The following is a 45,857-nucleotide window of genomic DNA, read 5'->3' as shown; positions in this document are numbered from 1 at the left end:
TTTTTGGACGGGCGGGACGCCCATCCCACTTTCAAGAGTGGAAGTTATTTAATTCTCATTCCTCACAGGAATCGCCAACGCCGTCAGCAATCAGCAACTTTACCGCCGCCGTAACAAAACCAAGTTTTTTTGCAAGGCACTCCCCCATTATTGCCTAATTTAATGATTGCTGTCTTTTTTAGCTCAATCAGAGGTATTAAGATAGAGAGTGCATCGCCTTCTCTCCCCTATTATGCCCCGATCCGAAATACTTCTTGCATGGCTTGAATATAATGGGGGCGACAGTCTCGATAGCCGGAATAATCTAAGTGTTGACACTAATGTAAACGCGATCGGCGTTGAGAGTTTCGACCCCGGAGATGCCAAAACTTAGAAAAATTGTATTGCGATCGATAACGTAGGTGATGGGCAGGCTTTCGGAGATTGGATCGAGGGTGCGATCGCGCTTAAGCGTCTGGCTATCCTGCAACCGCTTTGAAGGGAGCGATCGCCTCAACGGATCTCTGATGGTGTACAATCCCGTATCACCAGCACGCCTCAAGAGGACTTTGATTGTCTAATTTTTGCACGTCCAAACAAAAACGAAGTCGCCCCGCGAATATTACACAGCAACTGGCAAAGTAATCACAAATTCCGTACCCTGTCCTATTTGAGAATTCACCTCTATTTTGCCTTGATGCTTGGCAAGGATTTGATAGGAAATAGCCAATCCTAATCCAGTACCTTTGCCGATCGACTTTGTAGTAAAAAATGGGTCAAAAATCTGTTGGGCACAGGCTGCTGCAATTCCCGGCCCGTTATCCCGAATCTTGACGGTGACAGTATTGTCGGCTGTAATTTCCGTGCTCACCCAAATCGTTGGCGAATAGCCTTTGTCTTCCTTTTTCACCTCCTCCAGCGCATCTATTGCATTACTAATAATATTCATAAATACTTGATTTAGTTGCGCGGGATAGCACTCAACCGCAGGCAAATTGCCGTAGTGTTTAATAACTTGAATACCTTGTTTGAGCCGATGATTGAGAATTACGAGGGTGCTATCAATTCCTTCGTGAATGTCGGCTGATTTCATTTTTCCGTCGTCCGATCGCGAAAAATTCCGCATGGATACGACAATTTCGCGAATGCGATCGGCTCCCATTTTCATCGAAGAGAGGGTTTTTGGCAAATCTTCTCTGAGAAATTCGAGTTCAATGTCTTCGATGCGCTCTAGAATGGCATCTGGTGGGTTGGGATAGTATTCTTGATAGAGAGTTACCAAACCTGCCAAATCTTCGATGTATTGGTTGGCATAGTCAATGTTGCCCCCGATGAAGTTGACAGGATTGTTGATTTCGTGGGCTATCCCTGCCACCATTTGACCGAGAGATGACATTTTTTCGGTTTGAATTAATTGGGATTGAGTTTCTTTGAGTTCTTTTGTATACTCACTAACTCGCTGAATCAATTGATTGAAAGAGACAGCTAAAACTCCTATTTCGTCGTCGGTTGTGACTGGTACTTGCAGGTTAAAATTCGATTCGCGAGCGACTTGCTGAGCGACATTAGTGACGGTTTCGAGGGGTTGGGCGATCGCGCGGCTGGTTTTGTCCGCTAGCGCCGCGGCGATGAGTGCTGAAATTAGCATACTTCCGAGAATAATTCGGTTTCGCAAATTTTCAGATTCTTCTAATGCTTGGGTTCCTTCCTGTTTGTGAATTTCTACTTGAGAAATTAGCTCAGTTAAACGTTGAGCGAGGTTATCTAGTACGATCGCCTCTTGGCCGCTGCTAGTCCTCAACATTTGTAGCTGTGCGGACTCGATGCTGTTGGGGGGCAAATTCCAAACTTCCGCTTCTTTTAACTGCAATTTAATTAGCTGACCGTAGTAATCAATGACGAGGGCAGATTTCTTCAATATAGCGTGCAATGCTGCCTCTTCTGTTGCTAGTCTGTTGGGATGTTCTCGTGCGAAAGATTCAAGTTCTGAAATCAGGATTTTGGCCTGATTGATTTGCCCAAAAAAGCGATCGTGTTCGTATTGCAGCCACACGGCGTTTCCCAAAACGGCCGGCAATCTCGCCGCGTGCGATCGGGCTTCAAATACGGTATTTTGCAAATTTTGCAGCAGTTGCTGCTGCTGCCCAGCAACATTGACCTGAACTAAAGCTTGCTGGTGAAAGTAGTCTCCCAATCTCAGTCCCGCACCAGTTCCCAAAATCGCTATGCCGATAGCTAAAGCATAGCCATAGCTGATTTTTTGACCGATACGCAAATAGTTGAATCGTCCTTTTAGCCAACTTATATTAATATTTGAATGGTGTAACAAGGTTTTTTTAGCAGAGTGTTCTTGCTCTACTTTGCTATCTTGGGGCTGAGTGTGGGTAAAGAATAACATTGAAAGCTCCTCCCAAAACAATCAGGAGTAATTGAGCGAATAAATGCAGAAGGCACTTATGCTGAAAGCAGAAAGCTGTTTTGAGTGTTTAATTTTTAAATTTTAAATTTTTAACTCAAAAATCACAACTCAAGACTCAAGGCTTCCCCTAGTATCTCTCTTTTTCGACTAGAGTGTTTGTGATCTATATCAACAATCTATGTGATTATACGCAAATTTACAAAAGTTATGATAAGAGCGATTAGTATTTGTAGTCAGTTGGAACACAAGCCCCAACTACCGGCTCTCCCCGTTTTTCTTGTTCTGCCAGTTCTAGGTTGAATTCCAGCACTTTTGCTAAAATATCGTCGCTGTCAGTAAATCCATAAGCTGCATTACATTCGCGATCGAGCGCTTCATGAAGTTTATAAAGTTGACTTGTGGGTTCTTCAAAAAACTTATTGTAAAGTTGAGTAATTCCCCACTGCTTTGCGGACATTTGTTGAGTGCGGTATTGATGCAATTCGACCGCCGTTGCCCGAATTTGCTCTACTGATTTACGAGTCGGTGTCTGGGGAAATGCGAAAGTTTCAAAGCAGGTATTGTGGGTGTATGCGATATCTCCTTTGAGAGTTGATTTTTGAGCGTGCATCCAAATTCGGTGAATGTTAGATGAGAGAATGCCGAGAATATAAAAGTCTTCTGAGGCAACAACTACTGATTTGTCTCCCGGCAGCCAACTAACGGGAGCGGGAATGAAGACAGCCCACTTTGAGACTCTCGGTACAGTGAAGTAGTGAGATAAGGGGGCGATCGCCTTTCTCATTCCTTGATTAGTACGCTTAAATCTCCACCACTTTTCTCGCAGAATAGCTTCGCGGTTTTGCTCGCGTTCAGGTTTAACATGAATCCTAATATGCTCTAGTGGTAGTTCGTAATTGCTAGCTTCTTCAATACTCATATCATTAAAATCAATAATCCAGCGTTCAGGCGTACAATTAGGATTTTTTGCGAGATTTGCCCCCATTGAAAAAAGTTTAAGAACCTCTTGATTTTTCGCATCAGCTTTAATCCAATCATTAACCTGCTGTTGAGTAACAATAAACCCCATTCCCACTGGAATTACACCTTGAAAGCATTTGTTTGAGTTCGCTGACAACCGGGCAGCTTGAGAAACATCAATCGTAGCTTGTAGCGAAGAGTTAATACTTGAAACCGCGAGATTATCTAAATAATAAAGTTTCTGCTTTTCCTTGCTCCAGTTAATCAAACTAACATGAACCTTAGCTTCTCCAGACCAAGGCTGAGTAGAAACGGCTGCATAAATGTAACCGCCATTTTGCGCGACATAATCTAAAGCAGCAGCACGACTTTTACCTTGACTAATTGAATTAGTAGCAACTAAACCAGCCCTGCCATTTAGTTCTAAATTGTTGTGAGCAATGCGAAACCAATAAGCACAAAAATCAACCGAATCTTTCACATCTGGAAAGCGTTTAAACACGCGGTCAATATATTCATCTCCCAGGGCAATCCTCATGTGCTTTCCCCCTAAAAACGGAGGATTCCCGATAATCGCGTCAGCCTTCACCCAATCAGTAAATAAAGCATCAGCACAGACAATATTTTTATCCAAAGTGTCTAAAGGCAGAGAAGGTTCTTTCAATCCCAAATTATCGATCGCCACCTTGCGGTCAATCATGAGCGTCACCCGCGCCAACTCCACCGCAAACGAGTTAATATCCATGCCGTAAAATTGCTGCGGCGTGACTAAATTCATATAACCTCTTGTACCGTCGAACTCGTTTAGCTTATCTAAAAGTAACTTTTCAACTTGCTTGAGTTCCTGATAAGCTACATACAGAAAATTACCCGAACCACAAGCCGGATCTAGGACGCGATAGCGACCTAATTCTTGGTGCAGATTTTGCAGTTTGGCTACGGTATTTGCAGCGTTAATTCGCTCTTCCCAGTAATAGCTAATTGTGGGCAAAACAATGCGACGAATGTCTCCCTCAGTAGTAAAGTGAATCCCGTAAGCGCGGCGCTGTTTTTTATCTGTTTTCAAAGCGGATTCAAAGATATTGCCAAAAATAGAAGGCCGTACCTGACTCCAATTTTGTTCTGCACAAACTTCTAATATTTTCAACTCTCCCTGTTGCAGTTCAATGGGGTGTATTTCCGAAAATAATCCGCCGTTGAAATACTCGACTCCTTCATAACGTCCTGCGGGGGTGACTCCCTGCTGATTCATTGCTTGAAATAAGCCGCCCAAGACATCGTAAGAACTTGCTCCTTCCAGACAATCTTTGACGCAGCGAGTAAAGAGTGCAGGCGGCAAAAGTCCCCTATCTTCGGCAAACATTGCTAAGACGCATTGCAACACAAATCGCTGGGCCTGAAACTGATTAAATTTAGCAAATTTGCGCTCTTTTCCGCGATCGATTAGCATTTCCAGTAGCATCCCCATTCTGCTAGCAGCTTTTTCGGTAATCTCGACTTGGTTGTTTTTGAATATGGGGCGGCGGCTGGTAGATTCCATGAAGGCAAAAGCGGGCGATCGCGCGGGCAATTGCTTTAGGGATATAATGTCTACAGGCTGATCCGGCTGAAGGTCGAAATCGTAAATGTGAAACTCGTCAAAATTGCACATCATCACGTAGCGCGGGCGATCGTCTTTTTTGAGGCGAATATAATAGCGTTCTGTTTGGGTGCGGTGTTCTCTTTTAGTCAAGTCTTCGCCCCGTTTTTTCATTTCAATCAAAACGTGCTTTTTCCACACCAAATCAGCAAATCCGAGTTGACCTTTTTTGCTACTTTTTTCTATGCGTTCCTCGTAGGTTGCGCCTGCTTCTAATGCCCCCTCGTGGCCGAAAGCCCGAAAGAAGCGGTCTAAAAATACCTGTGCTTGTCCTTTTTCATCGCCTGTAATGTGTTGCTGGCAGTAGGTGACGAATTTCTGGAGGCTTTCAGGGGTGGCTGGCATGGGAGGATAATTTAAAACGCATATTAATACCATTTTTCTAAAGATGTGCTATGGATGAAGTCTTAGCCCCCCCTTAATAAGGGGGGGTTGGGGGGGTAATATCTAGCGCTACTTTATGAAATTGGTATAATTAGTATAATCTGGTTAGACGTTACGCAGCGATCGCTTAAAATTTCGATACTCCCTAGCCTTTTTTAAAGAGAGTAGAATTGATTCATACTTCCTTGGCCCGCCAGGGACTTAAGTCCCTGTCTAATAGCAAAAGTCGGTTGAAACCGACTGAAATACAGGACTTACGCACAGCAAGCAAATACTAACTTTACAGTCCTCTTAAGAGGACTTTCGCTTTGAGGCAGGGAATTCATTCCCTGCCGGACTATCGGACTGTCGGAATATCAAACTCCATCAGTGACCGATCATCCAAGGTCGTCCCCCTCGGTGTTCGCGATTCCGCTGCGGTTTAGGTTCCTCAGAACGCTTAACTACCTCCGGTTCCCGATTTTCTTGACCTTTCAAGCGCAGCTTTCCAGTTAGAATCATCGGCGGCGAAAAGATGCGTTTAGCAACAGTTTCGCAATTCGGGCAAAGCACCGGTGTATCTGCTTCTGCAAGAGGGCGCCACTTATCAAAAATGCCGCAAGTTTCACACCTAAAATCGTAAAGAGGCATATCAATTTTTGATTGTAGATTTGGGATGCAATGACTAGGCGGCGGGCCACACATTGTGTCAATTTAAGTTCAACTTAAGGTCAAAGTTAGTATCAGTCTGCTGTCTGAGTCACATTCCTCTAGATCCCCCCTAGCCCCCCTTAAAAAGGGGGGGACAAGAGCGCTCAAAGTCCCCCTTTTTAAGGGGGATTTAGGGGGATCTAGACTCGGATAAAAGCGAGAGATACAGAGGGCTTTAGTCTTAAGTTCACACCCCCATGACTGGCCCGGCCCGCCCTACTAATTAAGATGGCAGAATATCCATCTGGAAAATTTCTGTCGGTAAAGCAATCGTGCAGCAAGCATTAGGAATATCCACAATGCCGCTGATGCGACCCTCAACCGGAGCACAACTTAAGAGCAAATACGCTTGTTCTCCGGTAAAACCAAACTTTTTCAAATATTCGATCGCATTCAAACAAGCTCGGCGATAAGCAACGTGGGCATCCATATAATACTGCTGACCCGTAAATTCATCAACAGAAATCCCTTCAAAAACCAGGTACTCAGAATAGCGGGGTTCCACCGGCCCGGGTTTGAAAATCGGGTTGACCATCGCGTATTTATCCATGCCACCTTTGATAATATCAACGTGGAGGTCGATGTACCCCGACATTTCAATTGCCCCGCAGAATGAAATCTCCCCGTCTCCTTGAGAAAAGTGAATATCTCCCATCGAAAGTTTCGCGCCTTCGACATAAACCGGGAAATAAATTCTCGAACCCCGCGACAGGTTTTTAATATCGCAATTGCCGCCGTGTTCGCGGGGAGGAACTGTGCGCGCCGCTTCTGCCGCAACTCGCTCGAACTCTGCCCCTTGCAGCGACCCCAAAACTGCATTCTTGGCGTTCGGCAGCGCTGCTAAAGGCGGCACTCTGTCGGGATTTGTTGCTACTAATTCCGCTTCCCGTTTGTTCCATTTATTCAACAATTCCTGAGAAGGAGCGCAGCCGATTAAACCCGGATGAGTAATCCCAGCAAACCTGACTTTTGGTATGTGTCTGGAAGCGGTATAAATTCCCTGAAAATCCCAAACTGCTTTAGCAGCAGTCGGAAAATGTTCTGTCAAGAAACCGCCACCGTTTTCTTTTGCAAAAATTCCCGTAAAACCCCATTCATCCCCTTGCAAAGCCCCGATATCGAGGATATCAACTACTAAAATATCCCCCGGCTGCGCGCCGTTAACGTAAATTGGCCCGCTCAAAACGTGAACTACTGTTAAGTCTACATCGCGAATGTCGTCGGGATTGTCGTCATTTTTAATTTGTCCGTCTGTCCAGTCTTTGCACTCAATGCGAAATACATCGCCGGGATTGACGGAAACTACTGCTGGAATATCTGGATGCCAGCGATTGTGGCCGACTAATTCCTGTTCGGACATCGGTTTGGTCAAATCAACTTTGAAGAGAACTTGAGGCATATTCTGCACTCCTCTAGTTACTGATTTTTACATGGTACGCGCATCTTCGCCGATCTGATGGTTGATAAATGTAAATTATTATACTAATAAGTGGAGAAACCAAAAATATTTCAGAGAACGATTATCATTATTTAACTAATTGCAGGGAAGCGCCGCAGTCGTGGTATGTTTTTGATCGGGAATGTTTTTAAATTAAAAAATTAGTGACTGAAAATTTGACCAAACAACATATAGATCAAGTTAAAAATGGCTGGCACGGCAGCCTGAATTTAGTCTACGCTAACCGCAGCGGTGCAACTCAAATCATTCACAATCAAATGCAAGCGCCCCTCAAGGTGCAGCGCCCGTTTTATCCTGAAGGGAAAGACGTTTGTCACAGCGTCATCTTGCACACGGCTGGGGGAGTTGTCGGGGGCGATCGACTTTCCAGCCATTTTCACCTCCAACCCAACGCCAAAGCCTTGATTACAACGGCCGCCGCTGGTAAAATCTATCGCAGCAGCGGACTAGAATCACAACAAAATATTGACATTCAATTAGATATCGGTGCTAATTTAGAATGGCTGCCACAGGAAACAATAGTTTTTGACGGCGCAATATATCGGCAAAATTTGCGGGTAGAATTAGCACCAACAGCGAGGATTTTACTGTGGGAAATTACCAGATTTGGACGCAGTGCTAGGGGCGAAAAGTTCTTGTCTGGAGAATGGCGATCGCACACCGAAATCTGGCAAGAAAACACCCCTTTATGGATTGACAGACAATTGCTCAAAGGTGGAGAAAAAATGCTCGAAAGTCCTCACGGACTCGCAGGAAAACCCGTAGTCGCCACCCTCGCTTGGGTAGGCGAACCCGTCACCACAGAGTTCGTGGAAAAAGTGCGAGATTTGCCATCTGAGGCAACAATTTATCCTGGTAATTCCACCGTCGGCGTGACTCGTATTCCTAACGGTTTGCTGTGCCGATATCGCGGTACATCCACAACTGCAGCGAGAGACTGGTTTGTCAGCATTTGGCACTTGCTGCGCTTGTCTTTTTCAGAACGCCCTTGCTGTTTGCCCAGAGTTTGGATAAAATAGGATGATCTTTGAGTTTCAATCTATAGTTGCCCTCCTAACTAGATTATTCATCTCTCTCTTCTCTGACTCTGCGCCCTCTGCGCCCTCTGCGGTTTAATCATTCAGAAACAACCGTAAACGATATCATAACCCAATAATGCGATCGCACTTACAAGAATAAAAATGCAACTCACCCCCCAAGAAAAAGACAAACTGCTGATTTTCACCGCCGCCCTAGTAGCAGAGCGCCGGAAACAAAGAGGTTTAAAATTAAACTATCCAGAAGCACTAGCCTACATTTCCGCCGCCATTTTAGAAGGAGCAAGAGATGGCCTCACCGTCGCCGATTTAATGAGTTACGGAACAACTCTCCTGACGCGGGAAGATGTGATGGAAGGGATAGCAGAAATGGTGCATGAAGTCCAGGTTGAGGCGACTTTCCCCGACGGAACTAAGTTGGTAACAGTGCACGATCCGATCCGTTAAAAAAATCAACCAGAGAGACTCATAGGAGGAAAAGATGATTCCAGGAGAAATGATTGTTTCAGCAGGTGAAATAGAATTAAATGCCGATCGCCCAACGGTGCGGTTGCTGGTAGGGAATACGGGCGATCGACCCATTCAAATCGGTTCCCACTATCACTTTTATGAAGCCAACGAAGCCTTAGAATTTAATCGAGAACAAACAAAAGGAATGCGGTTGGATATCCCCGCAGGGACAGCAGTCAGGTTTGAACCGGGAGATGAAAGGGAAGTGCAATTAGTGCCGTTTGTTGGTACTCGTCAAGTCTACGGCTTTAATGGAAAAGTGAATGGTATGTTAGATGGATGAGGTTTTTAGAGGGACGAGACTTTTTGGCATAAATTAAAAAGAATAATTAGTAGGAGTATAATTCGATATGCCCGATCAAATTAGATTGTGGGAAATATCAAAGGATAAATTGAAGGAAATTACCCAATCTAAGTTAGACTTAGAATCTCGTTTAGAAACCTGGCTAGAGAATGATATTTCAATCCTAGCAGATGATCTCTTGGTAATTGGTCGGCAAGTGATTACTGATTATGGTGGACAACTTGACCTTTTATGTATAGATAGGAACGGAGATTTAGTCATTGTTGAGTTAAAGAAGGACAAAACAGCAAGAGAAGTAACAGCACAAGCCTTGGATTACGCCTCATGGGTTAAGGATTTGTCAAACGAGAGAGTTAGAGAAATTGCCAATGCTTATTTACTGACGAAAAATGGCAGTAACTTAGAAAAGGCTTTCTGTGAGAAATTTAGCTCAGAATTCCCGGATATTTTGAATGCTCAGCACAACATTATAATTGTAGCTGCACAGATTGATAGTAGTTCGGAAAGGATTATTAAATACTTATTAGAAACTTATGGGGTGAGAATCAATGTCGCAACATTCCAGTATTTATGTGACTCTAGTGGTAGAGAGTTACTAGCAAGAAAATTATTGATTGAGGCTGAAATAAAACCTGTAAATATAATATCAAAAAGAAAGCCCAACTTGACCCTGGAAGAATTAATTGAAATAGCAGAGAGCAATGAAGTTGGAAAAGTGTATAGACTACTTTACAACGAAATTATACCACAAATATTTTGGATAAATACAACAACAAGAGGTCTGGCATTGAGAGGAACAAGTCAAAATAGCCAAGTTATCTTCAATCTTTTGTTAACTGAAAGCACGCCTAGGGAGGGTCTAAAGTTTAAGGTATACATAGATAGATTGTCAAACTATTTAAACATTGATGTAGAAGAGTTTGCTAATTTGTTACCTAACTATCAAGAAATAGCACAAGATGATTTTTTTGGTTCAATTGGTGAAGGATTCTTTAAAACAGAAGAACAGGTGAACCAGTTTGTGGGAAAATTAAATCAAGTAAGGAGCTAATTAATATGAGTTACAGAATGGATCGCCGCGCTTACGCGGAAACTTTCGGACCGACAACGGGCGATCGCGTCCGGTTAGCCGATACAGAATTATTCATAGAAGTTGAAAAAGACTTCACAACCTACGGGGATGAAGTTAAATTTGGCGGTGGCAAAGTCATTCGCGACGGCATGGGACAGTCGCCTATTTCTAATGCAGACGGCGCTGTTGACACGGTGATTACTAATGCTTTAATATTAGATTGGTGGGGAATTGTAAAAGCAGATGTTGGGATTAAAGACGGCAAAATTTACAAAATTGGTAAAGCCGGAAATCCTTATATTCAAGACAGAGTAGATATTATTATCGGGCCTGGTACTGAAGTGATTGCCGGTGAAGGAATGATTCTCACCGCTGGGGGGATTGACACTCACATTCACTTTATTTGTCCGCAGCAAATTGAAGTGGCGATCGCCTCTGGAATCACGACAATGATCGGCGGCGGCACTGGCCCCGCAACGGGTACAAACGCCACAACTTGTACTCCGGGGCCTTGGCATATGTACCGAATGCTGCAAGCAGCCGACGCTTTCCCGGTAAATCTAGGATTTTTAGGTAAAGGAAATAGCAGTCAACCCCAAGGATTAGTCGAACAAATCTTTGCCGGTGCAATGGGTTTAAAACTCCACGAAGATTGGGGAACTACACCAGCAACGATCGACACTTGTTTGAGTGTAGCTGACGAGTACGATGTGCAAGTTGCAATTCACACTGATACTCTCAATGAAGCGGGATTTGTGGAAGCTACAATTGCGGCTTTTAAGAATCGAGCTATTCATACTTACCACACCGAAGGTGCTGGTGGCGGACACGCACCGGATATTATTAAAGTGTGCGGCCAAGCTAATGTTTTGCCTTCGTCAACTAACCCGACTCGCCCTTACACTGTCAACACTTTGGAAGAACATTTAGATATGTTGATGGTGTGCCACCATTTGGATCGAGGCATTCCTGAAGATGTGGCTTTTGCTGAATCGAGAATTAGAAGGGAAACTATTGCTGCTGAGGATATTTTGCACGATTTAGGTGCTTTTAGTATGATTGCTTCTGACTCGCAGGCGATGGGAAGAGTTGGAGAGGTGATTATTCGGACTTGGCAAACGGCACATAAAATGAAGGTTCAAAGGGGGAATTTACCCCCCCTAACCCCCCCTTATCAAGGGGGGGAAACAAGAGGGATAACCCCCCCTTATCAAGGGGGGGAAACAAGAGGGATAACCCCCCCTTACCAAGGGGGGGAAACAGAGGGGATTAATGACAATTTTCGGGTGAAGCGGTACATTGCGAAATATACAATTAATCCGGCGATTACTCACGGAATTAGTCAGTATGTCGGTTCGGTGGAAGAGGGGAAATTGGCGGATTTGTGTTTGTGGCGGCCGGCTTTTTTTGGGGTGAAACCGGAACTGGTAGTTAAAGGAGGGGCGATCGCCTACGGGCAGATGGGAGATGCTAACGCCAGCATTCCGACGCCGCAACCGGTGCATATGCGGCCGATGTTTGGCAGTTTTGGCGGTGCGATTGGGGCGACTTGTCTGACGTTTGTTTCCCAAGCTGCGCGCGATCGAGATATTGCCGCACAGCTAGGTTTGCAAAAGCCCACTGTAGCAGTTTCCGGAACCCGACAAATTAGTAAAAGAGACATGAAACTCAACGATTATTTGCCACAAATGGAAGTCGATCCAGAAACTTATGAAGTCAGGGCGGATGGGGAATTGTTAACTTGCGAACCGGCAACTGTTTTGCCAATGGCCCAGCGGTACTTTTTGTTTTGATATAAGTTCGTAGCATAGTAGATATGTAGGTTGGGTTGAGGAACGAAACCCAACTCCAACGCTTCGTTAAAGCCAACCTACATATCTGGAGTTGGGTTTCACTTCGTTCAACCCAACCTACGTATATTATCAGCGATCGAGCGGGTCTGATATACTCCTGAAATAATTGGTGGTGAAATTCAATTTCCTCCGGCTTTGCCGCCACCTGCAACAAGCGATCGCACTATCAAACCCTGACACAAAAACCAAAAATAAAGTGCAATATTAATCCCGCTCAACAGTTTCGGTATTCCCTCCAGCAAGCTCGAAATGATCTCGTTTTTCAAAGGCAGCGCTTCTGCAAAAAAGGCAACAAATAACAAACCAACGCCACTCAGCAGTAAAGGATAGGGAGTCGAGCGAATTTGTCTCCGAAAAGCTAATCCGTATGCAATTGCCAGCACCGCGTAAAATATGACAATTGTCACTTTCGGAAAACCCGCACGGCCCAGATGAACGTGGGTGCGAAAAACTTCATTGAATAGAAAGCAACCTGCAAACAGTGCCGAATATAAAATAAATCGATTTTCTGGGCGATCGGGTTGAATAATTCTCAGCAATCCCAAGGTAAAAGCGCACACCATTACCGATAAATAAAATAACATTTGAAACGCCAAGAAAAAGAAACCTGCACCCGGATACGTGGCAGAACAAGGCGGCAAAAATAACCCTTTTACTGAAGAACCGAATAAACTCAGACACGCCGTCACTAGCCCAACTAGCACTAAAGTTAGACTATTGAACAACAATACAGTTCTGTAATTTGCCATAATTAATAACTAAGAAATAACAACTAACAATAGTATATTGCCCGTCAAACTATTTTTTTGCCTTAGTGCGGATTCAGTAAGGTGCATGACAACACCAACTGCACGCTAAACAGCGCAGATGTTTTGTGAATTTATACGGATTGCTGTGCGTGCATCTGTGGCTAATAATCTTCTGAGGCAGCTATAGCAATGCTAAATGACTCGTAAATTTTTTACCCCACCCCAACCCTCCCCGAAGCCGCGGGGAGGGAGTAAGAAATTCACAGTCGCTAAGGCAGGTAAGATTCCCCCACTACGGGAAGTTTTATTTTTATTTATTATCACCTAAAACTCAGGAGAGTCTTAATCGCTTGGTAAACTCAATTTTAATACCTGTCCAACAGATACCTCGTGCTTGTGCGTCGCTACTACCACGGCACCTTCTAATCGCGGATCGTAACATCCAACCCAAGCCGCAGGATGACATTCGTGTACTAAATACCCGTACAGCCAAATTGCCCCTCTACCTTCAATGACAATTCCTTGGCTCAATTGAACGTCTTGAGGAAGTTTCAAACCTTGTAAATCATTGGGTGTGATAATACCGTCTTGAGTTGTAATTCGCAAGCGCAAATGTTGGTAAGCTAAACCGTCTTGAGTTTGATGTGGGATTATTTTTAATTCAATAGGATTCATTGGATGCACAAATGTTGAAGGCTGCGATCAAATCATATCATGTCCGGTAGTATGGGCGGGGGCGGGTTTATTATATTGTAGATTATGGGCAATTATTGTTTGTGAACCCGCCCCTACAAAATTTAATATCATACAAGTCCGAATCAAACAGACATGATTTCATCTACCTTTTTAGGGTAAATTGGGAATCCGATCGCCCACTTTCAATCCCAATTGGGCCGCCCTTCCGCCTCTGAGTTCAATAACTCCGTCAACGGGAACATCCGGGCCGTAGTTGGGGCAGGTTTCGGTCAAACACGGCGGTACATTAGGAATTATTGCCTGCACTACGCCTTCCCGCAGAAAAACCATATCGAGCTCAATAAACACGTTTTTCATCCAAAAACGCACGTTTCGCGCGGGTTCGATCGGGAAAAACATTCCTCTGTCGTCTGGTAATTCTGTGCGAAACATTAAACCTGTGGCTTGTTCTTGGGGAGTTTGCGCCACTTCCAGTCCGATCCTCTGCGAGGGCTCCGCTAACGCGCGATCGGCTATAATCGTGTTAACAGAAATTGGCAAAAGCTGACCCCTATCTAGTCCGCCAAACAGCGACATAAAGTTGGATTCTGTCAGATTAGAATTTCCCAAAACAACTCCTAAATAATTACCAGAGTTTTTATCTTTCATAATAGTTTGGTTGTTGGAAACAGAAAGCTCTAAATCGCTAAACTTCATGCCTTCTGTCAAGACAATTTTATCATTGCCGTTGCCAAAATCGGTAATTATATCGGCTTCACTAATAGTAGATGCGGCGGCAGTTTTTTCCATCACAAATAAATCCTCCCCTGCGCCTCCTGTCAAGATATCCTTGCCTTCACCGCCTATTAGCAAATCGTGACCCCGATCGCCAAAAATCCAATCCGACTCTTGTCCTCCATAGATTGTATCGCTTCCCTGACCACCCGACAGCGTATCAGCGCCTTCATTTCCTGCTAGCAAGTCATTTTCCTGATCGCCAAAAATTCGGTCGTTTCCCCCCAAACCTTGAATAGTATCATTACCCGCAAATCCTCTTATCGTATCGTTGCTGAGAGTTCCCGCGAGAAAATCGAAGCCGAAAGTACCGTCGATGTTAACCATTTTGCGTTTAAGGATGGGTTTAATAGAAGGAAGATTTGGCGATCGGCATCCGCCAACCGGTACCAAAAGCTCGATCGCTAATTTTCAAACCCGGGGCTGCTTGCCGCCGTTTAAACTCCGCTTGCCTCACTAATTTTACTACACGTTTAACCACCGCTTCATCGTGTCCTGCCGCCACAATTTGTTGAACCGATTCGTGATGTTCGATCGACCGCTGCAAGATGTCATCCAAAACATCGTAATCCGGCAAAGAATCTTGGTCAATTTGCCCCGGTTTCAGTTCAGCACTAGGCGGTTTAGTAATAATATTAACCGGAATAATTTCCTTTCCCAGGGGCGGGTACGGGGGTGGGTAGGGAGAGGGCGGGCACGGGGGCACCGCCCCTACATATCCCCCAGAATTCAGCCACCTACAAAGCGAATAAACGCGAGTTTTCGGCACATCGGAAATCACCGCCAATCCCCCATTCATATCGCCGTAGAGGGTGCAGTAACCCACCGCCATTTCCGACTTATTGCCAGTCGAAAGCAGCAAATGTCCGAACTTATTAGAAATTGCCATCAACAGATTGCCTCGAATCCGCGATTGAATATTTTCCTCAGCAATGCCGAAAGTTGTATTGGCAAACAAATCGGCGAGAGTGCGATCGTAAGTTTTCATCAAATCGTCGATCGACAACATTTCGATCGCGATGCCCAGATTTCGGGCTAATTCCAAAGCATCATTAACCGAATGATCCGAACTATAAGGAGAAGGCATCAACACCCCTAGAACATTTTCGGGCCCGATCGCGCAACTGGCGATCGCCGCCACCAAAGCCGAATCTATTCCGCCACTCAAACCGAGTACAACCTTAGAAAAACCACATTTGCGAACATAATCTCGCACTCCCAAAACCAAAGCCGCCCAAATTTCTGCATCTCCAACCGCCGGATAAAAACTCAAATCAGTTGTGGAACGGGCCTCTTGCCCGTTCCCGCTGCCAACGCCACTGCCGATCGAACCTAGTTTTTGTCGTCCTTCACCTAATCCCAAATCAGTTGTGGAACGGGCAAGATGCCCGTTCCCGCTGGCAACTAAATCTTGTTTAGCTGCATCATATTCCAGCACCGCAAAATCCGTTTCAAAAGAAGCCAATACCTGAATTAAATCACCCTTTCGATTCACAGCAAAACTGCTGCCGTCAAAAATAATATCGTCATTTCCCCCTATTTGATTAGCATAAATAATCGGTATCCCGCAGCGGATGACGCTGTGCTGCAACATAGCCGATCGCACTCCCCGCTTTCCCGCAGAATAAGGCGATGCCGACAAATTCAGCACTAAATCTACACCCAATTTTGCCAAATCGGAAACAGGATCGCCCGCGTAACTCCGTTTACCCCAAAACTCCTCATTGTTCCACAAATCTTCACAAATTGTTACGCCTATTTTGACTTTGCCAATAGAAAAGTAATTGCTGTTTTCTCCCGGTTCAAAATATCTATCTTCATCAAATACATCATAAGTAGGCAACAAGCGTTTATGAAAAACTTGTTTGACCACGCCATTTTGCAACAAAACAGCGCTATTAAACAATGATTTTCCGCCTAGTTGAACAGCATTAGCATTAGGTAAGGCAGTGCCTGCTATGACTGCCAACTCCGGCGGCAAAGCTTGCGCTAGTTGCAGCAACTGTGCACCTGCATCTGCAATGAAACTCGGATTGATTAACAAATCGCGCGGCGGATAACCGATTAGGGAAAGTTCCGGTGTTAGCAATAAGTTTGCGCCCTCAACCTCAGCTTTTTTCGCAGCCTCCAGAATTAGGTTGGAGTTGCCAAAGATATCACCAATAGTAGGATTGAGTTGTGCGATCGCAATTTTCATATTACCAAATCACTTAATAAATATTGCTAACAGTCCGCCCGCGCGGACTTACTTTCCTATAGTCCTAGATTTGAATGTAGCGAAAGATTACTTTGATTTGTAATGTTTCAACTCTTCCTCAATATAATAATTTACCAAATCCCGGTAAATATTTTCAACCACATCAGGATTCAAACCCGATTGTTGAGCCCACTCGCGCCGCTGCTGTAACATATCGTGAAAGCGATCGAACGATTTAACGCTAGCTTCACTCGTTTTGAACCTTGCTGCAGCGATGACGTATTGAAATCTCTTGCTCAAAGCCTCGATCACTTCTCGATCGATGATATCAATTTCCTCCCGAACTTCGTGAATATTAGCGCATTCATCTGGATCTTTCATAGTCCGTACTCCTTAATAGCTTCTATTCTCATGTTACTAAATTGCTCCCCGAATGTCATCCAATAAACAGCTAGATAAACACCAGAGGCTTATTTTTGAAAGGAGCAAAAGCGGTCGCATCAAAGCGGTACAAACTAGCAGGGCGGCCCGCCCCGCGCGAAACCTTAACACCGGTATCGCACAAAAAACCCAATTTCAACAATCGAGCTCTAAAATTAGAATAATCAGAAAAATTTTCCCCCAAAATAGTTGTATAAAGTTGATACAAATCGCTCAAAGTAAAAAGTTCCGGCAACACTTCAAAAGCTACCGGGCTGTATTCAAGTTTGTTACGCAGTCGCCGATATCCGTATTCGAGAATTTGATTGTGATCGAAGGCCAGCTTAGGAACTTGTTGCACGGGATACCAAGCAATGCCGCCGACGCGGTGGCCCACACCCGCGACTACACTCCCAGCAATTAACTCAGCTTCCTCAAAACGAACCAAAGCAAAATAACTCACCGAAAGATAGCGATCGCCCCTGGTAATTTCCCGAGGATCGCGCCCCGGTTCTCCGAAAGTATACAATTGCTCCAGATACAAATTTTTTACCCTAATTTTCTCAGACAAAATCCGGTAAGCCGCATTTTCAAGAGACTCTCCGTGTCGCACCAAAGTACCGGGAAGACTCCAAGAATCGATAAACGGTTCGTCTGGCCGCATTAGCAACAGCACCAACAAGCGGTTCTGCACGGTATCGACGGAAAAAATAACATTATCTACTCCTACTTTAAAGTCAGCTAATGAGCAACCCTCGCTCTTGTTTGTGCCTCGTGCCATGCGTACAAATGCTCCCTATGGATGTAATCTTCGATGGTGGGAGTCAGAGCTTCCGTGTCTCCTTTTTCCCGATAGGAAGTAGAAGAAACATTGGGAGCACTCAAAGATGCGATCGCCACCTCTGCACCCATGCGCCTCAACTGCCACAAATCTAATTGTTCTGATGGATAACCGGGTCGCGGTACTATCAGCAAGTCCACTTGTTTTAACAATTGTTCAAATTTGTACCAGCGAGACAGTTGCCCCACCAAGTCCGAACCTATTACCAGCGTCAAATCTGCATTCTGCCACAGCAATTTTGCTTGTTCCACAGTTTCCACAGTCCTCGGACTGCTGAGTTCTGGATGCAAGCAAAGATTGTGTCTGGGCGAATTAATTTCTTGAATCATTAACAGCAGCATTGCCGATCGGTGTTCTAGAGAAGTTTGGTGCGACTTAAAAGGATTGTCCGACGCCCAAACTGCTACCCAATCAAAATGTTGCGAAAGCCAACTCAGAATTGTTTTATGTCCCGCTGTTGGTGGATCGGCACTGGTTCCAAAAAGAGCAATCTTCTGCATAGGGAATCGGTAATTGTTGACTGTTGACTGTTGACTGTTGACTGTTGACTACTGACTACTGACTTCAATCTAAAATCTAAAATCTAAAATCTAAAATCGATTGACTCTTTTTCGTTTTTTCGGTGAGACTCTGCAAATCTGTAGAAATTTCCACTGACGGCGAAATCGGGTTGTCAAGTTGACGAGTTTCGGGTCGAAGACTGGCGACAGAAGCAGCAGTGCGTTTGGCGATATCCTCCAAACTTTCCTGGTTCTTGACTCGTTTTCCCTCCTTGAAAACCAACTCCATTAATGGTAAGTAAGAATCGCAATTGTGAATATTTTCTCCCGACAATCCTAAACAATCTCCGAGAATTTGCCCATTTTCAATATGTCTAAAAATTTGCTTTCTTCCTGGATATGTTACCTTGCCGCTTGCCTCTTTCATCACCGGAATTCCGTCAATTTCCACCAACTTATAAACACCGTTCACAGGGGAACCGCTGACTAACTTGGTTCCCAAACCGTAACCGTCAATGCAAGCACCGCTACTTTTTAATTTAGCAATTTCTCGATCGTCCAAATCGCCACTAGCAAAAATTGGAACCCCAGGCAGGATCGATCGAACTTCCCGCGACAGCACCGCCAAATCGCCCGAATCCAGCCGCACGCCTTCCAACTGCATTTCACCGCTGTTTACTCGATCGGCCAACATCCGCGCCGCCCCCACAGTATCATAAGTATCGATCAGCAGTGGCGCCCCCGGAAAATAGCGGTGAAAAGCTGCAAACGCCTGATTCTCGCTGCCTTCGAGGGCGGCAACAGCCATTACCAAAGCATGGGCGATCGTACCGACAGGTTTGCGGCCCAACTTCAAAGCAGCCAAAACATTAGAAGTTCCGTCGAATCCCGCAGCCAGAGCCGCCCTAGCCGCCCAAACAGCAGCTTGAGGCCCAAAAGCCCTGCGCGTCCCGAATTCCAGCAACTTAGCCTCCGGGCCCGCCACATCCCGCAGCCGCGCTGCCCGCGTCGCAATCAAAGTTTGATAATTTATGGCATTCAATAAATAAGTTTCCACTAACTGAGCCTGCCACAGAGGAGCCTCAATTCGCAGCAGTGGCTCATTGGCAAAAACCGCCGTCCCCTCCGGCACCGCCCAAACATCGCCAGTAAAACGGGCTGTGGCGAGTAAAGTCCAAAATCGTTCCGGGGCGCCGGCAAAAATCCCAGTGGACTGCAAAGCCTCAATTTGCGACTGAGAAAACCGAAATTTCTCCAAATAATCGATAACTTGAGCCAAACCCATCGCGATCGCGTAGCCAAAACCTTCTGGCAGCCTGCGCGAGAACAACTCAAAACTCGCGGCCCGCCCGTCGAGCCCTTCCCCGACGTAACAAGCGGCCATCGTTAGCTGGTAGAGATCGGTCAAAAGGCTGTAATCTGCTGAAGAAACCGTTAGTTCCTGGTCTTCTAAGATTTCTTCAAAACCTGTGAGCTGCAGGCTTTCTGTGGTAGTTTTCATAAAAAAAACCCCGGACAAACTTCTTTTTCTTAATTATAGTGACAAACACCATATCTTTTTGTAAATATTTGATGAAGATTGCAGATATTTGTCGGATAAATTCGCTTATAATGCCCTTTGATAGCGGATTTCGGTTAATTTGTACATTAATATTATGGTAAATTCAATATAAATATTGAATTTAACAAACTCAGGAATTAAGCACAAACACTCAAGCGTTCCGGGTTTTTTGCGAAAATATTTCGTTGCAGCCTTTGAATAGAGTTAGAAAACCCGGTTTCTGACCGTCGGGAGGGCGATCGCGAGTGCTGGAGTTGAGCGAGGAAATAATCTACCAGCAAAAGGTCGATCGTCCAAAAATGCGTAATTTCTCCAAGCTTCAGCTTGCTTCGATGTTGCAGACCAATAAGTAATTCAAATAAATATTGCTAAACTCATCCACAGCCCCAAAATCAGAGTAATATTAAAAGTATCAGAACTCAGACAAGAGAGGCAGATTCTATGAATCTTTCTAAATCTTTGGCAAACGCGATGCGTTACGTTTCGGAAGCAGCGGTGCGGATTTTTAGCCCCAGTGATGACAACTATCCCAATAGTGGAGTTCAACCTTTTGAGGGTAAGCTCTCCAAAAGTTCTAAATCGAAAGAATGAACAGCCCTCCCGGCAGTTTCTAGTGAGTTCGGCACAGGCATTCCGTCTTTAACCGTGCGTTCTCAAGACGGTTTTGCCTTTGATTTAGAAGTAGCTCAGATTATTCACGTCGGCGCTTTGGATGCTCCAAAAGTCATCTCTCGCGTCGGCTCAATGCAGAATTTAGTTGACCATGTTTTGCAGCCGACAATTGGCAATTATTTCCGCAATTCGGCTCAAGCTTATTCTGTATTAGATTTTCTCTCCGCAAGAAGCGGCAGACAAGCGGAAGCCGCCGAGTATATCAAAGCAGCTTTGCGTACCTACGACGTGCAAGCTATTGATACTTTGATCGGGGATATTTTGCCGCCTGCAGAGTTGATGCAAACTCAAACAGATCGCAAAATTGCTGAGGAACAGTGCAAGACTTATGAGGTGCAGCAATTAGCACAAACTCAGCGGCAACAATTGGTGCGGGAAACGGCGCTAGCTGAGATTCAACAAGAGATGGTAAAATCCGAACAAGGCGTGAAGATTTCTGAGTTGAAAGCGAATTCTCAGGTGAAACAAGCTCAAGGCGAAGCAGAGTCGATTCGGGTGAAGGGAAATGCTCAAGCTGAAGCTTATCGCGCGGGTGTTGTAGCTTTGGGAGGTTCGGGTTATACGGCTTTGCAGTTAATGCAAATTATAGGCGATCGCAACGTGCGAGTTGTGCCGGATGTTGCGGTAACAGGCAACGGTAGCGGTGGCGGTTTGGTTGATGGTTTGCTGGGAATGATGATGTGGAATCAAACGGGCAAAAATGGAGAAAATGGAGGAGAATTACCTGTAGTTAAGTTACAGAAATCCGAGCCGACTGTTTTGGAATCTGCGACAAAGTTACCAGTAGCAAAAGTCCATTCAGCAAAGCCCCCGAAATCTCGCGCTCATTCGCCGGTTGGGAATTCTGAGTCTGATATTGATGCGCGGTTTGATGAATTGCCGTTTGACGATCGATCTTTTAGTTAGGCTGTGCAGTTTGTAGTCACAAACCAGAATACTCACAACCCCGACTTCTTGGAGAAGTCGGGATTCTAATTATCTCGATCGATAATATCTTTACTCTTCACTCCAAGCACTGATCAACTCTATTTGATTTTGCATTTCTGCCGCTGATTTGGCAGAAATTAGACTCAAAAGGCGACGCATTTGTTCTCCCACTGAATAATTTTGCTGTCCTAAAATAATTCCTGCATGAGAATCTCCTCTTTCTAGCCAATTGGTATGGATTCTATAAAAATCCCTAATGTTGAAACTATAAATTACCCTTTGATTAGTAAAAGCCCAAATTAATTGCTCTTCATCGCTGCGAGATAACATCCCTGTTTCGGAAACTGTAATGACATCTACACCACGACTTTGTAAAGCTTGCAATAGTTTTTTACTTCGTGAATCTTCATCTAAGTAAAGACGAATTTGGCTCATGCTTTCTCCTGCATTTTTAGCCGATTTAATGCTGCCAAACGTTCATATTCTGCTTGTTCAGCCGCTAAATCTGCTTCTATTTCTGCTCGATTTGCGTGATAATAAGTCAGTGCAGCATAAACCTGCGCTAAGGTGAGATGATCCAGATCCGCTGCTATTTCCTCAGCACTATTACCTTGTTTGTATAAGACTACGATTCGCTGCACCGATGTGGCAGTACCTGCAATAATAGGGATGCCATTGCGAAGGTGCGGATCGCGGGTAATTAAAGTGCCAATATCAGTTAAAGTTGGCATAGGTGAATATGGGGTTAAAAATTAGAACTTAATTATAGCATAATTTTATTAAATTTTTGAGCTATAATCAAATCAACCTGTCCTAAGTGTTCCACAAGATAAGAAGCAAGAGGATTTGCTATGTTAACTACTGTTCGAGAAGTTTACGATCGCGTTCTGTCTACCCTTTCACCAAAGGATAGACTGCGCTTGGCAACTCTTATTCTCAACGATTTGGTGCAGCAAAATCTGTCGGTTGTCGATGAAAGCGAGACTTGGACTGAGGAAGATAAACTCGATGTGACGGCATTTTCTTTGCAGTACGCGGCAACCATTTTTTCTGAAAATGAGGAGATGTAATAGTGTCTTTTAATCCTGGTGATGTGGTGACAGTAGATTTTCCTGGTGTCACTGGCATTAAACGTCGTCCGGCTGTAATTCTATCATCAGTTACCTATAACACAACCCGCCGCGATGTAATAGCTGGACTCCTTACTACACAGACCACTGCTTTAACTTTAACTGATTATATACTCCAAGATTGGGCCGCAGCAGGTTTACGAGTCGCTTCAGTTTTTCGCAGTTTTATTGTCACTCTACCCCCATCTTCCAACTTAGTTCTAATTGGTCATCTGTCGGAACGTGACTGGAAGGAGGTTCGTGCTTGCTTGAAAGTAGCTCTTGCGGATTTGGAATGATATAGTTGTTACTGTTTGACTAAGAAACCTTCGATAACATCCTCTTTAGAGCAGATTATAATTGAATTTTGCCGACTTAATCTATGAAATATTTTGCCCTACTACCATGCTTCTACATACTCACAGAGAGTAGTTGGTTCGGGAATGGATAAACCCTCCTCTCGCAACCCTTCTAAGTGAAATTCGATCGCTTCTTTAATTTGCTGCTGTACTTCTGCAAGGAATGAAATGACCAAAAGCCGATAACTTCGTAGAAAAAGGTTCTCAAAAAAAGACTTGACAAAGGGCTGAAATCGCTATAGATTACAGCTTACAGATCTCGATGCGAGAGAAGAATCCACAACAACCGCTCTCCTCCAACCAAAAACCGCCGCCCAGCCGGGAGGTGGCCCCGTGGTGCTTGATTTTGATTAAATGTCAGGTCATTGTACGGCAACGGTCTATTTTCCTTTCTCCAACCCACACGATCGTCCAGCTTGCGTTCAGTTTCCCAATCAACTTTACCACCAACTTCCAACCAGATTTTTTTCTGGACGCTAAAGCCAAAGTGACCCTGACTGTATTTTACCCACAATTGGTCGATAATTCGTAAATCATCGCAAGGAAAATTATCGATCGATTCCACTGTGAACCCACCTTCCTTCTCCCGTCTAGCAGCTTTCAGCATCACCTTTCTTGTTTCCCTATCCGCCTCTTGCCACTTCCCCGCCGCCAATAAATCTCGCAGATGAGTATAGTCAACTCCCCGCGCCGATTTAAGCTGTACCGAAACATCGGCAACCGTTGACGGAATCGATTCCCGCAGATAACTCAACCAATCTTGCATCGACTGCGGCCGCTTTTGCGGATCGGATGCCATCCCTTTTTCTATTGCTAAACTCACCCAATCTTTCACCCCAAAATCTTTCGCAGGTGGCAATACTTCATTTCTAAAATGCCGATTGATGGAAGCTGTTGGCACTTTTCCCGTTACCGCATAATATAAAGATGCAGCTAAAGCGTAAATATCAACCGTTGGTTTACCACTACCTTCAATATGCTGTTCCCAAGGAGCAAAAGCAGGGTTATGAGGATGTCTGCTACTAATAATAGTTGGCATTAATTCACTTGCCAGACCAAAATCAATTAACACTGCTTGCCCGTTGGGGCGCAACATAATATTACCCGGATGGGCATCTCGATGGACAATTCCTGCTTGGTGAATATCACTTAATGCTTCTCCAATTTGGCGGATAATTGCCACTGCTTCTGTATCCGGGAGTCGCCCCTGTTGCTGTACGGCATTAAATAAACTTTGCCCGACGATTAAATCCATTACCAAACAGTGAAGACCTTTTTCCTCAAACAAATCGCTAATGCGGACAATTCCAGGATGCGCGTTTTGGCAAAATTTGGCTAAGATTTGCCCTTCGCGGATAAATCTGCGAACAAAGTTGGCGTATTCCGGGTCATTTTGCAAACTCAGATTCGGCGTTTTGAGGACAACTTGATAGTTAAGTTGCAAGTGTGTGGCCTTGTAAGTCATGCCAAATCCCCCCATTCCCAGGATGGTGTCAATGCGGAGAGGGCGAGTTCTCAGAATTTGTCCGGGTGTCCACAGCATGGCAGGTTGTTTAAATTCTATTTAGTTGCTAATTATGATAAACTGTCTCGCCTTTAAAAAGCAATGAAAAGGAAGCATTCTCAGGATTTACGCACTCCGATTAAAAAAATCGGGTTTTTAGAGAATCTCTCGGTGACAGTGCGTCTTACCGTAAAAATCCGGTTTCTGGACTAAAGTCCTTACTACAAACAAAAATATGTTTGTCAATTCAAGTAGTTGTTTTAACTGGATGTAGCGGAAAAAAAACAGCCGGCCAGACACAGAAACACTCCGCAAGTTTTTGTATGTGTTCAGTTGTAAGTTGGCGCTTTTCACGGAGGATATCTGAGACAATAGACTCGGTTTTAAAAATAGGAACTAGGTCTTTTTGTCTCAAATCAAATTCTTCGATTAAAGCCTTTAATAGTTCTACTCCGTAAATGTCAGGTATGGGTTCTAAAGTTTGCTCGTACTCATAAACAAGGGTTCCCAGTACGTTGAGGTAGTCGCGTTCGTCGGGAGTCAGTTCGCCTTTATCCAACAAAGAGTCGATCGCTTTTTGAGTTGCCATTAATTCCTCCTCTGCAGTTATAGGTCGCGGCGGAAATGTTTTGAGTAGTTCGATATAAGCGCTAGAGTTGTTCATGTGACTAGGCAATATTAGGCAAGTAATATTTTATCATTTTAGTTGAATGATTGGATTGTTTAACCGCCGATAAACGCCGATTAAGGCGGATATAATTTAGTTATTTATCCCTCATAACTCTTGGGGCAATTCCTCGCTATTGAAAACTTTGTACCGATCGCAGTACAATCGATCGATATTGCATCTGAGGAATCTCCCATGTCAGAACCGTTTTCTACTGAGATTAGCGATCGCATCTGCACTCACATGAACGAAGACCACGCTAGTGCGGTGGTGCTGTACGCTCAAGCATTTGGCGACCAACCAGAGGCGACAGAAGCTCAAATGCTCGCTATTGATGCCAATGGCATGGATTTAACCGCTAAAGTCAACGACGAAACAGTGCCTGTTAGAGTAAATTTCGATCGCACTTTAAAAGACGCCGAAGATGCTCACCACACTCTCATTGATATGGTGAAACAAGCTCGAAAAGTTGCTAAGTAGTCAATTGCCTACTATTCTGTTATAATTTTAACGTTTGCAGTACGGACTTTAGTCTGGTTAAATAGTTGTTAAGGACTCAAGTCCTTAGTGAAAACCTTTAGTTAGGTTAATTTTTTTAAAAGACTAAAGTCCGTACTGCCAAAAAAATATTTAATAAAGTTTAATTTTACTCTAAAATATCCACTAAAATGACAGAAAATAACCCAAGTCCCAAAGAATTAGATGTCGTCAAGGGTAGTAAAAATAACCATTTCGAGGCACTGGTAAAGCGACTAGATTTGATGATTCGCGCCCGCTATTCGCTGCTGTACATTGTCGGCGCGGAGGAAGAACCGGTCGAAGCCGTAATTGCCCAAGTAGCGCTGCAAGTAACTCCCCCGCGCCGGGTGTTGTTCTGGGATCTCGTGCGCGGCTGGGAGGATAACGGTTCTGGGAAAGGTTCGGTAATGGCGGCGCTCGATCGCGTCAGCAAAACTGCTGTTGAAGAATATACCATATTTGTACTGCGGGATTTGCACCCAACTTTGAAATATCCCTACAGCGAAAAAAGCGCGCCGGTAGTGCGAGAATTGCGGAATTTAACGCGGGAATTGAAGCGCAGCAAAAAAACTATAGTTCTTACTTCTCACACGCTGGAATTGCCGGAGGAATTGAAAGAAGAAGTAACAGTAATTGATTTTCCTTTGCCCAACGTGCAAGAAATCGATAGTTTAATTTCCCACGTTGTGGAAAAGCCGCAACAGTTGCAAGTTAGCGGTTTAGCAAGGGAACAGTTAGTTAAAGCTTGTCAGGGTTTGAGCCGCGCTCGAATCGGGCGGGTTTTGGCTAAAGCTTTGGCCGCCAAACAGCAAATTAACGAGTCAGATATTGACGGAGTTTTGGAGGAAAAACAGCAAGCAATTCGCCAAACGGGCATTTTGGAGTTTTTCAACTCCAGAGAATCCCTAAAAAGTGTGGGCGGCTTGGAGAATTTGAAACAGTGGGTAAAAATGCGGCAAGATGCTTTTACTGACGAAGCGCGTCGCTACGGCATACCCAATCCTAAAGGAGTTTTGTTAGTAGGAATTCAAGGTACAGGCAAATCTTTATCGGCGAAAACAATAGCCTCAGAATGGCGTTTGCCGCTGCTACGATTGGATACTGGGAGATTGTTTGGCGGCGTGGTCGGGGAGAGCGAAAGTCGCGTCAGGCAAATGATACAATTAGCAGAGGCGATCGCACCTTGCGTTTTGTGGATCGATGAAATAGATAAAGCCTTCGGCAACATTATCAGCGGCAGCGACGGCGATTCGGGAACTTCGCGGCGGGTATTCGGCAGTTTGATTACTTGGATGCAGGAAAAAACCAGTCCGGTGTTTATCGTCGCAACTGCAAATAACGTCAGGATTTTGCCGGCTGAGTTGCTGAGAAAAGGCAGGTTTGATGAAATTTTCTTTTTAAATTTGCCCTCAGAATCGGAAAGGCAAGATATTTTTAAAGTGCATTTGCAGCGTTTGCGGCCGACTAGATTGCGCGAGTTTGATTTGGCCGTTTTGGCGAAACGCGCTGAGAATTTTAGCGGTGCAGAAATTGAACAAGTGGTAATAGATGGATTGTATCGAGCTTTTGGCACGTTTGTCAACGGACAGCGCCGGGATTTGATGACCGAGGATATTTTGAGGTCGATCGAGGATACAGTACCTTTAGCTGCGATCGCGCGATCGCAAATTGAAGATTTGAAGCGCTGGGCGGCGGAAGCGGGCGCGAGAACAGCATCTAACGATACTCATTTAATTGATGAATTGAAACGCTACAGCCAGCGGCGAAGAGATGCGATCGACAATTAACTTAATTTCTAGGGTGCCTCAGTTCATATCTAATTTATTCTCGGAAAATTTATAGCCACCGCCTTGGCGGTTACGACGATATCGATTGCTGAAACCCTTGCTCTGATTACCTCTGCTTGCTGCTTCCTGCCTCAAGCCTTCTGCCTTCTGCCTCCTGCTATACATCTGACGCACCTTCCTAATCCCATGGTGCGTCAGTTGATGCCTGATTAATTCTCCCAAATATCTCCCGTTATGACACACCCTACTACTATAGCTATTACACCTGTGGCAAGATATCAATTTCAAGCATATTTAGCTATAATGACTGACCATAACAATAGTTTTAGTGCTAATAATTATGCCAGAATCTTTTTTGCTCGGTCGGCTGCTGCTGCAATTCACCAACGAAGCCGCGGATATCATTACAGACTTATCCGCTGTTGCTTTAACTCCAGACGGCCATTTGTGGCTGGGTTCCGATGAAACGACTTCGATCGAGCGTTTGTCGCCTGTCGCCCCTCATATTTTTGGAGAACATCAAAAATTTGCGATCGCAGATTTTATAGATTTATCTGGAGAATCTGAAATCGATATTGAAGGAATTGATTTCAGCAACGATTATCTTTGGGTAGTCGGTTCTCACAGCACCAAACGCAAGAAAGCTAAAGGCAAAGACCCAGGTAAAGACATTGAAAGATTAGCAGAAATCGTGACAGAAGTCAACCGCTATTTACTGGCGCGCATTCCTATCAAAGACGGGATTTTGTGCGAGTCAATTCCCGATTCAGACAATCCCGAAATTCAGCAGACAGTGGGATGCCTGCAGCGGACAGAAACAGGCAATTTGCTGACAGACGCGCTCAAAGATGACACCCACCTCGGTCTATATTTATCTGTGCCGATTCCGAGTAAAGAAAATGGCTTTGATCTGGAAGGGTTGGCGGTGCGCGGAAATCGGATTTTTCTTGGTTTGCGGGGGCCGGTGCTGCGGGGTTGGGCGATAATTTTAGAGATAGAAGTTGAAGAGGCAGAACCGGGAGTTTTAAGGCTTAAGGCTATTGGGGAAGGAGAGAAATTGTACAAGAAACATTTTGTTGATTTGAACGGTTTGGGGGTGCGAGAATTGTGCTGGAATGGAGAAGATTTGATGGTTTTAGCCGGGCCGACGATGACTTTATCTGGGGCGATGAGGGTTTTTCGGTTAAAGGGAATTTTAGGGCGATCGGGCGACAGTATTACGGGGCAAGATGGGGGAGATTTGGAGGTATTGTTTGACTTGCCTTTTAAGGTGGGTACGGACAATGCTGAGGGATTGAGCCTGTTTCCCTATTTGGGGGGGCAGAATTCGCTGTTAGTGGTTTACGATTCGCCGGATGCCGGAAGAATGGTGGAGGAAAATGCTATTTTTGCTGATGTTTTTAAATTAGGTTCGTATAGCGATTCTCAAGGAATTGTGTAAGTGTTGTAGGGCCAAAACTCGCGCCCGGTTGCCCCGATACTTGGGGTAGGCATTCTTGGCACTACCCCTACATATTTGTACAACTGATTTAAGATTGCTCTAGTAAAGTTTCACACTCCTAAATTCCCGGTTTTGGCGGGCGAAAAAATATGATTAGCTATTAACAGAAATCGAACTGAGTCAGAAACCAATTTTTGTGTAGCTGCATACTTCTCAAACCAATAATTTTGGGTGATTCCGGGTTTTTCTGGGTAAGTCCTATTTAACAAAAAAAAAAGATGCGATCGAATTTATGACAACTCCAGTCCCCGGTAAAAACCTCAATCCCTCGCACCCGTGGCTTTTGTGTCAAAAAAATTGGCCGCCAAATCATAGTCTGCACTCCGCCTGCTAAGGGCTGTTGCCTCCTTATTGTAGATAACACTGACGTGGTAAACCTGTTATATTGGCAGTATGTAGGCAAGTTTCCTGACTACAGGTACTTGCACGTAAAGGAGTCAGAGTGTCTGCTTCGAGACTATACTTCGGCGAACAACTACCAAACCACACCTTAATGCAAGTTATGAACAGCCAAAAAGTCAGCGTCATCATTCCTGCATTCAATGCTGCCGACACTCTGGCCGAGACAATTGCCTCCGTACTCAATGGTACCCACAAGAATCTAGAAATTTTAATTGTTGATGACTGCTCTACTGACGCTACTGACAAAGTTGCTGCTAAGCTGGTAGAGCAAGATTCGAGAATTCAATACTTCAGAAATCCCCAAAATTACGGAGTTTCTAAGTCGAGAAATTTAATGATGTATCGCGCCACAGGCGAGTATGTAGCGTTTATCGACAGCGACGATACCTGGGAACCCAATAAGTTAGAAGTTTGCCTGAAAATGCTCGCAGACAATCCCGAAGTCAAAGCTGTCGCTCACGCTTTGCGGTATTTAGACAAGCGTGGCAACAAGTTGAGTTATATTCCCACCTATCCTACAACTAAAGCAGAAATGCAGGCGATTAAGGAGACAGGCGAAAGTCCTTGGGTTTTCCCGTCTTCTGTTGTAGTCGATCGCTCTATTCTACTCCAAGAAGGCGGGTTTCCAGAAGATTGGGAGGTAGGAGAAGATACAGAATTATTTACTAAACTTGCTCAAAAGTATGGCTTGCTAGCGGCGACAGAACCTTTGGGAAATTATCGAATTAGAGGGAACTCTCTCACAGATAAGCACTGGCTCAAAAAGCGCATAGCTTCTGATTGTGTCAAGGAAAACCAACTGCGGCGCTTGCGGGGAGAAAAAGAGTTATCACTCCACGAGTACGAAGAGTTATGTTTTAAGAATTTGCCGCTTTTGCAAAGGCTGAACAAATTTCGAGAAGTTTTGGCACTGCACTACATGAGAAAGCTGGGACAAAGTTGGTTAAATCGGGAGGTGTTGCCGACTATTGTTTACGGCATCGCTACCACAGTGCTCAATCCTCAAGCTACTGTCAACAAGTGGAAATGGATGAAGACTCACGAAAAGTTGAGTCATCAAACGGCAGAAGGTATTGGTACTTCGGCAGAATTAAACCCCCAGCGATCGTCTGAAATCGGCGGGCTGTCCTAAAGGATGTTATAGTTGTATGCGGGTTTAGTTAAGAAATTAGGTGCTGCCAATAAAGCCGAATCGAAGCCGATCGCCCTGGGGCTGATTAATACGCGATATTGGGGTTTTGATCCGTATTTGACTGTTAATATCCTGTCGGGTCAACTACCCGCAATACCAGCTACAACGGCTTGCAGCCGTGCGATAGGACACGATATACAAATCTTTGAAAGCCGCGATCGGATGTCAGCCTTGATTTATTCGGTTACTAGCTTCAACCCTATACAGCTTGCAAATAGCAGCGATCGCCAGCCGTGCTATTTGCCCCCACAACAGTTAGAATAAATAATGTATAAGTAAAAAGGAAAGTTTTTTGAATAAAAAAATGGGTAGCAAACCCCTTTTTGAGGCAGAAAATAAAAGCAAAAATTTATAAAACATTCTGCCTTCTACCTTCAGAGGGCGATCGCCTTTTTATTTATTATTAGATTGAATTTATGGACTGGCAAGAAATTTCTGGCAACTGGGTATTAATTCCTTCAAGACCGATCGCGATCGTACATTTTCTCGGCGGTGCATTTGTGGCGACAGCACCGCAACTCACCTATCGCTGGCTGTTAGAGGCTTTGGGGAATCAAGGATATGTTGTAGTAGCAACGCCGTTTGTCAATACTTTGGATCATATTGCGATCGCCCGCGATGTCCTCAACAAATTTGAAAATGCCCTCGATCGCCTGCGCGCCACTAAATTGCTCAAATCTTCCTATCTCCCCATTTACGGTATGGGACACAGCATGGGATGCAAACTGCACTTGCTGATCGGTTCTGTATTTGACATAGAAAGGGCAGGCAATATTCTGATCTCTTTCAACAATTATGCGGCATCCGAAGCAATCCCGATCGTCGAGCAAATTTCCCCCGTCTTTAACGTTGAGTTTACCCCTTCCCCGCAAGAAACTAATCGCCTCGTCCAAAATAGCTATCAAATCCGGCGCAATCTTTTAGTTAAATTTAACGGCGACAACATCGACCAAACCCTGCTGTTGACCAAACTGCTAAAAGCACGATTTCCAGACATGATTACAGTTCAGACTCTAGCCGGCAACCATCAAACGCCGTTGGGTCAAGATGTTAGCTGGCCTGTGGGTCAAATTTTTACACCATTCGATGCGATCGGGCAATGGGTCAAACAAGAAGTGTATCGGGAATTAAATCAATTAAAACAGACAATTCTGCTGTGGCTTAATCCTCTGTCAAAGGATTTTAAATCTTAAGGTTCAGATTTTAGCTTGGTGACATTAAATTTAGGAATTATCCATAAACTCTATCTGTAGTGCTTAGGTTTTACCTGACCACTACGAATAGTGTTAAAAATCCGTTTGGGTAAGTCCTAAAACTGCCAAAGGGAGGTCTCAGCTATGCACTCCTAGCGGCGACGATCCTACTTTTCCGACTTTTCCGACTTTAAAGATCCGACTTTTCCGACTTTACTTCAGCCTGAGTGGTGAGTCAACATAGTGATAGGTGCATCTGAGGCTAGGTAAATTACTGCCTAAATTAATCGCAAGTTGTTTGTCCACTTAGAGTTTCAGGCTCCAGAGATGTTAAATTGTAGTTCTGCATCAGTCCCTTGCTCATGCACTCAAGATATAGACTCAGTTTTTTGGAAATTATGGCAGCAGCATCAAGATTATCTTTACCGTTGCTGTCGCAAGTGGATGGGCAATCCAACCGATGCTGAAGATGCCCTCAGTCGGGCGATGCTCAAAGCTTGGGAGAAAGTAAGAGATTGTACGGATGATATCAAAAACTTTAAGGCTTGGTTAACCAAACTGACTTATAACCTGTGCGCCGATATCCATCGAGAGCGCAACAGGGGTGCAGTAGGAGTTGACAGTTTAGACACCATTGCTATAGGAAACCAAACCGAATTAATTAGCCAAGAAGAAACACCAGTTCGCGCTGCATAGCAGCGCGAACTCGAATTATTTTTTCGTGGCGCAATAGATGAGTTGCCCGATAGATTGCGCGAGACTTTTATTCTCCATTTTGCATCAGGGCTATCTTATCCAGATATTGCCGAACAGCTTGGTATATCTTACGATAACGTCCGCAAGCGGATTTCCCAGGCGCGGGCAATTTTGCGTCAGCGGTTCAATGAAAATTTCGGGGAAGATGGGACTGACTCGGATTTGTCTAATCCTAAGTCGAGGGTTTCTCCTCAGTCTGCAAAACCACGGAAGTCGAAGAAGACTGCTCAAAAAGAACCCGTTGCGCGCGAGATAATCTTATCTGGGGAGTTAGAAGAAGTACAAATTGTTGCTGGTGTAGAATTACCAGAGGCGGCGCTGTCTGTTACGCAGATTGAGCCTGTTTTGGTGGATGCTCAATCTGATGAGAAGTTAGAGGAAATAGAGATTGTTGCTGATGGGGAACCCCAGTCGCCGGCGCTGTCTGTACCGCACAGAGAAAAGCTGGAACTAGCGGAAAGGATCAAAGGCGAGCAACCACGTTTCTTTAGCTGTAGCAGCGAAATCTCAGTCGTTCCCTCGTCTTCTCAATGGGCGATTTCGCTTAGGCGTATAGCTTCGCGAAGCGCTTTGAAGCAATTGCTAATCGGGGTTTCTGTAGCTTGGAGTAGCGAAATTCCGGCATCCCCCATTCCAGAAACCGGGTTTCTGAGATTGGTAACACGGGGGGCGAGGAGTGTTAATAAAGGGATAAATTCAAGCTAAATTCAGACAATATATTTTCACCTGATAATTCTGTGGGAAGATTTCGCACTTCCACATCTTGTCGTGCGCGATAAATTTCTACTTGTTACTGTTGGGGGTTAATCAACCATCCCAATTGCTCCCCTGCGTCCATATATTCCCGCATTTTCTGGCGTAGGTTTCCAAATCATCTGTTGCTGACCTTAATTCGATGACAAAATCGGGGGCGATGGGGGGAATTTTGCGCCTTTGTTCGGGTGTGAGTGCTGATTAACGTTCCCGTTGAATCCAAGTGGCATCAGGAGAACGATCAGCGCCATTGGGTAATTTAAATACAGTGGAGGAACTGAAGGTATAACCGAGGTTAGTTTGCCGATTCCCGATGACTAAATCGGCAATCAGGTCAGCTTCTCGATTTCCGCTATCGCCTCCTACTGGTGCCATAACAATTAATTCTCCTCTGGCAGTACGCTCAAAGTTCAAATCGCGGTTATTTTGACATAACTGATAGAACTGTTCGTCTGTCAGGTGAACGGTGTCTAAATTTAATGTCAAAGGATTTGTAACCATACAGTTAGCCTGAATAGTGGTGGTGACTATACCATGCTACTTTTTACTTGTCAATATAATTCTGGTGTGCTAATAGATGCCAGGAAACGTCTGACTGCCTCTGCTGGAAGAGGGGCGCATCTTGGAAGCGGTTTTATCGGGTGTAGCGAGTTTCAAAAATTTTTTGCGTTTGAAGAGTTCACAATTTTGCTTCCGGAAGCGTCTTATTAGTAGATGACCAATGAGAAAATAAAACATCATGGGATTAGGTTGGAACGTAAGCTTTGAGAATAAAACCACTGGCAGCATCACAATTAGTAAAGTCTTGGATAAAAACTGGTATCCAAACGACTTAGAAGATGAATTTAAGATAGCGGCGAATCAAAAAGCAATAAAGTACACCGAAATAAAATCTAGTGGATCATCTCCACTAGAGGTGTCAAAATTAATCCTTTCGGTGACTTCATGGGGAAAGGAGCAGCAAGTAAAAATGGAATTTAAAGGTACTAATGGAGACTTGGATTCTGGGTTTCAACAAATAGTCTCAGGCAATGGATTCGAGATCGGTATAAACGGGACAACAGATTGGATAAAAATAGAATCTTCTAAGAGCGATAAACTAAATGTGAATATTACCTTTAGTTAATTTAATTAACTAATATTAGTTGTTAAGGCGATCGCCCCACAACCTGATTAAATTTCCACATCAGAAGGGCGATCGCCCCTCTAACCAACTTCCACATATCCGCGTGGGCGTAACAGGTAGGGACTGCACTATTTTCTAGCAGTCCCGTCACCTGAAAGGCGAGCCCCCCGATTAAATTCCCACATCAGAAGGGCGATCGCCTTTTACAGAGAATAATTCCCCTCCCATACATCCCCAAAGTAACAATGACAACTTTTCAGACATTACCTATCCCTAAAGAAAGCCTATTTGTATGGGCATTTATTCCCTACAAAATTACAGAACAGGGACTAATTGGAGAATTTTACGATCATCAATGTTATCGTCAAGAACTAGCAAGCGTTTTTGCAGAACTTGGTATTAAATGGAAATGGCAGCCAATTACCTCAGAGAATATGCACGCTGTTGTTGAGGAGGTAGTCGCTTCTAGTAGTGACTATACTCCTATGGTACTTAACTATTGCGATGGGTTTGATGAAGTTGATGGTTATCCTGGCCTTTCTGTAATCAAGTTATTGGAAGCGAAAGATATTATTTTTACAGGTGCAGATTCTAATTTTGAATATCTCACAATCTCCAAAATTAGAATGAAACAGGCTTTGCTTGAATCAGGTGTATGTACTGCACCTTATGAGGTTATTTCTGATGTTAGCAAAATTGGGGGGATCTGTGAAAGACTGGGAACACATCTCGTTGTGAAACCAGCAATCTCTCATTCGGGAATAGGATTGTCTAGTAAGTCTGTTGTTCATAGTGATGAAGAAATTTATCAGCAAACACAATATTTGCTAAAAGAACAAAAAGAAGCTAAATTTACGCTGGGCAATATTTTTGTAGAAAGCTTTATTAATGGGCGTGAATTTACTGTGTTTATTTTAGGTTCAGCCCAAGAACCCGAAAGCATTAAAATTTATCCACCTTTGGAGTTTGTTTTTAACTCCAGCTTACCTGACTTTAAAAAGTTTAAATCTCACCAAATTCTTCTGGAGGGGGATTTTTGTTTGTCGGGACAATTAGTTAGTTATCCCTTATCTGACAAAATTTGCGAACTCGGTAAACGTGCTTACTGTGCAGTTAATGGCAATGGATATGGGCGGGTGGACATACGAATAGACAAAACGACTCAAGAACTTTTTGTGTTGGAAGTGAACGCAAATTGCTCTATATCTTCTCAGCCTATCTCTCAATCATTTGAATATGGTCAAACCTCTGTTGGTACTATCTTGCAAAAAGTGGGCATTCCATTTCCACAATTGATGTCAGAAATTATTGCAGAAGCTTTGACTGCGAAAATACCTAGTCCTAGTCTCGGCAATACGAAAAATTAGCGTAAATTCTTGGATTTTTAACGATATAAAGGAAAAAAATGATGAATATTAATTACAAATGGCTCATACAAGATAATCCTGAGTCTTCATCTATTGAACCAGGAAAAGCTATATGGGATAAGATTCACGCTGAGTATTCAAAATTCACTTTCAGCATGACTCAAAATCCTGAATTATGCAAAAGACTCATCCATCCATCTCCTGATGCTTCTGGTTTTGACATTCCCGACTCTCCTGAAATAAAAGTTTTGATTCCAGGTTGTGGCTCTGAGATTCACCTTCAGAAAGCATTATTAAGTTTTTGTCCGCAAATTGGACAGATTTACTGTACTGATTTCTCAATAACTGCTATTGAACAAGCCAAAAATAATTGGCGAGAAGTTGATAAAGAAACTAGATTGAATAATCATCAATTAGTTTTTGAAGAGATTGATTCTACAAAATTGACAGAACACAAAACTGAATGGAAGGATAAATTTGATTACATCTTAGTTGCTAATTCAGTTTTATCAGGTCAAGATAAAATAAATCGTCAGATGCTTGCTGAGTTTTATCAAACTCTGAAATCAGGTGGTAGATTATATGGATTATTTCCGACTATATTTTGGGACTTAGAAGTTGCTTCTTTGGATAAAACCGATTGGCTGACAGATGGGACGATTGATTTACTCCATAGTTCTTGGAATGACAAAGAATGGAAAGATCGCCAAATCTATTACACTCCCTTGCGGTTGAATCGAATCTTTCAGGAAATAGGCTTCAAACGACTAAGTTTTGAAATTTATTTTGATGATTCTGCTTCGGCAATGGCTAATCTAAAAAATCTTTATGATGTTGAAGACCCGGATATTTACCCTTGGGAAATTTTAGTGCGGATTGAGAAATAATTAAATGAATCTAATTTGGTTTCTCAAAGAACTCAATAAATACATCTTCCCCTACCGATGGTTAGCCATTCTTCTCATCGCCCGTGGACTTTTTGAAGCCGTATTTGAATCCTCAATTAGAATCAGCTTAAAATTCATTATTGATGCCGCCATCATTCCTCAAAATTACCATCTTCTAGTTGTAATTCTCCTATTACTGGGTGGAGCAGCAGTTTTATTTGTCTTCATCGGATTATTAGGAGATTTCTGGGCAGCACGGTTTAACATTTCAGTCATCAACAATATCCGCTATTCTATGTTTGATCGCCTGCAAAACCTATCTCTGGAATTTTTTGGGCGACGTTCAGCCGGAGACATTGTTAACTGTTTTTCTGCCGATAGCGAAAAACTAGAAAATACCTTGTATTTCGGACGCATCCTAATTTTAGAACTTGGTAGCATCCTATTTTCTGCTATCTTCATGTTTTGGCTCAACTGGCAGTTAGGGATAATTAGTTGTATTGGTTTAACCTTCTGTGTCCTTGCCCCTGCTAAAATTAGTCAAACAGCCACAGAGCAAAATTATCAACTGAGAGATAAAGAAGGACAAATTGCTAATGTCGTTCAAGAAAATATCCTTTCTCAATCAGTCGTTAAACTATTTGGTTTACAAAACCGAAGTATTAATAACTTTTTCCAGGATTTACACGACTTAAAAAAAGTCTATGTTAAAGCCAAATTCTCCTCCTATTTAGTCCAAAGGATTCCCACTCTAGTATTTGTCTTTGTCCAACTTGCCATCATCAGTATCGGCGCAGTAATGACCTACCAAAACATAATTACAGTGGGAACCCTCGTCTCTTTTCAGGTGATATTAGTCGGCTTAAATCTCAACATCCTCAGCTTTACTTTTTCCCTTCCCTACCTAATAGATGGAATAGCCGCCATGCAGCGCATCTGCGTTCTGTTAGCTGAAGTTCCCCAAGTCCAAGACGCACCTGATTCTATTGAATTACCCCATTTTTCGCATGAAATTAGCTTTAAAAACGTTAACTTTAACTATTCCTCAGAAAGAAAAGGCGTTAATCAGTTATCTCTAACCATCAAAAAAGGGAGTTTTGTTGTATGTGTCGGACATTCCGGTGCGGGTAAAAGTACCATTGTCAATCTCCTAACCCGTTTCTATGACCCTGATCAAGGTAGCATTCTATTTGATGGCATTGATTTGCGTTCCTGTACTCAAAAATCCCTGCGCGACCAAATTGGACTGGTTTCTCAAGAGGTAATTTTATTTAACACTTCCATCCGTGAAAATATCAGAATGGGCTATTTAGACGCTACCGATGAGGAAGTGGAAACCGCCGCCAAAAACGCAGAAATTCACGAATTTATTTTGACCTTACCCCAAGGTTACGATACCCCTGTGGGTGACAGAGGCGGACAGTTATCGGGAGGACAACGGCAAAGAATCGCCCTCGCTAGAGCATTAGTTAGAAATCCTGCTATTTTGATTTTAGATGAAGCTACCTCAGCCCTCGACCCAGCAACAGAAGTTGAGATTATGAATACGATCGAGCACCTTACTAAAGAACGTACAATTATTATGATCACCCACCGTATGGCTCATGCCTTGCGTGCAGATAAGATGTTTGTGCTGGAAAATGGCAGTATTGTGGTATCAGGTTAGCCATACAGATTTGATTCAACAAAAAAGAACCCATACCACACTTTGGCAACAAGTTAATGCGGGAAATACCGATGCTATGGGAATTGCTAGTATCTAGGGCGGTGGAGTCACATCAAAATATAATAAACTGCTACGCAGCTTAACAGTCAGCTAGGGTTCTGAGGGAAGGGTTGAGGGGCTACCCTCAACCCTTACCCGCTAAAAATATTAGTGTTATTTTCGATCGTCGATACAGGGCGAATAATTTTTGACCATCGACAAACAGTTCCGTCCATCGGGCATTCTCTCGTAACTAATACTGTCTGCGATGTCTTTGATTAATTTTAGACCCCGCCCGCCCGGAGAGTGAACATCGACTTTTTCCGAAATATCTTTGATTTTTGTCTCTAAATCAAACGGATCGCCCGAATCCCAAATTTTAATCTCTAAAGATTCAGCGAACACCGCCACCTGAATGTCAACAGGCAAATCCGCTGGTTTGCCCTTGTGGGCGTGACGCACCGCATTCGTAAAACCCTCAGCCAAAGCCAACTGACACCGTATCCACACACTTGTAGGAATTCGCGAGTCGTACAATTGTCCAAACCACGACAAAACCCAGCTTAATCCATTCAGACCTGTATTGACTTGAAGATCCGCTTTTTTTAGCATCGGCAACTTTTCGGAACCCTTTAATTCAATCACGCTCACCACACAAGTTCTTCATCGGCCGGTGGGCAAAATACAACGAGACAAAATACAACCAGATAAAATACCACGAGACAAAGTATAACGGCGGCAAAATTGAATGGTTGTTTGAGGATACTAGCTTTGGTGGGCCGTCGATCGATGTCTAATCCACTAATCGGTTAGCCACTATACCATAAATAGCATTTTCATGTCAACCAGCGCCTGTGGTAAATAAAAGTCTATAAAAATTTATATTCTGAGTATAAACTGAGTGAAGTTCGATCGCGCCAAATTTCTATCAAATTTTAACGTAAATTGAACTCAACGACCCGCCCTCAAAAGCAATTACCTCGAAAGCGATGTCAATCAACTATACTCAATCTCAGACAAGGGCGCTGACAGGATATATTTTAAATGACCCCCAGACCTTGAAAAACTTGTAGTACCTAAGTGCCCATGTTTCAAATTCTGGTTATAGACGACGATACGGCTGTTCAAGAACTGCTGAGAAGAACCCTGAAAAAACAGGGTTACGAAGTAACAGTAGCAAGCAATGGCGAAGACGGTGTAGCCCAGGCGCAAAAATTGCGTCCGGCCCTGATAATTTGCGATTGGATCATGCCGCGCTTGACCGGCATCGATGTCTGCCGTCGAGTTAAGGCAGATCCGGATCTGTCAACTACACAATTCTTTTTGTTGACTTCTTTGGGTTCGATCGCCGATCGAGTCAAAGGCCTCGACGCCGGTGCCGACGATTTTATCTCAAAGCCGATCGAACTCAACGAGTTACAGGCAAGAGTACGCGCGGGATTGAGGCTGCACCAACTCAGCCGAGATTTGAAAATAGCCAAGCAAAGTCTGGAAGCAGAGTTAGCCGAGGCCGCCGAGTACGTGCAATCGCTGCTGCCAGATCCGATGACGGAACCTTTCAGCATCGAAGCAAAATTCATTCCCTCCCGGCAGTTGGGGGGAGATTGCTTCGACTACAACTGGCTAGATGCCGATTATTTGGCGATTTACTTGCTAGACGTAGCCGGTCACGGTTTGCGGGCGGCCCTGCCTTCGGTGGCGGTGCTGAATTTGCTGCGATCGCGCACGCTCCCCAACATAGACTATTACAAACCCAGCGACGTTTTGCGCGCCCTGAACACCACCTTCCAGATGAGCTACCAAAATGACAAGTATTTCACCATCTGGTACGGCGTTTACAACCGCATTTCTCGCCAGCTAGTTTATGCCAGCGCCGGCCATCCACCGGCCGTGTTAATTTCCCAGTCCCCTGCGAGCACCGCTAAAATCCAGCGATTAAAAACCCCCGGAATGCCGGTCGGAATGTTCCCCGACGCCCCCTATGTCGATAATTGCTGCGATGTCGAGGATTTGAGCACTCTCTACATCTTTAGCGACGGGGTATACGAGATCCACCAACCTGACGGCAATATCTGGGGGCTTGACCCTTTCATCGACTTGTTAGCAGCTTACAACGGTGCAAGTGCCGACCAGTTAGAGCTGGTTTTGAACTACATTCAAAAGTTGAACGCTAAAGCAGTTTTTGATGATGATTGGTCTTTACTCAAGGTAAACTTTGGCTAGCTGACTTCTTGCAGTGCATCTGCGACCAAATAGCAAGAAGACAGCAGCCCAAAGATTTAGTTAGTTGAGAGAATTTTGCTATTAAAAGCATCGCGGGTCTGAAATATCTCGAAAACTCGATCCATGCTGGTGAGTTCAAATAAGATGCGGATTTGCTCGTTGATAGAACAGACAACTAATTGACTCCCAGCGGCCCGGACTGTTTTGAGCGCCAATACTAAAGCGCCCAAACCAGAACTATCCATAAATGTCACATCAGTGAAGTCTATCAATACCACATCGGCTCCCGCTTCCACTAGGTCGCTAATCTCTTGGCGGAATTGACTTGCCTTGGTGCCGTCTAAAATGCCAGAGGGCTGAATAATTTTAACTACAGGACTCATATTTTGCGGTGGGAATATCAGAATTACTAGCCAGACTACGCTAGTATAGCTGCGAGATGGACTCCGATCCAAATAAGAGAGGGGGAAAGCGCCAGAGCCTGAGAGCGGGAGAATAGTTTTGAGGGCAAAAGATGGTGCTCGTCGCGGATCGTAAGGCCGATCGCAGTCGCAGCGCTTCGCCGGGAGTGAATTTTGAGAGGGGGACAATCTTTGTTCTGCCGAATGCCTTCTGGTATGAATCAAACTGGGCTAACTTTGGCGCGGTAGAGCAGTTTTTCACCTTGTCTGTAGCCTGTGTAGCGGACTGTGACGGGTTCTCCGGGTTCGGCTGTTCCTTCCATTAGCTGGTGCTGTTGGGGGTTGTAGGGAATCTCGGCTCCGACTGGGGCGATCGACTCCACTCCCCAATGCTCTAATAACTGCTCGACTGGCCGCAGCAAGGGCAGTAGTTTCTGAGCCCGCAAGTTGTGATTTTCCTGAGCTTTGCTCGCAGCCGTCGGCCACTGCAACATCCAAGATTCTAAAATTTGCAGGCTAGATAGCTGGAATTCCTGCATCAAAGATTCTCGCTGCTGTTCGATCGAAGCTTGCAGGCGCTGATATTCTTGTTCTAGGGCTGTCGGTGGTGCCGATTCTAACTCTACATAGTCTGGCGCCAAGGTTGCGAGCAGTTCATTTAAGGAAATTTGCAAAGCTTGACTGATTTTGAGCAGGATATCGGCTCGGGTTTGCAAAGCTAAACCGCGACGCAGGCGAATTAGCTGGATCTCGGAAACTCCTGCTTTTTTGCTGAGTTCTCGATCGCTCGAAAGCCCCGCCTGTTCCATCAGGCGTTGCATTTGAGGAGCATAATCTGGAATATTGGCAGTCACGAAAAATTCATCCAAATTAACTATTAGCCGGGAAGTCCCTCGGTATATTTAGAGGGGATTAATCAGAGCGCTGCGCGAAGTACCCCGTTGGGAATTACGCCCGCGTGATGAAAGGCTCGTCGGGTGTAGGTACGGAAACCGACAATTATTCTTTTATACCCCAAGATGACCGGGAAATACTCTGATACTATATTAGCAAGTGGGGGTGGAACTACCTCACTATAAAAAGCCTTTGAAAAAAAGGAAAAAGAAGCCTGTGGTCTAACTGTACTCAGTTGACCGTCAGGTTTGTTCACTAAATGGACATATTCTCGATCGTAAACTGTCACGAGCCTTAAGGAAATACATCTGTAGGGCGGGCTCGGGAACCCACCCCACAACTTTTTTTGTGGCTATTTGACGGCAACTTTTGCGGCTGTGGCTGTTGCAGTTGTTGCAGAACCTTGCAAATGCGCTTCTAGGAACCACAAACGCTTATCAATTGTCCGCGAAATTTCGGTGTACAGATCCGCTGTATCGGCATCGCCGAGTTCGTCTGCTTTGTCGATGGCGACTCGCAGGTGTTGGGCGTAGGGTGCGTAGCGATCGGCCAAAGCCGTCACATATTCTTTCCCATCTAAAATGTCGAAAGGAAATTCTGGCAAAATCGAATCTGCGGCGGCTGTGCGGGCTGTTCCTACAGCCAAACCGCCCAAAGCTGTGACCCGTTCGGCAACCGTATCAACGTATTCTTCGAGTTCTGTTGCCATTTCGTCAAACAGCAAATGCAACTGGTAGAAGTCCATGCCTTTGACGTTCCAGTGAGCTTGCTTGACTTGAGTTTTTAAGTCCAGAGTCGTTGCTAGCGTTGCGTTGAGCAGCCCGACTACTTGAGAGCGGGTGGCGGCTGACATATCGATGCGGGTGGGGTAAAGATGTTGTTTGTGGTTGTTGGTAGTCATAGGTTTTTAGCTTGTTATTAGTGATTGTCGATCGAATATCTTAGAAAGCTTTGGGCGATCGAATATTTGCCTGTCATGAATTTCTGTTGAGAGGCTCAGGCTAAGTGCATCTGCAACACGGTACGGGGAGCTCGGCGTACATTACAGCGGATAGTTTCTAAACCGAGACGCTGGCAAGCTTCGTACCGATGGCAACCGGAAAATCCGTAATACTGACCATCTACTTCTAGCACGTCGATGGGTTCGTTTAAACCTACCTCGCGGATGGATTCCATAAGGGCGGCGACTTTGGTTTGGTCGTTGACTCGTGGCAGGGGGCGGCGAATCTGGTTGAGGGGTATTTCTTCGATCCTCATGGCTGCTCTCTTTTTTGCTTCTTGTTAAATCATACTCGTAATGACTTCGACTTGTCAATAAATATGAGGACTTACGCAAAAACCAGGTTTCTGCGGGGAATATGGGGGTTAGACAATCCCAACTACTGCTATCTGGCCCGGAAATCCCATACAAATAGCTATGAATGGGCAACACTGAGCACAGGCAGGATTTTTCATGCCTTTCGATAGATCGATCGACCTCAACCTTCTAGGTACAGTGTGAGAAAAGATAAATTGTGGCTTGAAATTATGGCATCCTCCCAACCCCTCAAAGGCATTGAATTGATCGACTGCGCCAAAGCTAACGCCCAACAAGGAATCGCCACAGCCGCGAAGCTTTGCGGCTACGGAGGCGACCTCAACACCTTCGAGCGGGAACTGAAACAGGCTTGCCAAGACATCGGCGTCGAAGTCAAGGAGTTAAACGACTTGATTACGACTCAGCAGATGATGAAACAAGGAATGGGTATTGAAGTCGCTCCAGATACTCCCTCAGAACTCTAGGCTCAATCTCCACTGCACCAGTTTGAGAGCTAAGAGTGCCCTGACACCCGTATTTTGAGTCTGCTAGCTGAGGCAGGCTAGAATGTTTTGCATGGGAGCTTCCGACTTTTGGCAGGAGTCGTGTTTTCTCCCGCGAAGAGGGTGCTTTCTGGAGGGTGCACAGATTGTTAGGAGGACTGTCGTGTCAGATCAGCAAGACCGAATAATGCGTTTGTTTATAGAGGAGGCTAAGGAGCACCTCGATACTCTAGAAAATGGTTTAGTGGATTTAAAGTCCACGATGAAAGACCCCGAAAGCGTCCAAGAGATGTTTCGAGCCGCCCATTCCGTGAAAGGAGGGGCGGCTATGCTTGGCTTAGATAGTATTAAAACAACCGCTCACCGCTTGGAAGATTGTTTTAAGGTGCTCAAGGACGGGCCCGTTAAGCAGGTTGACCAAACGGCAGAATCCCTATTTTTAAAGGGAGTTGATACGCTTAAGGACTTGCTGGGGCGACTGGAGGGGCCTTTCGGCTTGAGGAATGAGGAGGGAGAAAAACTTGTGCAGCAGGTGATGCCTGTTTTTGCTCAACTGGAAACTCACCTCAATAAATTGGCGTCGGGTAAAGTGCAGGCTGCTGCTGGGTCTGGTACGCCCGCCGCTCCAACAGCGGGCGCTGTGCCGGCGAATTTTGCTGTTGAAGTGATGACTTTACTCAAAGAAATGTTGCAGGTGTTCAAGGAGAAAGAATCGGCTGCTAGTCGCTCTGAGTTGACGGCTGTGTGCGTTCGCCTCTATAAGTTGGGAGGTAAAATAGAGACTTGGCAAAATTTAGTAAAAACAGCTAGAGCAGCGATCATTAATCCCAAAAACTCTTATAAAGTCTTAGCTCCGTTGATTATCAAAGAACTCAAGGAAGCTGGCGATTTAGTACAAGTGGGGAAAGTTAAGACGATCGTTCCGAGTAAAAATTTGCTACTTTTGGCAGCAAGCCCAAAACCAGCCCCAGCAGCCCCAGCAGCCCCAGCAGCCCCAGCCTCCGCGTCGAAGCAAGTCGCACTTCCCGCCGAACCGAAGGCGGTAGTCAAGCTTTTGCTCAAAACTTTCAACAAAAAGCAACTCTCGGAAATCGCCAAGTTACTGGTTAACGCCATCAAATCCTCGAACTAGGATGTGTGGCAGTAGAAGATAGAGTTGAGCAGCAACTCGAAAAAATTCACTCCCTCGAGATTTTTGCCCTCTACCTTCTACTGTTGGGCAACCCTGCGTTAGAATTAGTGAATATATCGGCGTGCAATATTGTACCAGAATTAAAAATCGAGCAGGCTTTATAAGGCGGTAGCTGTGAAACCAATTAGTTCATTAGAAGATGCTTTAAACCGCTGTCAGGCGATGGGAATGCGCTTGAGCCGCCAGCGTCGATTTATTCTAGAACTTTTGTGGGAGGCAAAAGAACACCTCTGTGCTCGCGAAATCTACGATCGCCTCAACAAACAAGCTCATTCGATCGGGCATACTTCTGTTTATCAAAATCTAGAAGCTTTGTCGAAAGCAGGGATTATTGAGTGCATAGAACGCTCGGAGGGACGCTTGTACGGCAATGTCAGCGATTCTCACTCTCATGTCAATTGTCTTGATACGGCTCAGATTCTCGACGTTCATGTGGAATTGCCGATCGACTTGATCGAGCTAATTCAAGAGCAAACGGGTGTCAAAATAGTAGACTACCGGATAGATTTCTACGGATACCGATCGGCAGAGTCCGCCACCCAAGCATCCAGTGTCAGCGATACGTCAAAGGCTTCGTAACGGATAAAGCAGCGGCTGTTGGAAGCAAAACCGATATTTGTACTGAGCCGATCGGTGGTATAAAATGATTTAAGTATTTAGCTGGGTTCGATCGGGCTTTTTGCCGTCGCCAGCCGGAATTCGGCACAGTAGAAAAAAAATGAAAACATAAAAATGAAACTCGATCGGCAAGTTTGGCGATCGGGAATAAAATTTACGACTAAGGATCGCGAATTAAATAACTTACAATTTTAATTGTTATTGTGGAAGTTATTTAATTCTCATTCCTAAACCCAAAAAATCAGTTCTACCGGCTACA

General features: G+C 44.5%; 48 protein-coding genes and 2 pseudogenes. 25 read left to right on the top strand and 25 right to left on the bottom strand.

Annotation, left to right across the window (positions count from 1 at the left end):
* Positions 1 to 83: 83 nt before the first annotated feature.
* The 5 genes and pseudogenes from QUB26_RS20650 to fmdA form a co-directional block, all read right to left on the bottom strand.
* Positions 84 to 469: pseudogene (locus QUB26_RS20650) on the bottom strand (7-cyano-7-deazaguanine synthase).
* A 132-nt stretch (positions 470 to 601) separates the two neighbouring features.
* On the bottom strand, positions 602 to 2,377 hold the full coding sequence (locus QUB26_RS20645; protein WP_333241193.1) for an ATP-binding protein: 1,776 nt from the start codon (positions 2,375 to 2,377) through the stop codon (positions 602 to 604).
* Between the two features lie 241 nt (positions 2,378 to 2,618).
* Positions 2,619 to 5,375, bottom strand: a complete 2,757-nt coding sequence (locus QUB26_RS20640) for a DNA methyltransferase (protein WP_333319493.1) — start codon at positions 5,373 to 5,375, stop codon at positions 2,619 to 2,621.
* 372 nt (positions 5,376 to 5,747) lie between these two features.
* Positions 5,748 to 6,011, bottom strand: a complete 264-nt coding sequence (locus tag QUB26_RS20635; protein WP_333319491.1) for a zinc ribbon domain-containing protein — start codon at positions 6,009 to 6,011, stop codon at positions 5,748 to 5,750.
* A 283-nt stretch (positions 6,012 to 6,294) separates the two neighbouring features.
* Positions 6,295 to 7,470: a formamidase gene (gene fmdA / locus QUB26_RS20630; protein WP_333319489.1), complete on the bottom strand. Its 1,176-nt coding sequence runs from the start codon at positions 7,468 to 7,470 to the stop codon at positions 6,295 to 6,297.
* 203 nt (positions 7,471 to 7,673) lie between these two features.
* On the opposite strand from fmdA, the gene QUB26_RS20625 reads away from it, so the two are divergent.
* The 5 genes from QUB26_RS20625 to ureC all read left to right on the top strand — a co-directional run bounded on the left by QUB26_RS20625 (position 7,674) and on the right by ureC (position 12,246).
* Positions 7,674 to 8,549, top strand: a complete 876-nt coding sequence (locus tag QUB26_RS20625; protein ID WP_333319486.1) for an urease accessory protein UreD — start codon at positions 7,674 to 7,676, stop codon at positions 8,547 to 8,549.
* A 162-nt stretch (positions 8,550 to 8,711) separates the two neighbouring features.
* Positions 8,712 to 9,014 carry an urease subunit gamma gene (ureA, locus tag QUB26_RS20620; RefSeq protein WP_006635319.1) on the top strand — a complete coding sequence of 101 codons (303 nt, stop codon included), beginning with the start codon at positions 8,712 to 8,714 and terminating at the stop codon, positions 9,012 to 9,014.
* A gap of 34 nt (positions 9,015 to 9,048) precedes the next feature.
* On the top strand, positions 9,049 to 9,360 hold the full coding sequence (locus tag QUB26_RS20615; protein WP_333241169.1) for an urease subunit beta: 312 nt from the start codon (positions 9,049 to 9,051) through the stop codon (positions 9,358 to 9,360).
* Between the two features lie 67 nt (positions 9,361 to 9,427).
* On the top strand, positions 9,428 to 10,432 hold the full coding sequence (locus QUB26_RS20610; protein WP_333319484.1) for an endonuclease NucS domain-containing protein: 1,005 nt from the start codon (positions 9,428 to 9,430) through the stop codon (positions 10,430 to 10,432).
* A gap of 5 nt (positions 10,433 to 10,437) precedes the next feature.
* Positions 10,438 to 12,246 carry an urease subunit alpha gene (ureC, locus tag QUB26_RS20605; protein ID WP_333292878.1) on the top strand — a complete coding sequence of 603 codons (1,809 nt, stop codon included), beginning with the start codon at positions 10,438 to 10,440 and terminating at the stop codon, positions 12,244 to 12,246.
* Positions 12,247 to 12,425: 179 nt separating this feature from the next.
* On the opposite strand, the gene QUB26_RS20600 is transcribed toward ureC, so the two are convergent.
* The 8 genes from QUB26_RS20600 to QUB26_RS20565 all read right to left on the bottom strand — a co-directional run bounded on the left by QUB26_RS20600 (position 12,426) and on the right by QUB26_RS20565 (position 19,984).
* Entirely contained in the window at positions 12,426 to 13,055 is a 630-nt protein-coding gene (locus QUB26_RS20600; RefSeq protein ID WP_333241161.1) for a hypothetical protein, read from the bottom strand.
* Between the two features lie 342 nt (positions 13,056 to 13,397).
* Positions 13,398 to 13,730: a CRISPR-associated ring nuclease Crn3/Csx3 gene (gene crn3 / locus QUB26_RS20595; RefSeq protein WP_333040230.1), complete on the bottom strand. Its 333-nt coding sequence runs from the start codon at positions 13,728 to 13,730 to the stop codon at positions 13,398 to 13,400.
* Positions 13,731 to 13,901: 171 nt separating this feature from the next.
* The gene (locus QUB26_RS20590; protein WP_333292880.1) at positions 13,902 to 14,852 is read right to left on the bottom strand and encodes a DUF192 domain-containing protein; all 951 of its coding nucleotides are present in this window, start codon (positions 14,850 to 14,852) and stop codon (positions 13,902 to 13,904) included.
* 19 nt (positions 14,853 to 14,871) lie between these two features.
* Positions 14,872 to 16,722, bottom strand: coding sequence for an NAD+ synthase (locus tag QUB26_RS20585; protein WP_333292882.1), 1,851 nt, complete (start codon positions 16,720 to 16,722; stop codon positions 14,872 to 14,874).
* 87 nt (positions 16,723 to 16,809) lie between these two features.
* Positions 16,810 to 17,103: an isochorismate lyase gene (locus tag QUB26_RS20580; RefSeq protein WP_333056332.1), complete on the bottom strand. Its 294-nt coding sequence runs from the start codon at positions 17,101 to 17,103 to the stop codon at positions 16,810 to 16,812.
* A 70-nt stretch (positions 17,104 to 17,173) separates the two neighbouring features.
* Positions 17,174 to 17,923 carry an NrtR DNA-binding winged helix domain-containing protein gene (locus QUB26_RS20575; RefSeq protein ID WP_333241154.1) on the bottom strand — a complete coding sequence of 250 codons (750 nt, stop codon included), beginning with the start codon at positions 17,921 to 17,923 and terminating at the stop codon, positions 17,174 to 17,176.
* Positions 17,884 to 18,483 carry a nicotinate-nucleotide adenylyltransferase gene (locus tag QUB26_RS20570; RefSeq protein WP_333319482.1) on the bottom strand — a complete coding sequence of 200 codons (600 nt, stop codon included), beginning with the start codon at positions 18,481 to 18,483 and terminating at the stop codon, positions 17,884 to 17,886. Before QUB26_RS20570 ends, QUB26_RS20575 begins: the two co-directional genes overlap by 40 nt.
* 76 nt (positions 18,484 to 18,559) lie before the next feature.
* Positions 18,560 to 19,984: a nicotinate phosphoribosyltransferase gene (locus tag QUB26_RS20565; RefSeq protein WP_333319480.1), complete on the bottom strand. Its 1,425-nt coding sequence runs from the start codon at positions 19,982 to 19,984 to the stop codon at positions 18,560 to 18,562.
* A 501-nt stretch (positions 19,985 to 20,485) separates the two neighbouring features.
* On the opposite strand from QUB26_RS20565, the gene QUB26_RS20560 reads away from it, so the two are divergent.
* Together QUB26_RS20560 and QUB26_RS20555 are read left to right on the top strand one after the other, a co-directional pair.
* Entirely contained in the window at positions 20,486 to 20,635 is a 150-nt protein-coding gene (locus QUB26_RS20560; RefSeq protein WP_333143642.1) for an isochorismate synthase, read from the top strand.
* A gap of 39 nt (positions 20,636 to 20,674) precedes the next feature.
* Positions 20,675 to 21,622 (top strand): SPFH domain-containing protein, encoded by a 948-nt coding sequence (locus QUB26_RS20555; protein WP_333241235.1) that lies wholly within the window; start codon positions 20,675 to 20,677, stop codon positions 21,620 to 21,622.
* A 90-nt stretch (positions 21,623 to 21,712) separates the two neighbouring features.
* On the opposite strand, the gene QUB26_RS20550 is transcribed toward QUB26_RS20555, so the two are convergent.
* Both QUB26_RS20550 and QUB26_RS20545 read right to left on the bottom strand, forming a co-directional pair.
* Positions 21,713 to 22,078 (bottom strand): DUF5615 family PIN-like protein, encoded by a 366-nt coding sequence (locus tag QUB26_RS20550; protein ID WP_333149845.1) that lies wholly within the window; start codon positions 22,076 to 22,078, stop codon positions 21,713 to 21,715.
* Positions 22,075 to 22,374, bottom strand: coding sequence for a DUF433 domain-containing protein (locus QUB26_RS20545; protein WP_333319477.1), 300 nt, complete (start codon positions 22,372 to 22,374; stop codon positions 22,075 to 22,077). The genes QUB26_RS20550 and QUB26_RS20545 overlap by 4 nt, the downstream gene beginning before the upstream one ends.
* Before the next feature lie 120 nt (positions 22,375 to 22,494).
* Here QUB26_RS20545 and QUB26_RS20540 point away from each other — a divergent pair, with 120 nt between their 5' ends.
* A complete protein-coding gene (locus QUB26_RS20540; protein ID WP_190734845.1) occupies positions 22,495 to 22,713 on the top strand; it encodes a hypothetical protein in 219 nt (72 codons plus the stop codon).
* 2 nt (positions 22,714 to 22,715) lie between these two features.
* Complete coding sequence (locus QUB26_RS20535; RefSeq protein WP_333319474.1) at positions 22,716 to 23,051, top strand: type II toxin-antitoxin system PemK/MazF family toxin; 336 nt, start codon at positions 22,716 to 22,718, stop codon at positions 23,049 to 23,051.
* A 101-nt stretch (positions 23,052 to 23,152) separates the two neighbouring features.
* Here QUB26_RS20535 and QUB26_RS20530 read toward each other — a convergent pair whose 3' ends face one another.
* The 3 genes from QUB26_RS20530 to QUB26_RS20520 all read right to left on the bottom strand — a co-directional run bounded on the left by QUB26_RS20530 (position 23,153) and on the right by QUB26_RS20520 (position 25,279).
* On the bottom strand, positions 23,153 to 23,287 hold the full coding sequence (locus tag QUB26_RS20530; protein WP_333319472.1) for a hypothetical protein: 135 nt from the start codon (positions 23,285 to 23,287) through the stop codon (positions 23,153 to 23,155).
* 74 nt (positions 23,288 to 23,361) lie between these two features.
* Positions 23,362 to 24,654 carry a serine/threonine-protein kinase gene (locus QUB26_RS20525; RefSeq protein WP_333319470.1) on the bottom strand — a complete coding sequence of 431 codons (1,293 nt, stop codon included), beginning with the start codon at positions 24,652 to 24,654 and terminating at the stop codon, positions 23,362 to 23,364.
* Positions 24,655 to 24,862: 208 nt separating this feature from the next.
* Complete coding sequence (locus QUB26_RS20520; RefSeq protein WP_333319468.1) at positions 24,863 to 25,279, bottom strand: transcriptional regulator; 417 nt, start codon at positions 25,277 to 25,279, stop codon at positions 24,863 to 24,865.
* 120 nt (positions 25,280 to 25,399) lie between these two features.
* Between QUB26_RS20520 and QUB26_RS20515 the strand changes: the two genes are divergently transcribed.
* The 8 genes from QUB26_RS20515 to QUB26_RS20480 all read left to right on the top strand — a co-directional run bounded on the left by QUB26_RS20515 (position 25,400) and on the right by QUB26_RS20480 (position 33,337).
* Complete coding sequence (locus tag QUB26_RS20515) at positions 25,400 to 25,762, top strand: DUF2470 domain-containing protein (protein ID WP_333319465.1); 363 nt, start codon at positions 25,400 to 25,402, stop codon at positions 25,760 to 25,762.
* Between the two features lie 188 nt (positions 25,763 to 25,950).
* Complete coding sequence (locus QUB26_RS20510; RefSeq protein ID WP_333319463.1) at positions 25,951 to 27,588, top strand: AAA family ATPase; 1,638 nt, start codon at positions 25,951 to 25,953, stop codon at positions 27,586 to 27,588.
* A 340-nt stretch (positions 27,589 to 27,928) separates the two neighbouring features.
* Entirely contained in the window at positions 27,929 to 29,029 is a 1,101-nt protein-coding gene (locus tag QUB26_RS20505) for a DUF3616 domain-containing protein (protein ID WP_333319461.1), read from the top strand.
* A gap of 502 nt (positions 29,030 to 29,531) precedes the next feature.
* A complete protein-coding gene (locus tag QUB26_RS20500; protein WP_333319459.1) occupies positions 29,532 to 30,623 on the top strand; it encodes a glycosyltransferase family 2 protein in 1,092 nt (363 codons plus the stop codon).
* Between the two features lie 12 nt (positions 30,624 to 30,635).
* The gene (locus tag QUB26_RS20495) at positions 30,636 to 30,947 is read left to right on the top strand and encodes a hypothetical protein (protein WP_333319456.1); all 312 of its coding nucleotides are present in this window, start codon (positions 30,636 to 30,638) and stop codon (positions 30,945 to 30,947) included.
* 152 nt (positions 30,948 to 31,099) lie between these two features.
* On the top strand, positions 31,100 to 31,876 hold the full coding sequence (locus QUB26_RS20490) for a DUF1350 family protein (RefSeq protein WP_333319453.1): 777 nt from the start codon (positions 31,100 to 31,102) through the stop codon (positions 31,874 to 31,876).
* Positions 31,877 to 32,203: 327 nt separating this feature from the next.
* A complete protein-coding gene (locus QUB26_RS20485; protein ID WP_333319451.1) occupies positions 32,204 to 32,572 on the top strand; it encodes a sigma-70 family RNA polymerase sigma factor in 369 nt (122 codons plus the stop codon).
* 33 nt (positions 32,573 to 32,605) lie between these two features.
* Entirely contained in the window at positions 32,606 to 33,337 is a 732-nt protein-coding gene (locus QUB26_RS20480) for an RNA polymerase sigma factor (RefSeq protein WP_333319495.1), read from the top strand.
* Here the strand turns inward: QUB26_RS20480 and QUB26_RS20475 are convergent.
* Positions 33,312 to 33,886 (bottom strand): annotated as a pseudogene (locus tag QUB26_RS20475) (Uma2 family endonuclease). The gene QUB26_RS20480 and the pseudogene QUB26_RS20475 sit on opposite strands and share 26 nt — an antisense overlap.
* 238 nt (positions 33,887 to 34,124) lie before the next feature.
* Here QUB26_RS20475 and QUB26_RS20470 point away from each other — a divergent pair.
* Positions 34,125 to 34,511: a hypothetical protein gene (locus tag QUB26_RS20470; RefSeq protein ID WP_333319449.1), complete on the top strand. Its 387-nt coding sequence runs from the start codon at positions 34,125 to 34,127 to the stop codon at positions 34,509 to 34,511.
* A 22-nt stretch (positions 34,512 to 34,533) separates the two neighbouring features.
* On the opposite strand, the gene QUB26_RS20465 is transcribed toward QUB26_RS20470, so the two are convergent.
* Positions 34,534 to 34,662: a hypothetical protein gene (locus tag QUB26_RS20465; RefSeq protein WP_333319447.1), complete on the bottom strand. Its 129-nt coding sequence runs from the start codon at positions 34,660 to 34,662 to the stop codon at positions 34,534 to 34,536.
* 94 nt (positions 34,663 to 34,756) lie between these two features.
* Between QUB26_RS20465 and QUB26_RS20460 the strand changes: the two genes are divergently transcribed.
* Genes QUB26_RS20460 through QUB26_RS20450 form a run of 3 tightly spaced genes read left to right on the top strand, consistent with a single transcriptional unit; the run spans position 34,757 to position 38,431 of the window.
* On the top strand, positions 34,757 to 35,878 hold the full coding sequence (locus QUB26_RS20460) for a hypothetical protein (RefSeq protein ID WP_333319445.1): 1,122 nt from the start codon (positions 34,757 to 34,759) through the stop codon (positions 35,876 to 35,878).
* 38 nt (positions 35,879 to 35,916) lie between these two features.
* Entirely contained in the window at positions 35,917 to 36,765 is an 849-nt protein-coding gene (locus QUB26_RS20455; RefSeq protein WP_333319443.1) for a class I SAM-dependent methyltransferase, read from the top strand.
* A gap of 4 nt (positions 36,766 to 36,769) precedes the next feature.
* Complete coding sequence (locus QUB26_RS20450; RefSeq protein WP_333319441.1) at positions 36,770 to 38,431, top strand: ABC transporter ATP-binding protein; 1,662 nt, start codon at positions 36,770 to 36,772, stop codon at positions 38,429 to 38,431.
* A gap of 213 nt (positions 38,432 to 38,644) precedes the next feature.
* Here the strand turns inward: QUB26_RS20450 and QUB26_RS20445 are convergent, their stop codons facing one another.
* Positions 38,645 to 39,124 (bottom strand): anti-sigma regulatory factor, encoded by a 480-nt coding sequence (locus QUB26_RS20445; protein WP_333319438.1) that lies wholly within the window; start codon positions 39,122 to 39,124, stop codon positions 38,645 to 38,647.
* A 432-nt stretch (positions 39,125 to 39,556) separates the two neighbouring features.
* On the opposite strand from QUB26_RS20445, the gene QUB26_RS20440 reads away from it, so the two are divergent.
* Positions 39,557 to 40,693, top strand: a complete 1,137-nt coding sequence (locus QUB26_RS20440) for a SpoIIE family protein phosphatase (RefSeq protein WP_333060566.1) — start codon at positions 39,557 to 39,559, stop codon at positions 40,691 to 40,693.
* A 56-nt stretch (positions 40,694 to 40,749) separates the two neighbouring features.
* On the opposite strand, the gene QUB26_RS20435 is transcribed toward QUB26_RS20440, so the two are convergent.
* The 4 genes from QUB26_RS20435 to QUB26_RS20420 form a co-directional block, all read right to left on the bottom strand.
* Positions 40,750 to 41,076 carry an STAS domain-containing protein gene (locus QUB26_RS20435; protein ID WP_041623653.1) on the bottom strand — a complete coding sequence of 109 codons (327 nt, stop codon included), beginning with the start codon at positions 41,074 to 41,076 and terminating at the stop codon, positions 40,750 to 40,752.
* Between the two features lie 239 nt (positions 41,077 to 41,315).
* A complete protein-coding gene (locus QUB26_RS20430; RefSeq protein WP_333319436.1) occupies positions 41,316 to 41,948 on the bottom strand; it encodes a helix-turn-helix domain-containing protein in 633 nt (210 codons plus the stop codon).
* 392 nt (positions 41,949 to 42,340) lie between these two features.
* A complete protein-coding gene (dps, locus tag QUB26_RS20425; protein WP_333241086.1) occupies positions 42,341 to 42,889 on the bottom strand; it encodes a DNA starvation/stationary phase protection protein Dps in 549 nt (182 codons plus the stop codon).
* A 95-nt stretch (positions 42,890 to 42,984) separates the two neighbouring features.
* The gene (locus QUB26_RS20420) at positions 42,985 to 43,245 is read right to left on the bottom strand and encodes a sulfiredoxin (RefSeq protein WP_332985662.1); all 261 of its coding nucleotides are present in this window, start codon (positions 43,243 to 43,245) and stop codon (positions 42,985 to 42,987) included.
* Between the two features lie 270 nt (positions 43,246 to 43,515).
* Between QUB26_RS20420 and QUB26_RS20415 the strand changes: the two genes are divergently transcribed.
* The 3 genes from QUB26_RS20415 (at position 43,516) to QUB26_RS20405 (ending at position 45,559) form a co-directional block, all read left to right on the top strand.
* The gene (locus tag QUB26_RS20415) at positions 43,516 to 43,770 is read left to right on the top strand and encodes a hypothetical protein (RefSeq protein WP_333241084.1); all 255 of its coding nucleotides are present in this window, start codon (positions 43,516 to 43,518) and stop codon (positions 43,768 to 43,770) included.
* An 82-nt stretch (positions 43,771 to 43,852) separates the two neighbouring features.
* Entirely contained in the window at positions 43,853 to 44,920 is a 1,068-nt protein-coding gene (locus QUB26_RS20410; protein ID WP_333319434.1) for an Hpt domain-containing protein, read from the top strand.
* 174 nt (positions 44,921 to 45,094) lie between these two features.
* Entirely contained in the window at positions 45,095 to 45,559 is a 465-nt protein-coding gene (locus tag QUB26_RS20405; protein ID WP_333241076.1) for a Fur family transcriptional regulator, read from the top strand.
* Positions 45,560 to 45,857: the final 298 nt, after the last annotated feature.

Origin of the sequence: Microcoleus sp. B4-C1, assembly GCF_036705285.1 — a bacterium.
Lineage (GTDB): Bacteria > Cyanobacteriota > Cyanobacteriia > Cyanobacteriales > Microcoleaceae > Microcoleus.
The sequence above is the reverse complement of the archived record's forward strand: the minus strand, read 5'-3'. Positions and strand labels throughout refer to the sequence as shown.

Bases quoted from the DNA above. Each gene is read 5' to 3' on its own strand.
- QUB26_RS20645 (WP_333241193.1), bottom strand. From the start codon at position 2,377: ATGTTATTCTTTACCCACACTCAGCCCCAAGATAGCAAAGTAGAGCAA.
- QUB26_RS20640 (WP_333319493.1), bottom strand. From the start codon at position 5,375: ATGGTATTAATATGCGTTTTAAATTATCCTCCCATGCCAGCCACCCCT.
- QUB26_RS20635 (WP_333319491.1), bottom strand. From the start codon at position 6,011: ATGCCTCTTTACGATTTTAGGTGTGAAACTTGCGGCATTTTTGATAAG.
- fmdA (WP_333319489.1), bottom strand. From the start codon at position 7,470: ATGCCTCAAGTTCTCTTCAAAGTTGATTTGACCAAACCGATGTCCGAA.
- ureA (WP_006635319.1), top strand. From the start codon at position 8,712: ATGCAACTCACCCCCCAAGAAAAAGACAAACTGCTGATTTTCACCGCC.
- QUB26_RS20615 (WP_333241169.1), top strand. From the start codon at position 9,049: ATGATTCCAGGAGAAATGATTGTTTCAGCAGGTGAAATAGAATTAAAT.
- QUB26_RS20610 (WP_333319484.1), top strand. From the start codon at position 9,428: ATGCCCGATCAAATTAGATTGTGGGAAATATCAAAGGATAAATTGAAG.
- ureC (WP_333292878.1), top strand. From the start codon at position 10,438: ATGAGTTACAGAATGGATCGCCGCGCTTACGCGGAAACTTTCGGACCG.
- QUB26_RS20600 (WP_333241161.1), bottom strand. From the start codon at position 13,055: ATGGCAAATTACAGAACTGTATTGTTGTTCAATAGTCTAACTTTAGTG.
- crn3 (WP_333040230.1), bottom strand. From the start codon at position 13,730: ATGAATCCTATTGAATTAAAAATAATCCCACATCAAACTCAAGACGGT.
- QUB26_RS20590 (WP_333292880.1), bottom strand. From the start codon at position 14,852: ATGGTTAACATCGACGGTACTTTCGGCTTCGATTTTCTCGCGGGAACT.
- QUB26_RS20585 (WP_333292882.1), bottom strand. From the start codon at position 16,722: ATGAAAATTGCGATCGCACAACTCAATCCTACTATTGGTGATATCTTT.
- QUB26_RS20580 (WP_333056332.1), bottom strand. From the start codon at position 17,103: ATGAAAGATCCAGATGAATGCGCTAATATTCACGAAGTTCGGGAGGAA.
- QUB26_RS20575 (WP_333241154.1), bottom strand. From the start codon at position 17,923: ATGGCACGAGGCACAAACAAGAGCGAGGGTTGCTCATTAGCTGACTTT.
- QUB26_RS20570 (WP_333319482.1), bottom strand. From the start codon at position 18,483: ATGCAGAAGATTGCTCTTTTTGGAACCAGTGCCGATCCACCAACAGCG.
- QUB26_RS20565 (WP_333319480.1), bottom strand. From the start codon at position 19,984: ATGAAAACTACCACAGAAAGCCTGCAGCTCACAGGTTTTGAAGAAATC.
- QUB26_RS20560 (WP_333143642.1), top strand. From the start codon at position 20,486: ATGAATCTTTCTAAATCTTTGGCAAACGCGATGCGTTACGTTTCGGAA.
- QUB26_RS20550 (WP_333149845.1), bottom strand. From the start codon at position 22,078: ATGAGCCAAATTCGTCTTTACTTAGATGAAGATTCACGAAGTAAAAAA.
- QUB26_RS20545 (WP_333319477.1), bottom strand. From the start codon at position 22,374: ATGCCAACTTTAACTGATATTGGCACTTTAATTACCCGCGATCCGCAC.
- QUB26_RS20540 (WP_190734845.1), top strand. From the start codon at position 22,495: ATGTTAACTACTGTTCGAGAAGTTTACGATCGCGTTCTGTCTACCCTT.
- QUB26_RS20525 (WP_333319470.1), bottom strand. From the start codon at position 24,654: ATGCTGTGGACACCCGGACAAATTCTGAGAACTCGCCCTCTCCGCATT.
- QUB26_RS20520 (WP_333319468.1), bottom strand. From the start codon at position 25,279: ATGAACAACTCTAGCGCTTATATCGAACTACTCAAAACATTTCCGCCG.
- QUB26_RS20510 (WP_333319463.1), top strand. From the start codon at position 25,951: ATGACAGAAAATAACCCAAGTCCCAAAGAATTAGATGTCGTCAAGGGT.
- QUB26_RS20505 (WP_333319461.1), top strand. From the start codon at position 27,929: ATGCCAGAATCTTTTTTGCTCGGTCGGCTGCTGCTGCAATTCACCAAC.
- QUB26_RS20490 (WP_333319453.1), top strand. From the start codon at position 31,100: ATGGACTGGCAAGAAATTTCTGGCAACTGGGTATTAATTCCTTCAAGA.
- QUB26_RS20485 (WP_333319451.1), top strand. From the start codon at position 32,204: ATGTTAAATTGTAGTTCTGCATCAGTCCCTTGCTCATGCACTCAAGAT.
- QUB26_RS20470 (WP_333319449.1), top strand. From the start codon at position 34,125: ATGGGATTAGGTTGGAACGTAAGCTTTGAGAATAAAACCACTGGCAGC.
- QUB26_RS20460 (WP_333319445.1), top strand. From the start codon at position 34,757: ATGACAACTTTTCAGACATTACCTATCCCTAAAGAAAGCCTATTTGTA.
- QUB26_RS20455 (WP_333319443.1), top strand. From the start codon at position 35,917: ATGATGAATATTAATTACAAATGGCTCATACAAGATAATCCTGAGTCT.
- QUB26_RS20450 (WP_333319441.1), top strand. From the start codon at position 36,770: ATGAATCTAATTTGGTTTCTCAAAGAACTCAATAAATACATCTTCCCC.
- QUB26_RS20440 (WP_333060566.1), top strand. From the start codon at position 39,557: ATGTTTCAAATTCTGGTTATAGACGACGATACGGCTGTTCAAGAACTG.
- QUB26_RS20435 (WP_041623653.1), bottom strand. From the start codon at position 41,076: ATGAGTCCTGTAGTTAAAATTATTCAGCCCTCTGGCATTTTAGACGGC.
- dps (WP_333241086.1), bottom strand. From the start codon at position 42,889: ATGACTACCAACAACCACAAACAACATCTTTACCCCACCCGCATCGAT.
- QUB26_RS20420 (WP_332985662.1), bottom strand. From the start codon at position 43,245: ATGAGGATCGAAGAAATACCCCTCAACCAGATTCGCCGCCCCCTGCCA.
- QUB26_RS20415 (WP_333241084.1), top strand. From the start codon at position 43,516: ATGGCATCCTCCCAACCCCTCAAAGGCATTGAATTGATCGACTGCGCC.
- QUB26_RS20410 (WP_333319434.1), top strand. From the start codon at position 43,853: ATGTTTTGCATGGGAGCTTCCGACTTTTGGCAGGAGTCGTGTTTTCTC.